The organism is Actinomadura fibrosa, from assembly GCF_900659615.1.
Classification (GTDB): domain Bacteria; phylum Actinomycetota; class Actinomycetes; order Streptosporangiales; family Streptosporangiaceae; genus Spirillospora; species Spirillospora fibrosa.
The window spans coordinates 1-56014 of record NZ_CAACUY010000039.1 but is presented as its reverse complement, the minus strand read 5'-3'; the positions used below and the strand labels follow the sequence as shown (position 1 = coordinate 56014).

At 72.6% G+C, this 56014-nt stretch carries 56 protein-coding genes, 2 tRNA genes and 1 pseudogene (1 of these 59 cut by a window edge); 31 read left to right on the top strand and 28 right to left on the bottom strand.

Annotation, left to right across the window (positions count from 1 at the left end; translation table 11 throughout):
- From E1300_RS16485 to E1300_RS16455, 7 genes are all read left to right on the top strand, one after another.
- Positions 1 to 142 carry the 3' portion of an SACE_7040 family transcriptional regulator gene (locus tag E1300_RS16485; protein ID WP_131757880.1) on the top strand. It extends 536 nt beyond the left edge of the window, so only the last 142 of its 678 coding nucleotides appear in the window; its start codon lies beyond the left edge, outside the window; it ends in the stop codon at positions 140 to 142.
- A 152-nt stretch (positions 143 to 294) separates the two neighbouring features.
- The gene (locus tag E1300_RS16480; protein ID WP_131757879.1) at positions 295 to 1842 is read left to right on the top strand and encodes an AMP-binding protein; all 1548 of its coding nucleotides are present in this window, start codon (positions 295 to 297) and stop codon (positions 1840 to 1842) included.
- A gap of 87 nt (positions 1843 to 1929) precedes the next feature.
- Complete coding sequence (locus E1300_RS16475; RefSeq protein ID WP_131757878.1) at positions 1930 to 2313, top strand: hypothetical protein; 384 nt, start codon at positions 1930 to 1932, stop codon at positions 2311 to 2313.
- Positions 2314 to 2413: 100 nt separating this feature from the next.
- On the top strand, positions 2414 to 4174 hold the full coding sequence (locus E1300_RS16470) for a hypothetical protein (RefSeq protein WP_242619185.1): 1761 nt from the start codon (positions 2414 to 2416) through the stop codon (positions 4172 to 4174).
- A 108-nt stretch (positions 4175 to 4282) separates the two neighbouring features.
- Entirely contained in the window at positions 4283 to 5074 is a 792-nt protein-coding gene (locus E1300_RS16465) for a 3-keto-5-aminohexanoate cleavage protein (RefSeq protein WP_306440660.1), read from the top strand.
- Between the two features lie 69 nt (positions 5075 to 5143).
- Positions 5144 to 5926 (top strand): neutral zinc metallopeptidase, encoded by a 783-nt coding sequence (locus E1300_RS16460; protein WP_131757876.1) that lies wholly within the window; start codon positions 5144 to 5146, stop codon positions 5924 to 5926.
- A gap of 102 nt (positions 5927 to 6028) precedes the next feature.
- Entirely contained in the window at positions 6029 to 6406 is a 378-nt protein-coding gene (locus E1300_RS16455) for an STAS domain-containing protein (protein WP_165502868.1), read from the top strand.
- A 62-nt stretch (positions 6407 to 6468) separates the two neighbouring features.
- Here the strand turns inward: E1300_RS16455 and E1300_RS16450 are convergent, their stop codons facing one another.
- Positions 6469 to 6759 (bottom strand): MTH1187 family thiamine-binding protein, encoded by a 291-nt coding sequence (locus tag E1300_RS16450; protein ID WP_131757874.1) that lies wholly within the window; start codon positions 6757 to 6759, stop codon positions 6469 to 6471.
- A gap of 54 nt (positions 6760 to 6813) precedes the next feature.
- The gene (locus E1300_RS16445; protein WP_131757873.1) at positions 6814 to 7206 is read right to left on the bottom strand and encodes a DUF7715 family protein; all 393 of its coding nucleotides are present in this window, start codon (positions 7204 to 7206) and stop codon (positions 6814 to 6816) included.
- Between the two features lie 117 nt (positions 7207 to 7323).
- Between E1300_RS16445 and E1300_RS16440 the strand changes: the two genes are divergently transcribed.
- The 8 genes from E1300_RS16440 to E1300_RS16405 all read left to right on the top strand — a co-directional run bounded on the left by E1300_RS16440 (position 7324) and on the right by E1300_RS16405 (position 15475).
- Positions 7324 to 8097, top strand: a complete 774-nt coding sequence (locus tag E1300_RS16440) for an enoyl-CoA hydratase-related protein (protein WP_131757872.1) — start codon at positions 7324 to 7326, stop codon at positions 8095 to 8097.
- A 114-nt stretch (positions 8098 to 8211) separates the two neighbouring features.
- Positions 8212 to 8285 (top strand) — tRNA-Ile (locus tag E1300_RS16435).
- Positions 8286 to 8686: 401 nt separating this feature from the next.
- On the top strand, positions 8687 to 9103 hold the full coding sequence (locus E1300_RS16430) for a cupin domain-containing protein (protein WP_165502867.1): 417 nt from the start codon (positions 8687 to 8689) through the stop codon (positions 9101 to 9103).
- 284 nt (positions 9104 to 9387) lie between these two features.
- The gene (locus tag E1300_RS16425; RefSeq protein WP_131757870.1) at positions 9388 to 10074 is read left to right on the top strand and encodes an LppX_LprAFG lipoprotein; all 687 of its coding nucleotides are present in this window, start codon (positions 9388 to 9390) and stop codon (positions 10072 to 10074) included.
- Between the two features lie 28 nt (positions 10075 to 10102).
- The gene (locus E1300_RS16420) at positions 10103 to 11632 is read left to right on the top strand and encodes an MFS transporter (RefSeq protein ID WP_131757869.1); all 1530 of its coding nucleotides are present in this window, start codon (positions 10103 to 10105) and stop codon (positions 11630 to 11632) included.
- A 112-nt stretch (positions 11633 to 11744) separates the two neighbouring features.
- Positions 11745 to 13115 carry a WS/DGAT/MGAT family O-acyltransferase gene (locus E1300_RS16415; RefSeq protein WP_207399776.1) on the top strand — a complete coding sequence of 457 codons (1371 nt, stop codon included), beginning with the start codon at positions 11745 to 11747 and terminating at the stop codon, positions 13113 to 13115.
- Between the two features lie 107 nt (positions 13116 to 13222).
- Entirely contained in the window at positions 13223 to 14692 is a 1470-nt protein-coding gene (locus E1300_RS16410; protein WP_131757867.1) for a WS/DGAT/MGAT family O-acyltransferase, read from the top strand.
- Positions 14693 to 14863: 171 nt separating this feature from the next.
- On the top strand, positions 14864 to 15475 hold the full coding sequence (locus E1300_RS16405) for an Rv1733c family protein (RefSeq protein WP_131757866.1): 612 nt from the start codon (positions 14864 to 14866) through the stop codon (positions 15473 to 15475).
- Positions 15476 to 15509: 34 nt separating this feature from the next.
- Here E1300_RS16405 and E1300_RS16400 read toward each other — a convergent pair whose 3' ends face one another.
- A complete protein-coding gene (locus tag E1300_RS16400; protein WP_131757865.1) occupies positions 15510 to 16769 on the bottom strand; it encodes a PucR family transcriptional regulator in 1260 nt (419 codons plus the stop codon).
- A 201-nt stretch (positions 16770 to 16970) separates the two neighbouring features.
- On the opposite strand from E1300_RS16400, the gene E1300_RS16395 reads away from it, so the two are divergent.
- The 5 genes from E1300_RS16395 to E1300_RS16375 are packed head-to-tail and all read left to right on the top strand — an operon-like array spanning position 16971 to position 21987.
- The gene (locus tag E1300_RS16395; RefSeq protein ID WP_131757864.1) at positions 16971 to 17855 is read left to right on the top strand and encodes an ABC transporter ATP-binding protein; all 885 of its coding nucleotides are present in this window, start codon (positions 16971 to 16973) and stop codon (positions 17853 to 17855) included.
- Complete coding sequence (locus E1300_RS16390) at positions 17852 to 18733, top strand: ABC transporter ATP-binding protein (RefSeq protein WP_131757863.1); 882 nt, start codon at positions 17852 to 17854, stop codon at positions 18731 to 18733. The genes E1300_RS16395 and E1300_RS16390 overlap by 4 nt, the downstream gene beginning before the upstream one ends.
- Positions 18730 to 19620: a branched-chain amino acid ABC transporter permease gene (locus tag E1300_RS16385; protein WP_131757862.1), complete on the top strand. Its 891-nt coding sequence runs from the start codon at positions 18730 to 18732 to the stop codon at positions 19618 to 19620. Before E1300_RS16390 ends, E1300_RS16385 begins: the two co-directional genes overlap by 4 nt.
- Positions 19613 to 20716 carry a branched-chain amino acid ABC transporter permease gene (locus E1300_RS16380; RefSeq protein WP_242619183.1) on the top strand — a complete coding sequence of 368 codons (1104 nt, stop codon included), beginning with the start codon at positions 19613 to 19615 and terminating at the stop codon, positions 20714 to 20716. The genes E1300_RS16385 and E1300_RS16380 overlap by 8 nt, the downstream gene beginning before the upstream one ends.
- Entirely contained in the window at positions 20713 to 21987 is a 1275-nt protein-coding gene (locus tag E1300_RS16375) for an ABC transporter substrate-binding protein (RefSeq protein ID WP_131757861.1), read from the top strand. The genes E1300_RS16380 and E1300_RS16375 overlap by 4 nt, the downstream gene beginning before the upstream one ends.
- Before the next feature lie 95 nt (positions 21988 to 22082).
- Here the strand turns inward: E1300_RS16375 and E1300_RS16370 are convergent, their stop codons facing one another.
- Genes E1300_RS16370 through E1300_RS16350 form a run of 5 tightly spaced genes read right to left on the bottom strand, consistent with a single transcriptional unit; the run spans position 22083 to position 27128 of the window.
- Positions 22083 to 22550, bottom strand: a complete 468-nt coding sequence (locus tag E1300_RS16370) for a MarR family winged helix-turn-helix transcriptional regulator (protein ID WP_131757860.1) — start codon at positions 22548 to 22550, stop codon at positions 22083 to 22085.
- A complete protein-coding gene (locus E1300_RS16365; RefSeq protein WP_131757859.1) occupies positions 22547 to 24013 on the bottom strand; it encodes an MFS transporter in 1467 nt (488 codons plus the stop codon). Before E1300_RS16365 ends, E1300_RS16370 begins: the two co-directional genes overlap by 4 nt.
- A 57-nt stretch (positions 24014 to 24070) precedes the next feature.
- Positions 24071 to 24922, bottom strand: coding sequence for an ABC transporter ATP-binding protein (locus E1300_RS16360; protein ID WP_370784926.1), 852 nt, complete (start codon positions 24920 to 24922; stop codon positions 24071 to 24073).
- Between the two features lie 53 nt (positions 24923 to 24975).
- Entirely contained in the window at positions 24976 to 26025 is a 1050-nt protein-coding gene (locus tag E1300_RS16355; RefSeq protein ID WP_131757857.1) for a FecCD family ABC transporter permease, read from the bottom strand.
- A complete protein-coding gene (locus E1300_RS16350) occupies positions 26022 to 27128 on the bottom strand; it encodes a FecCD family ABC transporter permease (protein ID WP_131757856.1) in 1107 nt (368 codons plus the stop codon). The genes E1300_RS16355 and E1300_RS16350 overlap by 4 nt, the downstream gene beginning before the upstream one ends.
- Before the next feature lie 133 nt (positions 27129 to 27261).
- Between E1300_RS16350 and E1300_RS16345 the strand changes: the two genes are divergently transcribed.
- Both E1300_RS16345 and E1300_RS16340 read left to right on the top strand, forming a co-directional pair.
- Positions 27262 to 28290 carry an ABC transporter substrate-binding protein gene (locus tag E1300_RS16345; protein WP_131757855.1) on the top strand — a complete coding sequence of 343 codons (1029 nt, stop codon included), beginning with the start codon at positions 27262 to 27264 and terminating at the stop codon, positions 28288 to 28290.
- A 16-nt stretch (positions 28291 to 28306) separates the two neighbouring features.
- Positions 28307 to 29158 carry a siderophore-interacting protein gene (locus E1300_RS16340; RefSeq protein ID WP_242619182.1) on the top strand — a complete coding sequence of 284 codons (852 nt, stop codon included), beginning with the start codon at positions 28307 to 28309 and terminating at the stop codon, positions 29156 to 29158.
- Between the two features lie 88 nt (positions 29159 to 29246).
- Here E1300_RS16340 and E1300_RS51595 read toward each other — a convergent pair whose 3' ends face one another.
- The gene (locus E1300_RS51595; protein ID WP_207399775.1) at positions 29247 to 30011 is read right to left on the bottom strand and encodes a phosphotransferase family protein; all 765 of its coding nucleotides are present in this window, start codon (positions 30009 to 30011) and stop codon (positions 29247 to 29249) included.
- 108 nt (positions 30012 to 30119) lie between these two features.
- Here E1300_RS51595 and E1300_RS16330 point away from each other — a divergent pair, with 108 nt between their 5' ends.
- Positions 30120 to 31067 carry a LysR family transcriptional regulator gene (locus E1300_RS16330; RefSeq protein ID WP_131757854.1) on the top strand — a complete coding sequence of 316 codons (948 nt, stop codon included), beginning with the start codon at positions 30120 to 30122 and terminating at the stop codon, positions 31065 to 31067.
- 96 nt (positions 31068 to 31163) lie between these two features.
- Here E1300_RS16330 and E1300_RS16325 read toward each other — a convergent pair whose 3' ends face one another.
- Positions 31164 to 31346: a DUF397 domain-containing protein gene (locus E1300_RS16325; RefSeq protein WP_131757853.1), complete on the bottom strand. Its 183-nt coding sequence runs from the start codon at positions 31344 to 31346 to the stop codon at positions 31164 to 31166.
- Positions 31337 to 32119 carry a helix-turn-helix domain-containing protein gene (locus tag E1300_RS16320; RefSeq protein ID WP_131757852.1) on the bottom strand — a complete coding sequence of 261 codons (783 nt, stop codon included), beginning with the start codon at positions 32117 to 32119 and terminating at the stop codon, positions 31337 to 31339. The genes E1300_RS16325 and E1300_RS16320 overlap by 10 nt, the downstream gene beginning before the upstream one ends.
- 136 nt (positions 32120 to 32255) lie before the next feature.
- Here E1300_RS16320 and E1300_RS16315 point away from each other — a divergent pair, with 136 nt between their 5' ends.
- Complete coding sequence (locus E1300_RS16315) at positions 32256 to 32657, top strand: ATP-binding protein (RefSeq protein ID WP_165502866.1); 402 nt, start codon at positions 32256 to 32258, stop codon at positions 32655 to 32657.
- Here the strand turns inward: E1300_RS16315 and E1300_RS16310 are convergent, their stop codons facing one another.
- Positions 32658 to 33074: a MarR family winged helix-turn-helix transcriptional regulator gene (locus E1300_RS16310; protein WP_207399774.1), complete on the bottom strand. Its 417-nt coding sequence runs from the start codon at positions 33072 to 33074 to the stop codon at positions 32658 to 32660.
- Between the two features lie 96 nt (positions 33075 to 33170).
- Here E1300_RS16310 and E1300_RS16305 point away from each other — a divergent pair, with 96 nt between their 5' ends.
- Both E1300_RS16305 and E1300_RS16300 read left to right on the top strand, forming a co-directional pair.
- A complete protein-coding gene (locus E1300_RS16305; RefSeq protein WP_131757850.1) occupies positions 33171 to 34262 on the top strand; it encodes an NADH:flavin oxidoreductase in 1092 nt (363 codons plus the stop codon).
- Between the two features lie 91 nt (positions 34263 to 34353).
- Positions 34354 to 34803, top strand: coding sequence for an SRPBCC family protein (locus E1300_RS16300; RefSeq protein ID WP_131757849.1), 450 nt, complete (start codon positions 34354 to 34356; stop codon positions 34801 to 34803).
- Between the two features lie 17 nt (positions 34804 to 34820).
- Here E1300_RS16300 and E1300_RS16295 read toward each other — a convergent pair whose 3' ends face one another.
- Positions 34821 to 35732 carry a hypothetical protein gene (locus E1300_RS16295; RefSeq protein ID WP_131757848.1) on the bottom strand — a complete coding sequence of 304 codons (912 nt, stop codon included), beginning with the start codon at positions 35730 to 35732 and terminating at the stop codon, positions 34821 to 34823.
- Positions 35733 to 36294: 562 nt separating this feature from the next.
- On the opposite strand from E1300_RS16295, the gene E1300_RS16290 reads away from it, so the two are divergent.
- Positions 36295 to 37242 (top strand): NHL repeat-containing protein, encoded by a 948-nt coding sequence (locus E1300_RS16290; protein WP_131757847.1) that lies wholly within the window; start codon positions 36295 to 36297, stop codon positions 37240 to 37242.
- Between the two features lie 330 nt (positions 37243 to 37572).
- Positions 37573 to 38847 (top strand): PucR family transcriptional regulator, encoded by a 1275-nt coding sequence (locus E1300_RS16285; RefSeq protein ID WP_131757846.1) that lies wholly within the window; start codon positions 37573 to 37575, stop codon positions 38845 to 38847.
- Positions 38848 to 38853: 6 nt separating this feature from the next.
- Here E1300_RS16285 and E1300_RS16280 read toward each other — a convergent pair whose 3' ends face one another.
- Positions 38854 to 39504 (bottom strand): B12-binding domain-containing protein, encoded by a 651-nt coding sequence (locus E1300_RS16280; RefSeq protein WP_165502865.1) that lies wholly within the window; start codon positions 39502 to 39504, stop codon positions 38854 to 38856.
- 164 nt (positions 39505 to 39668) lie between these two features.
- On the opposite strand from E1300_RS16280, the gene E1300_RS16275 reads away from it, so the two are divergent.
- Entirely contained in the window at positions 39669 to 43019 is a 3351-nt protein-coding gene (locus tag E1300_RS16275; protein WP_131757844.1) for a CHAT domain-containing protein, read from the top strand.
- On the opposite strand, the gene E1300_RS16270 is transcribed toward E1300_RS16275, so the two are convergent.
- Both E1300_RS16270 and E1300_RS16265 read right to left on the bottom strand, forming a co-directional pair.
- Positions 43016 to 43510, bottom strand: coding sequence for a restriction endonuclease (locus tag E1300_RS16270; protein WP_165502864.1), 495 nt, complete (start codon positions 43508 to 43510; stop codon positions 43016 to 43018). The genes E1300_RS16275 and E1300_RS16270 overlap by 4 nt on opposite strands.
- Before the next feature lie 217 nt (positions 43511 to 43727).
- Positions 43728 to 43800, bottom strand: a tRNA-Asn gene (locus tag E1300_RS16265).
- 153 nt (positions 43801 to 43953) lie between these two features.
- On the opposite strand from E1300_RS16265, the gene E1300_RS52490 reads away from it, so the two are divergent.
- Positions 43954 to 44226 (top strand): YtxH domain-containing protein, encoded by a 273-nt coding sequence (locus tag E1300_RS52490; protein ID WP_131757842.1) that lies wholly within the window; start codon positions 43954 to 43956, stop codon positions 44224 to 44226.
- Between the two features lie 58 nt (positions 44227 to 44284).
- On the opposite strand, the gene E1300_RS16255 is transcribed toward E1300_RS52490, so the two are convergent.
- The 12 genes from E1300_RS16255 to E1300_RS16205 form a co-directional block, all read right to left on the bottom strand.
- Positions 44285 to 44650: a hypothetical protein gene (locus tag E1300_RS16255; protein ID WP_131757841.1), complete on the bottom strand. Its 366-nt coding sequence runs from the start codon at positions 44648 to 44650 to the stop codon at positions 44285 to 44287.
- Positions 44651 to 44741: 91 nt separating this feature from the next.
- Complete coding sequence (locus E1300_RS16250) at positions 44742 to 45017, bottom strand: MerR family transcriptional regulator (RefSeq protein WP_131757882.1); 276 nt, start codon at positions 45015 to 45017, stop codon at positions 44742 to 44744.
- Positions 45018 to 45637: 620 nt separating this feature from the next.
- Positions 45638 to 46114, bottom strand: a complete 477-nt coding sequence (locus E1300_RS16245; protein ID WP_131757840.1) for a hypothetical protein — start codon at positions 46112 to 46114, stop codon at positions 45638 to 45640.
- A gap of 18 nt (positions 46115 to 46132) precedes the next feature.
- The gene (locus tag E1300_RS16240) at positions 46133 to 47452 is read right to left on the bottom strand and encodes an MGH1-like glycoside hydrolase domain-containing protein (protein ID WP_131757839.1); all 1320 of its coding nucleotides are present in this window, start codon (positions 47450 to 47452) and stop codon (positions 46133 to 46135) included.
- 129 nt (positions 47453 to 47581) lie between these two features.
- Positions 47582 to 48391, bottom strand: coding sequence for an HAD family hydrolase (locus tag E1300_RS16235; protein ID WP_131757838.1), 810 nt, complete (start codon positions 48389 to 48391; stop codon positions 47582 to 47584).
- A complete protein-coding gene (locus tag E1300_RS51585; RefSeq protein WP_207399773.1) occupies positions 48388 to 49515 on the bottom strand; it encodes a cysteine protease StiP family protein in 1128 nt (375 codons plus the stop codon). The genes E1300_RS16235 and E1300_RS51585 overlap by 4 nt, the downstream gene beginning before the upstream one ends.
- On the bottom strand, positions 49512 to 50792 hold the full coding sequence (locus E1300_RS51580; protein WP_242619181.1) for a phosphoribosyltransferase family protein: 1281 nt from the start codon (positions 50790 to 50792) through the stop codon (positions 49512 to 49514). The genes E1300_RS51585 and E1300_RS51580 overlap by 4 nt, the downstream gene beginning before the upstream one ends.
- Positions 50793 to 50908: 116 nt before the next feature.
- Positions 50909 to 52066 carry an HpcH/HpaI aldolase/citrate lyase family protein gene (locus E1300_RS16225; RefSeq protein ID WP_131757837.1) on the bottom strand — a complete coding sequence of 386 codons (1158 nt, stop codon included), beginning with the start codon at positions 52064 to 52066 and terminating at the stop codon, positions 50909 to 50911.
- Positions 52067 to 52328: 262 nt separating this feature from the next.
- Entirely contained in the window at positions 52329 to 52907 is a 579-nt protein-coding gene (locus tag E1300_RS16220) for a TerD family protein (RefSeq protein ID WP_131757836.1), read from the bottom strand.
- A 59-nt stretch (positions 52908 to 52966) separates the two neighbouring features.
- Positions 52967 to 54127: a DUF475 domain-containing protein gene (locus tag E1300_RS16215; RefSeq protein ID WP_131757835.1), complete on the bottom strand. Its 1161-nt coding sequence runs from the start codon at positions 54125 to 54127 to the stop codon at positions 52967 to 52969.
- A 62-nt stretch (positions 54128 to 54189) separates the two neighbouring features.
- A complete protein-coding gene (locus E1300_RS16210; protein ID WP_131757834.1) occupies positions 54190 to 54768 on the bottom strand; it encodes a TerD family protein in 579 nt (192 codons plus the stop codon).
- Between the two features lie 36 nt (positions 54769 to 54804).
- Positions 54805 to 55380 (bottom strand): TerD family protein, encoded by a 576-nt coding sequence (locus E1300_RS16205; protein WP_131757833.1) that lies wholly within the window; start codon positions 55378 to 55380, stop codon positions 54805 to 54807.
- 158 nt (positions 55381 to 55538) lie between these two features.
- On the opposite strand from E1300_RS16205, the pseudogene E1300_RS16200 reads away from it, so the two are divergent.
- Positions 55539 to 56014: pseudogene (locus tag E1300_RS16200) on the top strand (molecular chaperone DnaJ); the annotation flags it as partial.

Sequence of the window (56014 nt, the reverse complement as noted above, 5' to 3'; positions counted from 1 at the left end):
GGGCGACCTCCTCCACGCGATGGCCCGCGCCGCCTTGGAGAGCGCCGCGCTGGAGAGCTCCTCCCTGGAGAGTCCCGCTCCGGACGGCCCGCGGCGAGATGATCTTCGTTGCGGCCAGGACCTTCCCAGTCAGGAAAATTGACCGGCCGGCGTCGGCCCTGATCCTGCCATAACGCCGTCCGGGCTGCTCGCGACGGACGTTCGAGGCGGCCGAAACCTTGACTGTGCGCCCCGATCCCGATGCTATTGACGCAGAGACAACTGGCTGGTCCACCCGCAGCAGAGGAGAGCCGTATGGGCGTCGAGGGCGTCGGCTTCTACGAGATCGCACGGAACAGTCCGGACCGTCCCGCCATCCTGGCCCCCGGCGTCCCCATGACCTACGGCGAACTGCACGCGGAGGTCAACCGCCTCTCCAACGCGCTGGACGGGCTCGGCCTGCGCCCCGGCGACGCCCTCGCCACCGTCCTCGGCAACCGCCCCGAGTTCCTGACCGTGCTGCTGGCCGCGATGCAGTCGGGCCTCTACATCGTCCCCGTGAGCCGCCACCTCACCGCGCCGGAGATCGGCTACATCCTCGCCGACGGCGGCGCCAAGGCCGTCATCACCGAGAGCGCGTTCGCGCCGGCGGTCGCGTCCGCGGCGGCCGAGGCGGGCGTCCCCGCGGAGGGGCGGGTCAGCGTCGACCCCGCCGACGGCTTCCGCTCCATGGCCGCGCTGTGCGCCACGGGCAGCGCCGCGCCGCCGGACAAGCGCCAGATGGGCTCGGTCATGCTCTACACGTCCGGGACGACCGGGCGGCCCAAGGGCGTCCGGCGGCCGCTGTTCGACGTGCCCCCGGAGTTCGTCTTCGACCTCCTCCGGCAGACCCTCGCCCGCCACCTCGGGCTCGAACCCGGCGACGAGGTCCACCTCGCGATCGGGCCGCTGTACCACTCGGCGCCCTGCGTCCACGCCATGCTCGCGCTCTCGCTCGGCCACGCCGTCGTCGTCGCGCCGCGCTTCCAGCCCGAGCACACCCTCGAACTGATCCAGCGGCACCGCGTCACCAACGCGTTCATGGTCCCGACGATGTTCCACCGCATGCTCGGGCTGCCCGAGGAGGTCCGCGGCCGCTACGACCTGTCGTCGCTGCGGCAGGTCTACCACAGCGCCGCGCCCGTCCCCGTCGAGACCAAGCAGCGGATGATGGACTGGTGGGGCCCCGTCCTCTACGAGTACTACGGCTCCACCGAGAGCGGCCCCGTCGTGGTCGCGACCCCGGAGGAGTGGCTCGCCCACCCGGGCACGGTCGGCCGCCCCGTCGACGGCGTCCAGATCAAGATTCTCGACCCGGAGGGCAACGAGCTGCCGACCGGCGAGACCGGCCTCATCTACGCGAGCGGGCAGCCCGGCTTCGAGTACCACGGCGACCCGGACAAGACCGCCGCCGCCATGCGCGGCGACCTCTACACCCCCGGCGACCTCGGCCACCTCGACGAGGACGGCTGGCTCTACATGAGCGACCGCCGCACCGACCTCATCATCTCCGGCGGCGTCAACATCTACCCCGCCGAGATCGAGGCCGTCCTGCTCCAGCACCCGGCGGTCGCCGACGTCGCCGTCATCGGCGTCCCCGACGAGGACTGGGGGCAGAGCGTCGTCGCCCTCGTCGAGCCCGCCGCGGACGCCGTCCCCGGCGACGCCCTCGCCGCCGAGCTCCTCGCGCACTGCGAGCCGCGGCTCGCGAAGCTCAAGCACCCGCGGCGGCTGGAGTTCCGCGAGACGCTGCCGCGCACCCCGTCCGGCAAGCTCAGCAGGAGCCGCGTGCGGGAGTCCTACCTGCGGGAACAGCCCGGCTAAGCGGCACTGTCGCGGGGGTGGGGGCGGGCGCGGAAACTCGTCGCCCGAACGTCGAACGCCGCGGTGCGCGGATGCGTACAACGGCACATGGAAGACCAGAAGGTCGCCCCGTTCGACACCGTCACCCCGACCCCCGCCGACCCGACGATGACCGACCTTCCCACCGTCCCCGACCCTGCGGCGTACCCCCCGGCCGCCGCGGACCCCGCCGCGTACCTCCCGGCCTCCGCCGGCCCCGCGTCGTACGGCGACGACGCGGCGTACGCGGACCACGCCGCCCACGCGGCCCGCGCCGAGCCCCCGGCGGGCGGCGAGGGCCCGACGGCGCCCCAGCCCGTCGTCCCGCTCGACCACCGCTTCGACCACCGCGCCGGTATCGCCCGCCCGGGCGACCCGGTCGCGGTCTGGCCGTGCGCCGGCTGCGGACGGCCCGTGCCGCAGCCGGTGCGCGGCGCCCGCACCGTCCGGTGACGGCTGCGACCCGATCGACCCGGCCGCCTGCCTGCTGCCCTTCCCGAGCAACTGGTACACGGTCCCCGACGCCGCCACCCCCACCGGCCGCCGCGTCAGCATGCGGACGACGCTGCGCAACGCCCTCGGCACCCCCGTCTCCCCCGCCGAGTGGAACCGCGCGGACGGGTTCTCCCCTGGATCGGCGCTGCTCAGCCGCGTCCCCGGGATCGACCTCGGCCGCACCGGCGCGACGCCCGTCACCGACATCGGCGCCTCGCTCCGCGCCGACGCCCCCATCGTCATCGTCGACACCGCGACGGGCGAGCGCTGGCCGTACTGGGCGGAACTGGACGCGAACGCGCCCGACGACCGCAAGGCGCTGATCGTCCGGCCCGCCCGCAACTTCCGCGAGGGCCACCACTACGCGGTCGCCCTCCGGAACCTGCGCGACGCGTCCGGCGCGGCGATCCCGCCGAACCCGGCCTTCGCCAAGATCCTCGGGCCAGCGCTGCCGTCCACCGACCCCCTCGCCGAGCGGCAGCGCGCCGAGAGCGCGGTGCTCGCCGACCTCGCCGCGCACGGGGTCCCGCGCGACGGGCTCTACCTGGCCTGGGACTTCACCGTCGCGAGCCGCCAGAGCCTCACCGGCCCCATGCTGCGCATGCGCGACGACGCCCTGAAGGACCTCGGCGACCGCTCCCCCTCGTTCCTCGTGACGCAGGTGACCGACGGCGTCGACGACCGCATCGCCCGCGAGGTCAAGGGCGTCGTGTGGGCGCCGAGCTACCTCGACCAGCCGGGCGGCCTCCCCGGCTCCGCCCTCCACCGCGGCGCGGACGGCCTCCCGTCCCGGCTGCCGGGCAACAGCCAGGCCGTCCCGTTCCAGTGCGAGATCCCGGTCTCGGCCCTCACCACGCCCGCCCGTCCCGCGCTGTACGGGCACGGCCTCCTCGGCAACGAGGGCGAGGTCGACGCCGGGAACGTCAAAGCCATGGCCGCCGAGCACGGCTTCGTGTTCTGCGCCACCAAGTGGATCGGCATGGCGGACGAGGACATCCCCAACGCCGTCTCCGCCCTCGTCGACATCACCCGCTTCAGCACGGTCGCGGACCGGCTCCAGCAGGGCCTGCTGAACTTCACCTTCCTCGGCCGCGCCATGACCCGCGGCTTCGCCCGCGACAAGGCGTTCCAGGACGCCTCCGGACGCCCCCTCATCGACACCGGCGCGCCGCTCACCTACGACGGCAACAGCCAGGGCGGCATCATGGGCGGCGCCCTCACCGCCGTCTCCCCCGACGTCCGCCGCGCCGTCCTCGGCGTCCCGGCGATGAACTACAGCACCCTGCTCAACCGCAGCTCCGACTTCTCGACCTACGCCAAGGTCCTGGACGTGTTCTACCCCGACAAGCTCGACCAGCAGATCGGCCTGTCCCTCATCCAGATGCTCTGGGACCGCGGCGAGGCGAACGGCTACGCCTGGCACATGACCGGCGACCCGCTCCCCGGCACCCCGTCCCACCAGGTGCTGATGCACGTCGCGTTCGGCGACCACCAGGTCGCGCCCGTCGCCGCCGAGGTCGAGGCCCGCACGATCGGCGCCCGGATCCACGCGCCCACCGTCACCCCGGGCCGCAGCCCGGACAAGGTCCCGTACTGGGGCATCCCGACCTTCGGCGCGTCCACCGACGGCTCAGCGATGGTCGTCTGGGACAGCGGCTCCCCCGCACCGCCCCTGACCAACACTCCGCCCACCGAAGGCCGCGACCCCCACTCCGACCCCCGCAACAACGCGAACGCCCGCAGACAAAAGGCGACGTTCCTGAAGACAGGCGAGACCGTGGACGTCTGCAACAGCGCCCCCTGCGTCATCACCCCCTGACCCACCTCAGGGACTACACCAGCGACACAGCGCTGCGATCGCGTGCGAAGCCAGTGCCGAGCTTGCGAGGCACTGATCGCGCAGTGAGCCGCCAGGCGAGCCGGAGCGATGCAGCGATCGCCGCAACGTCCGTTGAAGGAGGCGCGCCAGCGCCGACGCCGAGGGCGTTGCTATAAATACTCCATGCAGGTATGTCCTAATGGTTCTCGGCGGCGTCATGACCATCCTGCCGTGCCCGTGACGCCCGATGAGGTGGCCGCCGCCGTGCGGGCCGCCGTCGCGGCCGGCGCCGGGGACGTCCACCTGCATCCGAAGGACGAGGACGGCGCCGACACGCTCGATCCCGTCCACGTCGCCGCCGTGGTCACCGCCGTCCGGGAGGCGGTGCCGGGGATACCGGTCGGCGTCACCACCGGCGCCTGGGCCGCGCCCGATCCGGCCGAGCGGGCCGCGCTGGTCCGGGCCTGGACCGTGCTGCCCGACCACGCGTCCGTCAACTGGCACGAGGACGGGGCCGAGCGGGTCGCCGAGGCGCTCCTCGAACGCGGCGTCGGCATCGAGGCGGGCATCTTCTCCGGTACCGAGGCCGCGGAGCGGTTCCTGCGCTGGCCGCACGCCGGACGTGTCCTGCGCGTCCTCGCCGAGGTCACCGAGACCGACCCGGCCGCGGCGCCGCAGACGGCGAAGGTCCTGCTGCACGCTCTCGGCACCGGCCACGGGCGGCCCGTCCTGCTGCACGGCGAGGAGGGCGGCACCTGGCCGGTCCTGCGCCTCGCGGCCCGGCTCGGCCTCGACACACGCATCGGGCTGGAGGACGTCCTGGTCCTGCCCGACGGCGCGCCCGCCAAGGACAACACCGTCCTCGTCGAGACGGCCCGGGACCTCATCGCCGCGACCTGATCGGCCGCTGATCGGCCGAATCCGGGCGCCGACCCGGCCGTCGGGGCGCACCGGTGCGTATGTCCCGGTATGACCGAGACGGCTCAGCACTCCCCGAGGCGGCGCCCCGCTCGGCGCACGGCCGCCGCCCTGGTTCTCGCCGCCGCGCTCGTCCCGGCCGGGGCCTGCGACCTGAAGGCCGGTCCGCTGCCGGGCTCCACCCGTCCCGCGGCGCAGAACGCGCCCGCCGACACCGGTTCCCCGGCTCCGAGAAGCGGTTCCGGGACGTCGCGTATCCCCCCGGGCTTCGACGAGACGGGGTTCCAAGAGGACCTCAGGACCGCGGAGACGGTCACGGACGGCTTCTGGCGCAAGCACTGGACGGAGCTGTTCACCGGCTCCTACAGCTCCCCGCGCGTCCTCGGCCTCTACAACGGGCGCGACCCGTCCTCCGCGCCGCGCTGCGGGAGGGAGCGCCTCGGCCCCGACAACGCCTCGTACTGCCCCGCGGGCGACTTCGTGGCCTGGGACGCGGGCCTCATGCGGTCCGGCTACGCGCGCGGCGACGCCTGGGTGTACCTCGTCATCGCGCACGAGTGGGGGCACGCCGTCCAGAACCGGCTGCGCCGGGGCCTGGTCTCCTCGGCGGCCGAACTCCAGGCCGACTGCCTGGCCGGAGCCACGCTGTACGGATCGTCCGACGACGGCACCCTGAGGTTCGAGTCGGGCGACGAGCAGGAGATGGTCGACACGTTCCAGGTCATCGGCGACAAGACACCCTGGACCAAGCCCGGCGACCACGGCTCCGCCGTCCAGCGCCTGCGCTACTTCTCCCGCGGCGGGACCGGCGGCGTCCGGGCCTGCTTCCGCTGAGCCTCCCCAGAAACGCGGCCAACTCCGGCGAACCACATGGCAACCATGCGTATCCGTGCGATGCTTGTGCGTAACGGGCCGAGGACGCGAGGGGGCACGCCCATGAACGCCACCGTCGACATGGTCGTCGTCGACGACGACCGGCACACCACCGTGCGGCTCCGGGGCGAGCTCGACCGCGTGTCGGCGCCCCGCGTGCGGGACCGGCTGCGGGGCCTCACCGGGCGCCCGCTCGTCCTGGACGTCGGCGGCGTCTCGTTCTTCGACTCCGAGGGCATGCGCACCGTCTGCGCGTGCGCGCTGGACTGCGAGCTGCACGGCCACGCTCTCGCCATGGTGGGGCTCCGCCCGTTCGCGGCCAAGATGTTCCGCATCCTCGGCCTGCACGAGCAGATCCCGCTCTGCTCCTCCCTGGAGGAGGCGCTCTGGTGCGTCGTGCCCCGCACGGACGCCGAGATCAGCGCATGGCTCGCCGGCTGACCGCCGCCCGCCGCCCAGGACGGCCCGGGGAGCCCGGCGGCCGGAACGCGCGGCCGGGCGGCTCAGGCGAGGTACCGCTCGACCGATTCGACCTTGGCGTCGAGCGCGCCCGTCACGCCGGGACGCAGGTCGGCCTTCACCACGAGGCTGACCCGGGGCGCCCGCGCCGCGACGGCGTCGGTGGCCGCCTTCACCACCGCCATCACCTCGTCCCACTCCCCCTCGATCGTGGTGAACATCGCGTCGGTGCGGTTCGGCAGGCCGCTGGCCCGCACCACCCGCACCGCCTCCGCGACGAGTTCACCGACGTCCTCACCCGTGCCGAGCGGAGTCACCGAGAACGCGACGAGCACGACCAACCTCCACGACGTTGCGCCCCGCCCCCTCCGGCACCGGCGGCGCCGCGGTCAGGGCTGGACCACCTGCCGCACCACGATCTCATCCAGCCGCCGCTCGACGATCACCCCCACCGGCCAGTCGCGCACCAGGCACCGCAGCAGCGCCGCCTCGTGCTCGGCGAACGTCGCGTCGCAGCCCTGCTGCTCCAGGCTGGAGCGGATCGCGAGAACGTAGTCGTCGTCGGTGAAACCGGGGATCTCGCGGACCATCGCCGTGGTGGTCGCGCGGTGCGAGTTGAGCCCCGCGAACGAGCGGCCGCAGCCGCACCCGCCGTCCGGGTCGTTCGAGTCGCGGGCGCACACGACACCGATGTGCACGAGCTCGCCTTCGACGCACCAGTCGAAGTCGTTGTCGCGGAATCCCTGGCTGGAGTTGGTGGCGGTGAGCAGTTTCAAGGCCATACCCCCCTCGGCGCGTCCGTGGACGTGCCCACCGTACGACGCGGGTCCGACATCGCACCCGGATTCGGGGGTGTCCAGCGCGTGCGCGCGAGAATACCGTGACGTAACGTCACGGTCATGAGCGAAGCAAGCGACGTCCTCGTCCACCGCGACGGCGCGTTCACGACGATCACGATGAACCGCCCGAAACGCCGCAACGCGCTGTCCCGGGCCTTCCTGCTCCAGCTCACCGACGCCTTCCGCGCGACCGCCGCCACCGACGCGCGCGGCGTCGTCCTCGCGGCGAACGGACCCGTCTTCTCCGCCGGCCACGACTTCGCGGACATGGCCGGCGCGCCCCACGCCGACGTCCGCGCCCTCCTGCGGATCTGCACCGAGCTGATGGGGACGATCCAGTCCGTCCCGCAGGTGGTCGTCGCCCGCGTGCACGGCCTCGCCACCGCCGCCGGCTGCCAGCTCGTCGCGAGCTGCGACCTCGCCGTCGCCGCCGAGAGCGCCGGGTTCGCCGCCCCCGGCGGCAAGGGCGGCTGGTTCTGCCACACCCCGCTCGTCGCGATCTCCCGGAACGTCGGACGCAAGCGCGCCGCCGAGATGGCGCTGACGGGCGAGGTCGTCGACGCCGCCACGGCCGCCGACTGGGGCCTGGTGAACTACGCGGTCCCGGACGGCGACCTCGACAAGGCCGTCCACGACCTCCTCCGGCGCGCCACCCAGGGCAGCCCGGCCAGCAAGGCGCTCGGCAAGCAGGCCATGTACGCCCAGTTCGACCGCCCGGAGCACGACGCCTACGCCTACGCCATCGAGGTCATGGCGGCGTCGAGCCAGCGCCCCGAGGCGCAGGAGGGCATGCGGGCCTTCCTCGACAAGCGCCCTCCGACCTGGCCCGCTTGAGCCCGTCCCGGACGGGGGAGATCAACAATGGCGGTGGCCGCCGCCGAGGGGCCGCCGCTAAGATGACACGCGGCACGCCCCCGGCCTCCACGGCAGCCCACGGGGGTCGCCTCGGGGGCGGTAGCTCAGCTGGTTAGAGCAGGAGACTCATAATCTTCGGGTCGCGGGTTCGAGTCCCGCCCGCCCCACTTCGCCCCGCCCACGCGGCTCGTGTCCCGCCCTCCCGGGCCACCGAGCACGACCGCGCGCATTGACGACCGGCCGTCGCGCCGCCTCGCGCCCCGCACCGAGCTCCTCGTCAACGAGTTCCTGGTCACCCCTCGATGACCCAGCCCGCATCGTCGCCGACTCGCCCATGACTGTGGGACTTCGCTCTCAGCGGCAGCGGCGCTGATCGCGATCTCGCAGCGGCGCCGCGGCGAACGTGACACGAGGGATGGGTGTTCTCGATGCGCCTTAGAGGAGATTCGGATCAGGAGTCTGCGTGGATTTATACACACATAAAATGAAGTTACGATTTTGGATCGCAGCAAAAGGGTCCACTGTCCGGGCAACGTCGTGCGATCACGACGAAACCCCTGGTAGGTCCGTGGACAAGGATGATCAAAAGCGACAGGCGAACTTCGCGACGCGAGAAGATCTCCCGCCCGGCCATGATCGGGGCGCGGAAGGCGTCTACGCGAAGGTGCTCATCGACTCGAAGACAACCAGCGCAAAAGGTCTGGCTTTCGGACATATCTCATTCGGAGCCGGATCATGCGTCCCCGCTCACACCCGGCAGGTGGAGGAGTTCATCTACGTCATCGAAGGAACCGCCACGATCCTCTCGTGCGAGAAGGAATTCGTCCTCCACCCCGGCGATGCGATCTACATTCCCGCCGGCACCGAGCACCAGCACGTCAACAGGGAAGCGAGTCAGACCCTCCATCAACTCTATATCTTCTCCCCTCCGGGGCCGGAGCAGGGAGTAAGGGAGTGGCCTCTGGCCGACGACGGACCGCAGTGAGATGAGATGCCGACGTACTCAATTCTCCTGAAGTCGCGCCGGGCGAACAGGTTCGCCGGTCGGCTTGCGGGCGCGCAGGCTGGCCATCAAGCTCCGCCCAGGCCTCTTCGGCGAGTACATGCATTACTGCTTCCGCAGGGAGTACGGCGCTGACGCGGCGGCCGCCGCGGACTGAAGCGCCGGCAGTGAGTGCCCGGCAGGCGGGGCGCGTCATCCTTTCGGTGGGGGGATGTCATACCTGGTACCGAGTGACGCGTGTGATGACCCGTCGGTAGGGTCCGCGTATGCCACGACGATTTCTCGCCCTCGTCCACGTCCTGCTCGCGCTGGTGGCCGTCAGCGCCTGCGACGGCGGCGGGTCCGACGACCCGAAGCCCACGGCGGCGGCCTTCGACGCGGCCGGGACGCTGCGGCAGTCGTCGGCGGCCATGGCGGGCCTGAAGAGCGTCGCGTTCACGATGGCGACCGAGGGCAAGTCGCCGATCATGGTGAAGGGCGGCGACGTCAAGCTGCTGAAGAGCGGGGACGCGCAGGGCACGCTCACGCTGGAGCAGTCCGGCCAGAACGTCGAGGCGAAGATCGTCGCGCTGGGCCCGGTCGTCTACCTGAACCTCGGGACGGGCGGCTGGCAGCGGGCGCCGAAGATGCTCGCCGCCGCGACCTACGACCCGTCCGCCGTCCTCGACCCGGACCGCGGGATCGCGAAGCTGCTCACCTCGCTCCAGAACCCGAAGCCCGAGGCCGTCGAGAAGGTGGACGGCAAGGAGGCCTACCGGATCGGGGCCACGCTGCCGAAGGACCAGGTCTCCGGCCTGCTGCCCGGGGTGGACGCCGACCTGCCCGGCCAGGTGTGGGTCGCCAAGGCCGACCACCGGCTGCTCAAGGTGCGCGGGACGTTCCCGGACGGCGGCGCGGTGGTGATCTCCTTCACCGAGTTCGACGCCCCCTACAAGATCAGCGCACCGAAGTAGGCGCGGCGTGGCGGCGGGCGGAACCGGGATGAGAGCGGACGAGGACACGGCGCGCGAAGGCACGGCGCGCGCGGGGGCGGCGCGCGACCGGCGCCGGATCGCGATCGGGGCCGGCGGTGCCGTCGTGCTGCTGGCCGCGCTGGACGCGTACGTCGTCACGACCGTCCTCGTGCCGGTGGTGAAGGACCTCGGCATCCCGATCAACCGGCTGGAGCGGGTGACGCCCGTCCTCACGGGCTTCCTGCTCGGGTACGTGGCGGCGATGCCGCTGCTCGGCCAGCTCTCGGACCGGTTCGGCCGCCGGCCGCTGCTCCAGGCGTGCCTGGTCCTGTTCGCGGCGGGCTCGGTGGTCACGGCGCTGGCGCACGGCGTCCCGCTGCTGACGACCGGGCGGGTCGTGCAGGGCGTGGCGGGCGGCGCGCTGCTGCCGGTGACGATGGCGCTGGCCGGGGACCTGTGGGACGAGCGGCAGCGGCCGGTGGTGCTCGGCGCGGTCGGGGCGGCGCAGGAGCTCGGCAGCGTGCTCGGGCCGCTGTACGGGGCGGGGATCGCGGCGGCGCTGGACTGGCGGGCGATCTTCTGGATCAACGTGCCGCTGGTGGCGGTCGCGGTCGTGGCGGTGCAGTTCGCGGTGCCCGGACGGCGCCGGGAGGGGCCGCGGCCGGGCGTGGACGTGGTCGGCGGCGTGCTGCTGGCGGCGGGCCTCGCGCTCCTCGTCGCGGCCGTCTACAACCCGGAGCCGGAGGAGTCGGCGCTGCCGCCGTGGGGCGGTCCGCTGCTCGCGGCCGGCGCGCTCGTCCTCGCCGGGTTCGTGGTGTGGGAGATCAAGGCGCGGACGAGGCTGCTCGACCTCGCGGAGGTGCGGCGGGGGCCGCTCCTCGCGACGCTGGGCGTGAGCCTGCTGTCGGGCGCGGCGCTGATGGTGACGCTCGTGGACGTCGTCCTCGTCGCGCAGACGCTGCTCGGCAAGGACCCGGTCGACGGCGCCCTGATGCTGACCCGGTTCCTCGTGGCGCTGCCGGTGGCGGCGGTCGCGGGCGGGCTGGCCGCGCGGCGCGTCGGCGAGCGGTGGCCGATGGCGGCCGGGATGGCGATCGCCGCGGGCGGCTACCTGCTGATCGCCGCCTGGCCGGCGGACCTCGCGGGCGCGTCCTACGGCCCGCTGCCCCGGATGGACGTCGACCTGGTCGTCACGGGCCTCGGGCTCGGGCTGGTCATCGCGCCGGTCTCGTCGGCGGTCCTCGGGTTCGTGCCGGCGGCGCGGCACGGCGTCGCGTCGGCGGCGGTGGTGGTCGCGCGGATGATGGGGATGCTGCTCGGCATCTCCGCCCTGTCGGCGTGGGGGTTCTACCGCTTCCACGCGCTCACCGCGGACCTGAAGCCGCCGCTGCCGTTCCTGATGACGAAGGCGGAGTTCGCGGCGCGGCTGAAGGTCTACAACGCCGCCGTGCAGGACGCGCTGCGCGCCGAGTACCAGGAGATCTTCTGGATCACCGCCGGGATGTGCGCCCTCGGCGCGGTGCTGTCGCTCGCGGTCGCCACCCGCCGCGTTTCCTGATCATCACTTCGTTCACCTTTTTGTCACTTCGTCCGATTGGGGCCGGTGCCGCCTGGGGACTGATCCTTGAAGTCCCCCGGGCGACGACAGGACGGTGCGGCCAATGGAGCGCATGAGCGGACTGGACGCGGGCTTCTACTTCGCCGACTCGGCGAGCGCCCCGCTGCACATCGCGTCGGTGACGGTCTTCGAGGGACCGGCGCCGACGTACGGGGAGGTGGTCCGGGCGGTCATCGGCAAGATGCCGCTCGTCCCCAGATACCGGCAGCGGGTGCGGACGGTGCCGCTGCACCTCGGGCGGCCCGTCTGGGTGGACGACCCGCACTTCCAGATCCTCTACCACGTCCGGCACACCGCGCTCCCGGCGCCCGGGAACGCCGACCAGCTCCGCAACCTCGCGGGGCGGGTGCTGTCGCAGCGGCTCGACCCGGCGAAGCCGCTGTGGGAGGTCTGGCTGATCGAGGGGCTGGAGGACGGCCGCTGGGCGCTCATCACCAAGGTGCACCACTGCGTCGTGGACGGCGTCGGCGGCATCGACCTGCTGACCACGCTGTTCGACCTGGAGCGCGAGCCCGCGCCCGCGGACCCCGGGGAGCTGCCGCCGCCGGAGCCCGAGCCGTCCGCCGCCGAGCTGCTCGCCGCCTCGCTGCGGACGCAGGTCACCGAGCCGCTGCGGTCCCTCGGGCGGGTCGCCGGGCGGGCGCGCGGGCTGCTCAGCGGCGAGACCCTCCGCACGGTCGGCGCCGACATCCCGCGCACGCTCGGCCAGCTCGCGCGGCCGACGACGGGCTCGCTGAACGGGCCGCTCGGGCCGCACCGGCGCTGGATGTGGACGCACGCGGAGCTCGACGAGATCAGGGAGATCCGCAAGGCGTTCGGCGGGACGGTCAACGACGTGATCCTGACGGCGGTCACCGCCGGGTTCCGCGCCGTCCTCGACAAGCGCGGCGAGCTGAAGGACGGCACGCTCGTCCGGACGCTGGTGCCCGTGTCGGTCCGGGCGCAGGACGAGCGCGGCGACGTGACCAACCGGGTGTCGGGCGTCCTCGTGAACCTGCCGGTGGGCGAGGGCGACCCGCGGCGGCGGCTGTTCGAGGTGCGCCGGCAGATGAACGACGTGAAGCGGACGCACCGGGCGGCGGGCGGCGAGGTGCTCGCCGGGCTGGCCGCCTTCGCGCCGACCCTGCTGGCGCTCGGGTCCCGGTACGCGCTGAGCCAGAGCCAGCCGCTCGTGCAGACGGTCGTGACGAACGTGCCCGGCCCGCCGTTCCCGCTGTACGTGCTCGGGCGGCGGCTGGAGCGGCTGTACCCGTTCGTGCCGCTCGCCGCGGGCGTGCGCGCCGGCGTCGCGATCTTCTCCTACGAGGGGCGGCTGACGTTCGGGCTCACCGGCGACTTCGACGGCATGCCCGACCTGGACGTCCTCGCCTCCGGGATCCGCGCCGGATTCGACGAGCTCCGGCGCCGCGCGGACGGCGCGTAGCCGCCCGTCCCTGACGCCGCCCCGACCCCCTGACGCCGACCCGACCCCCGTGACGCCGATCCCCATCCCGTGACAGAGCGGCAGAAAGACGGTGAGCCGTGCATCGCATGAGCGGACTGGACGCGAGCTTCTACCTCCTCGAAGACGAGAACACCCCGCTGCACGTCGCCTCGGTCGTCGTGTTCGAGGGGCCCGCCCCCTCCTACGGCGACCTCGTCAGGGCGATCGTCGCCAAGCTCCCCCTCGTCCCCCGGTACCGGCAGCGCGTCCGGGGCGTGCCCCTGCACCTCGGGCGGCCCGTCTGGACGGACGACCCGCACTTCCAGATCCTCTACCACGTCCGGCACACCGCGCTCCCGGCGCCGGGCAACGACGAGCAGCTCCGCAACCTCGCCGGCCGGGTCCTCGCGCAGCGGCTCGACCCGTCGAAGCCGCTGTGGGAGCTCTGGCTGGTCGAGGGCGTCGCGGACGGCCGCTGGGCGCTGATCGCCAAGGTGCACCACTGCATGGTCGACGGCGTGGCCGGCATGGACCTCGCGACCGTCATGTTCGACCTGTCCCCCGACTACGAGCCGCCCGGCGAGCCCGAGCCCTGGGAGCCGCAGCCCGAGCCGTCCACCCTGGGCCTGCTGCTCGACTCCGCGCAGCGCGGCGTGACCCAGCCGCTGCGGCAGCTCGGCGACATGGCGCGCAGCGCCGGCGGCCTGCGCGAGTACGGGCGGCTCCGCGACTTCGCGCTCGGGCTCAGCCGCACCACCGCGCGGTTCGCCCGCCCCTCGGCCGGCACGCTGAACGGCCCCATCGGCCCGCACCGGCGCTGGTGCTGGCAGCAGGTGCCGCTCGCCGACGTGCGGAGGGTCCGGCGGGCGCTGGGCGGCACCGTCAACGACGTCGTCCTCGCCGCCGTGACCGCCGGGTACCGCGACCTGCTGAACTCCCGCGGCGCGCTCACACCCGAGACGGTCGTCCGCTCGGCCGTGCCGGTCTCGGTGCGCGCCACCGACGAGCGCGGCGAGTTCAACAACCGCGTCGCGGCGGTCTTCGTGAACCTCCCGGCAGGGGTCGACGACCCGCTGGAGCGGCTGCGGATCGTCCGCGAGCAGGCCGACGACGTCAAGCGCAGCAACCAGGCCGCCGGGACGCGGACGCTGACCCGGCTCACCGACACGGCCGTGGCGCCCGCGCTGCTGTCGCTCGGCGCCCGCATTCCGGTCAGGCTGCGGCAGGACGTCGTGCAGACGGTCACGACGAACGTCCCCGGCCCGGACTTCCCCCTGTACGTGCTCGGCCGCAGGGCGCTGGAGATGCACCCGTACGTCCCGCTCACCGGCGGGATCCGGGTGGTCACCGCGATCATCTCCTACTGCGGGACGCTGTACTTCGGCATCACCGGCGACTTCGACGGCATGCCCGACCTGGACGTCCTCACCAAGGGCGTGCAGGGAGGCATGGCCGAGCTGCTCCAGGCCGCCGAGCGGGCGACCGGCCAGGCCGGCGGGCGGCCCGCCGGACAGGACGCCGGGCGGGCGCCCGAACCGGCCGCGGGACGGGGCGCCGGGCGGGCCGCCGACGACTGAGTCCGGTTCGGTGCGGTGGCCGGTTACGGTCACCGCACCGGTATACCGGGCGCCATCTGGGAAGGGATTCGGCCACCGGTCCTGTGCCGAGCGGCGAACTCGGGAATATTCTGGGAATAGATGGCCAAAGGCCTCTTGGCGGGAGATCGCTCCCCGGGGAGGTGACGCGAAATGCGCCGGTTCGGCAGCGGCCGCGCGGGAACCCTCGCACGGCTGCGCAGGAGGCTCGGCTTCGAGCGCAACGAGCTGCGCCGCCGGGTCGACCGCGTCCAGCGGCTGGCCGCGCTGCTCCTGCTGCTCCTGCTGCTCGGCACCGCTCCCCCGCTCGCGCTGTGGACCGCGCACTGGTCCTACGACTCGGGCGTCGCCGCCGAGCGCGCCGAGCGGGCGAGCCGCCGCCAGGTCGTCGCCACCGTCACCTCCACCGGCGGCATCGGGACCGCCGGCGACCGCTACATCCACGAGACCGTCCAGGCGGCGTGGACGGGCGTGGACGGCAGGCGGCACTCCGGTTCGCTGCCGAGCTGGAAGAAGGCCAGGGTCGGCGCGCACCGCACGATCTGGATCGACCGCAGGTCGGAGCCGACCGTCCGGCCGCGCCCGCACAGCCGCACCGTGACCGACGCGACGTACGCGGCGGCCGCCACCGTCCTCGCCCTCTCGATGCCGGTCCTGCTGGCCTACGCCATGGTCCGCCGCCGCTGCGACCGGCACCGCGACGAGCTGTGGGAGGCCGCCTGGGCGCGCATGGACGCGGACGCCGGCCACAACCCGAAGAGCTAGCGCCCGCGCGTGCACCGCGCAGGCGACCGCTCGGTCAGGCGGGAGCGGCCAGCCGGGTCGCGTCGAGGGCCAGGGTCAGTTCCACGACGTCCCGCGGGCGTTGCAGGGAGCGGTTGGTGAGCTGCTCAAGCCGCCGGAGGCGGTTGAAGACCGTGTTGCGGTGGCAGTACAGGCGCCCCGCCGTGCGCATCGCCGAGCCCTCGCACTCCAGCCAGGTCTCCAGCGTCTCCAGCAGGACGTCCCGGTCGGCGGCGTCCAGCTCGGCGAGCGGGCCGAGGACCTGCGTCCCGAGCAGTCCCGCGAGCTCGGGCTGCGCGGCCACGAGCGCGGTGGGCAGCCGGTCGTCCAGCCGGACGATCCGGCGGTCGCCCGCGGGGCAGGTGGCGAGCGCGATCTCCGCCAGCCAGCGGGCGCGGCCGAGCCCCGCGAGCCCGTCGGCGACGGTGCTGATCCCCGCATCGCCGGGGACGAGCGGCCCGAGCGCCTCGATCACCTCGTCCAGGCCCAGCTCGCCGAGGGACACGACGCAGATCTCGGCGTCGGTCCGGATCCGCCAGACCAGGCGCAGCGCGCCGATCCGCTCGGGGCGTTCGAGGCCGGGGTCGCGGCGCGGCGACCGCAGGACGGCGATCGCGTAGCGGCCGTGCTCGGGCAGGTCGAGGGCCGCGGCGGCGGCCTGCGCGAGGCCGCCGTCGGCGCCGCGCCCTTCGAGCAGCGCGTCCAGCAGGGCCTGCACGCGCTCCCCGCTGCGCCGCAGCAGCTCCGACTCCGTGCGCCGGTACACCTCGGAGACGACGGTGGACTGGAGCTCGATCGTGTGCCAGACGGTGCTGGCGTAGCGGAGCAGGACGGAGAGCGCGTCGGGGTCGTCTTCGGCGACCACCTCGATCAGCGCCTCCCACACGATGCGCCCGCCGATGCGGTAGCAGCGCAGCAGCGACTCAAGCGGCAGGCCCTGCTCGGCGCGCCGGCGCCCGATCCGCTCGGCGACGGACAGGTCCGGGCGCTGGCCGCGGGCGCGCCGGGCCATCTGCTCGATGCCCGCCTCCAGGCTGTCGCGGACCGACTCCCAGAAGTCCTCGCGCGACACGAACTCCAGGTACAGCGGGTCCTCGGCGAGGACGTCCGCGACCAGCCGGTCGGACAGCTCGGGGACGCGGGCCCGCAGCCGCCCGGACGCGGAGCACGCGAGCCGGGCCGCCTCCCGCTGCTCCGCGGCGGCGGGAGCGGGGCCGAGCAGTCCGGCGGGGACGGGACCGAGGTCCCGGGCGGCATCGGTGCCGGCTGGCGCCATGGACGACCTCCGTGGTGACTCTGGTCACTCAGTGTCCGTGATCTGCGCCGGAGCCCGCAATGCCCTCCCGGGCGTCCTGTGCTCGGCACACAACCCGAACCCCGTTCGATTGGACGCCCGCCCCGTCTTGCCCGCCGCCCGTAGACGCTCCTCCGCGCCGCGTGCTGTGGTGCCAGCCACACGAAATCCAGGGAGGCGCCCATGGCGAGGGGGACCCTCGCGGTCCGCGATCTTTCGGTGAGCTACGGCCGGGCCGTCCGGGCGCTGCGCGGGGTGTCGCTGGACGTCCCGGAGGGGACGGTCACGGCCGTCCTCGGCGCGAACGGGGCGGGCAAGACCACGCTGCTCCGGGCGATCTCGGGCACGCTCCCGTTCCACCGCGGCGCGGTGGACGCGGGCACGGTGCGCCTCGGCGACCGGCCGCTCACCGGCCTGTCCCCGTCCGCCGTCGTGGCGGCCGGGGTCGTGCAGGTGCCGGAGGGGCGGCGGGTGTTCGGCCGGCTCACCGTCGAGGAGAACCTGCGCGCGGGCGCGCTCGGCGCCCGCGGCCGGCGCTCCGTCGATCGTGCGGGCGCGGCGGAGAGCACGGCGGCGGCGCGCGAGCGGGTGCTGGAGCTGTTCCCGGTGCTGGCCAAGCGGGCGCGGCAGCGCGCCGGGCTGCTGTCCGGCGGGGAGCAGCAGATGCTCGCGATCGGGCGGGCGCTGATGGCGCGGCCCGCCGTCCTGCTGCTGGACGAGCCGACGCTCGGGCTCGCGCCGCTGATGGCGGAGCGGATCGCCGAGACCATCCGGGAGATCAACCTCCAGGGCACCTCGCTGCTGGTGATCGAGCAGAACGCGGCGCTCGCGCTGGAGCTGTCGTCCGCGGCGCACGTGCTGGAGGTCGGCGAGGTCGCGCTGCACGGGCCCTCGGCGGAGCTCGCCGGGAGCGACGAGGTGAGGCGCCGGTACCTCGGCGTCAGCGAGGACACCCCCGAGGGCGTCGCCGTATCGGACGCCGCGGCCCCCTCGGGGGACCACGCCGGGACGTCCGGAACGCCCGAGGCGTCCGCCGGGCGGCCCGTCCTCGCGAGGTGGACGGGATGAGCGAGCCGGCAGTGACCGGCCTGGCGGTGACCGGCCTGACGGTGCGGTTCGCGGGCCTGACCGCGCTGGACGGCGTCGGCTTCACGGTCGCGCCGGGCAGCGTGCACGCGCTGATCGGCCCGAACGGCGCGGGCAAGTCGACGTGCTTCAACGTCCTGTCCGGCGTCTACCGGGCCACGGAGGGCGGCGTCCGGTTCGGCGGGACGGAGCTGACCGGGCTCCCGCCGCACCGCATCGCGGGCCTCGGCGTCGCGCGGACGTTCCAGAACCTCGCCCTCTCCCGGCACCTGTCGGTCGAGGACAACCTGATGCTCGGGCGGCACCGGCTGACCCGCGCCGGGTTCGCGTCGGCGGGGCTGCGGCTGCCCCTGGCCCGGCGCGAGGACCGCGCCCACCGCGCCCGCGTCCGCGACATCGCCCGGTACGTGGGCGTCGACGAGCACCTGAATGCGCCGGCGGGATCGCTGCCCTACGGCGTCCAGAAGCGGATCGAGCTGGCCCGCGCCCTCGCGATGGAGCCGCGCCTGCTGCTCCTGGACGAGCCGGTGGCGGGCATGAACGGCGCCGAGCGCCGGCGGATGGCCGAGGTCATCGCCCGCGCCCGGGAGGACCTGAACCTGTCGGTCCTGCTGGTCGAGCACGACATGGGCATGGTCATGCGGCTGGCCGACGAGGTGACCGTCCTGGACTTCGGGCGGCGCATCGCGGGCGGGACGCCGAGCGAGGTCCAGCGCGACCCCGCGGTGCTGCGCGCCTACCTCGGCGCCGCCCACGCCCCCGTTGGCACCGACGGCACCGACGGCACGGGCGGGACCACCGGCCCGGACGACACGCGCGGCACGCGCGACATCAAGGACACGGCAGAGGAGACGGCTTGAGCACCTTCGTCGAGCTGGTGGTCAACGGGGTGTCGGTGGGAGCGGTGTACGCGCTGATCGCCCTCGGCTTCGTGATCATCTTCAAGGCCACCGAGGTGGTCAACTTCGCGCACGCCTCGCTGCTGCTGGTCGGCGGCTACGTCACGGCGGTGCTGCACGACGACATCGGCTTCCTGCCCGCGCTCGGCGCCGGGATCGGCACGGCGGCGCTCGCCGGGGCGCTGATCGAGGTGCTGGTGCTGCGGCGCGCGCGGGTGGAGAACCACGCCGTCCTCGCGATCGTCACGATCGGCGTCGACATCATGATGACCACCGAGCTGACCCGGCGGATCGGCACCGAGGTGCTCTCGCTCGGCGACCCCTGGCAGAGCCGGATCGTCACCATCGGGGGCGTCGGGATCGCCGAGACGCGGATCGCCGCGCTGGCCGTCGCGTCGCTGCTCATCACGGCGTTCCTGCTGGCGTTCCGGTACACCCCCTGGGGCGTGGCGATGCGGGCCGCGGCCGAGGACGGCGAGGCGGCGGCGCTCATGGGGATCCGGCTGACCCGGGTGTCGCTCGGCGCGTGGGCGGTCGCGGGCGCGCTGGCGGCGGTGGCGGCGCTGTTCCTCACCGTCTTCCCGACGCCCGGCCTGGACCGCAGCACCTCGTTCGCCGCGATGAAGGCGTTCCCCGCCGCGATCCTCGGCGGCCTCGACTCCACGACGGGCGCGCTCGCGGGCGGCCTGATCGTCGGGCTCACCGAGTCGCTCGTCACCGGCTACCAGGGGCAGCTCGACTTCATGGGACGCGGTGCCGGCGACGTCGCGCCGTTCCTCGTGATGCTGCTGGTGCTGCTCGTCCGGCCAGCGGGGCTGTTCGGGACGAGGGAGCTCTCCCGTGTCTGACCGCCGATGGCTCCTGCCCGCGGCCGCAGCGGCGGCCACCGCGCTGCTGCTGGTGCTCCCGTTCTACCTCGGCACGTTCTGGCTCCAGACGGGCCTGTTCGCGATGTCGGCGGCGATCGGCGCGATCGGCCTCAACCTGCTGACCGGCGCGACCGGGCAGCTCTCGATGGGCCACGCGTTCTTCCTCGCCGTCGGCGCGTACGGGTACGTGTACCTGGCGTCCGACTCCGGGCCGCACCTGTCCGGGCTCGGGCTGCCGACCCCGCTGGCGTTCCTCGGCGCGATCGTGCTCGCCGGGGTCGCGGGCGGCCTGTTCAGCCCGATCGCCGGGCGGCTGCGCGGCACCTACCTCGGCATCGCCTCGCTCGCGCTGATCTTCATCGGGCAGCACGTGCTGTTCAACGCCGAGAGCGTCACCGGCGGCTTCAACGGCCGGGACGTCCCGCCGCTGGAGCTGTTCGGGCTGCGCTTCGACGACTCCCCCGAGCTCGTCGTCCTGAACGTCCCGCTGGGCGCGCTGGAACGGCTCTGGTTCCTCGGCGTCGCGCTGCTCGTCCCCGCCGTGTGGATCGCGCGGGGCGTGCTGCGCGGCCGTCCCGGGCGGGCGCTCAACACGATCCGCGACCACGAGGTGGCGGCGTCGGTGATGGGCGTCCCCGTGGCCCGCTACCGGGCGGGCGTGTTCACGCTCTCGTCGATGTACGCGGGGGCGGCCGGGGCGCTGCTGGCGCTCGTGTTCCGGCGGACCGTCCCGGACTACTTCGGGATGTTCCTGTCCCTCGACTACCTCGCGATGATCGTCATCGGCGGGCTCGGCACCGCCGCGGGCGCCGTGGCGGGCGCGGTGTTCGTGTCCGTGCTGCCCCAGCTCCTCACCCGCTTCGGCGACGACCTCCCGCTCGTCGCCGCGCCGGGCTCCGGCGGGGTCTCCCCCGCCGAGGCGGCCCGGATCCTGTACGGCGCCGCCGTCGTCGCCGTCGTCCTGTTCCTTCCGGGCGGCCTGGCCGGCCTCTGGACGCGGCTGCGCGCCACCGCGTCCCGGCACCGGTCCGCCCGTCCCCTCACCCGACTCGAACAAGAGGAGCAACCGGTATGAAGCGATCGGCACGCGGCACGCGGGCGACCGCACTGGCGGCCGCGGCGGCCCTGGCACTGGGCCTCGCCGCGGGATGCAGCGAGAAGGCCACCGGCGGGTCGGGCGGGACGGACGCCCAGGGCGTCAAGACCGGGCCCGGCGTTACCGCCGACACGATCCGCGTCGGCGTCGAGACCGACCTGACCGGCGTGTACGCGCCGCTCGGCAAGAGCCTCACGCAGGCGCAGCAGATGTACTTCGAGGAGCTCAACGCCGCGGGCGGCGTCTGCGGCCGCAAGGTCGAGCTCGTCGTCCGCGACCACGGCTACGACGTGCAGCGCGCGATGTCGGGCTACAGCGAGCTGTCGTCCAGCGTCATCGGCATCGCGCAGTTCGTCGGGTCGCCGATGGTGACCGCCCTGAAGCAGCGCATCACGTCCGACAAGATGTTCGTGCTGCCGAACGCCTGGTCGACGACGCTGCTCGGCAACCAGTACATCCAGGTCACCGGCACCACCTACGACGTCGACATGATCAACGCGCTGGACTTCCTCACTAAACAGAAGGGGATCAAGAAGGGCGACAAGGTCGGGCACGTCTACTTCGAGGGCGACTACGGCGAGAGCGCGCTGAACGGCTCCAAGTACGCCACGGAGCAGCTCGGGCTGACGCTCGTCGAGCAGAAGATCAAGGCGACCGACAACGACATGAGCGCGCAGGTCGCGGCGCTGAAGAACGCGGGCGTGAAGGCGATCCTGATGAGCGCCGGGCCGCGGCAGTCCGCCTCGCTCGCGGGCGTCGCCCGCGCCAAGGGGATCCTGGTGCCGATCGTCACGAGCAACTCCGGGTTCTCCCCGCAGCTGCTCCAGACGCCCGCCGCCAAGGCGCTGCTCGCGGAGTTCTACATGGCGACCGCGGGCGCGCCGATCGGCGCCGACCTCCCGCCGGTCCGCAAGATCGCGGACTCCTACGCCAAGAAGTACCCGGGCCAGCCGCGCGACAACGCCGTCGTCAACGGCTACACCAACGCGGTCATCTTCGCGGACGCGCTGAAGAAGGCGTGCGCCGCGAAGGACCTGACCCGCGAGGGCCTCGTCAAGGCGCACCGCTCGTCCACGAACTACGACGGCGGCTACGGGACGCCGATGGACTTCTCCAAGGTGAACGAGCCCGCCACCCGCAAGTCCTACATCCTGCGGACGGACGCGAAGGCCGTCGGCGGCCTCGTGGTCGAGCGCGACGCCGCCGAGTCGGAGGCGGCGGAGACCTACAAGGTGCCGGCCGGCACCTGACCGGACCCGGCGGGGCCGCCGGGTCGGGCGGTCCCGCCGTCAGGCCCGACCTCGCCGTCAGGCCCGACCTCGCCGTCAGGCCCAGCCTCGGCGGGTCAGCCCTCCTCGACGAGGCGGGCGGCGATCCGGTCGAGCGCGGCCAGGTCGTCCGGCGGCAGGTCGTACAGGGCGGGCGGCGGGGTGTCGAGGATGCGCTCGGCCTCCGCCGCCGCGGCCCGCCCGGCGTCCGTCACGGCCACGATCTTGGAGCGGCGGTCGACGGGGTTCGGGTTCCGCTCGACGAGGCCCCGCTCGACCAGGTCGTCCACGAGGATCGTCGTGTACGGGCGGTCGGTGAGCAGGACGTCGGCCAGCTCGCGCAGCGTCATCGGGCCCGCGCCCGCCAGCCGCCGCAGCGCCTTGATCCGCGCGAAGCTCAGCCCGAGCGCCTCGGTCGCCTCCCGCCGCCGGTCGCCGCGCTCCTGGAGCAGGACGCGCAGGTTGTGCCAGGCGCGGGCGGCGGCATCGGTGCCGGCGCCCTCGGTCTCGGCGACATCGATTCCGGCGGTGTCGCGCTCGCTCATCGGCTGCTCGCTCCCGTCACCTCGCGTCCGGCGGTGTCCTCGCCGGTGCCGAACAGCGCGGCGGTGCGCGCGGCGCTGCGGGCGGCGCGGCGGCCCGTGGTGACCGTGGCCAGCACAAGGACGATGGCGGCGCATCCGGCGATCACCCAGTATGCCGGGCGGGCGGCCGCGGTGAAGCGCGACGCGGCGTCCGGGCCCGAGCCCGTCCCCGCGGCGAGGACGGCGCCGATCACGGCGACGCCGAGCGCCTGGCCGACCTGGCGGCTGGTGGAGGCGACGCCGGCGGCGACGCCCGCCTGGGCGCGCGGCATGCCCGACACGGCCGTGTTGGTGATGGGCGCGTTCAGCATCCCGAAACCGATCCCGAACAGCACGTAGGAGACGACCATCGTGACCGTGCTCGTCTCCGCCTCGAAGATCGCGAGCAGCAGGCCGCTGGCGAGCATCGCGCCCCCCGCGGCCTGGAGCGGCAGCCGCGGCCCCCGGGCGCCGACCAGGCGTCCCGACAGCGGGGCGCAGACGGCGCACATCGCGGCCATCGGCAGCAGCCACAGCCCGGCGTGCAGCGCGGACATCCCCCGGACGTTCTGCAGGTAGAGCGAGTTCACGAACAGGAACCCGGCGAACCCGGCGCAACCGCAGACGGCGACGAGGACCGCGCCGGAGAACGGGACGCTCCGGAAGAACCGCAGGTCGATCAGCGGCTCCGGGGCCCGCCTGGCGTGCACGACGAACCCGGCGAGCGCGATCGCGGCCACGGCGGCGGCGCCGAGCACCCGCGGCGCGGCCCAGCCGAGCCCGGGCCCCTCGATGATCGCGTAGGTCAGGGTGCCGAGCGCCACGATCATGAGGCCCTGGCCGAGCGGATCGGCCCGGCGCGGCCGCGCGGCCCGCGACTCGGGGACGAACGCGGCGGCCAGCGCGATCGCGGCCAGCCCGATCGGGACGTTCAGCCAGAAGATCGCGCGCCAGCCGACGGAGTCGACGAGCAGCCCGCCGACCACCGGGCCCATCGCCATGCTGAGGCCGACGACGGCGCCCCAGACGCCGATGGCGCGGGCGCGCTCGCGCGGCTCGGTGAACACGTTCGTGATGATCGACATCGCGACCGGGTTGAGCATCGACCCGCCGACCGCCTGCACCACGCGGGCGGCGACGAGCCAGCCGAGGGACGGCGCGAGGCTGCACAGCACCGAGCCCGCGACGAACAGCGCGAGCCCGGTCTGGAAGACGCGGCGGCGCCCCACCCGGTCGGCGGTGGCGCCGGAGAGGATCAGTAGCGAGGCGAGGACGATGAGGTACGCGTCGATCGTCCACTGGAGCCCGGACAGCGAGGTGTGGAAGTCGTCCTGGAGCGCCGGGAGCGCGACGTTGAGGATGGTGTTGTCGAGGCTGACGATGAGCAGGCTCATGCAGCAGATCGCCAGCACGAGGATCCTGCGGCGGGGACTGAGATCGGGCAAGCGGCCTCCAATGGTTGTATGCCTAAAACCATTGGAATTGTACAAATATTTCGGGCGCTATGGGGCGCGGCGGCGGGCCGCCGGGACGACGAGCGGCGTCCCGGTCTCCGGGCAGTCGATCACCTGGCAGGGCAGCCCGAACACGTCCTCGACCAGCTCCGCGGTCACCACCGCGCCCGGCTCGCCCTCCGCCACGATCCGCCCGTCCCGCATCGCGATCAGGTGCGTGGCGTAGCGGGACGCGTGGTTCAGGTCGTGCAGGACGGCGACGACCGTGCGGCCCTCCTCGTGCAGCCGCGCGCACAGGTCGAGGACCTCGATCTGGTGGGCGATGTCGAGGTAGGTCGTCGGCTCGTCCAGCAGCAGCAGCGGCGTCTGCTGCGCGAGCGCCATCGCGATCCACACGCGCTGCCGCTGGCCGCCGGACAGCTCGTCCACGGCGCGGTCGGCGAGCTCCGCCACGCCCGTCGCCTCCATCGACTCGGTCACGACCCGCTCGTCCTCGCGCGACCACTGCCGCAGCAGCCCCTGGTGCGGGTACCGGCCGCGCGCGACGAGGTCGGCGACCGAGATCCCCTCCGGCGCGATGGACGTCTGCGGCAGCAGCCCGAGCGTCCGCGCGAGCTTCTTGGCGGGCCATCCCGCGATCGGCCGGCCGTCCAGCACGACGGCCCCGGCGGACGGCTTGAGGATCCGCGCCAGCGCCCGCAGCAGCGTCGACTTCCCGCACGCGTTCGGCCCGACGATCACGGTGAACGACCCGTCCGGCACGGCGACGTCGAGCCCCTCGGCGACGACCCGCCGGTCATAGGCGAGCGTCAACCCCCCGCCGCTCAACCGCGCGGCGGCCGTGGCGTCCGGCGGCGCGGCGCTCGATGAGGCCGGTGCCGCGGTCGCGGGTCCGGCCACGCCTTCCGGGGCCGGGGCCGGGGCGGGGGCGGGGTGTGTGTCGTGATGCAGCGTCATATGCGTCCCGTCTTGCGTTCGGTCACGAGGAGCCAGACCAGGTACCCGCCGCCGAGCAGCCCGGTCACCACGCCGACCGGGAGCTGGTGCCCGGTGAAGGCGCGCTGCGCCGCCCAGTCCGCGGCCACCAGCAGCGCCGCGCCCATGCACGCGGCGGGCAGCAGGTTCGGGCCGGGCGTGCGAGTCAGCCGGCGGGCGAGCTGCGGCGCGGTCAGCGCCACGAACGACACCGGGCCGGCGGCGGCCGCGGCGAATGAGGTGAGCAGCACCGCCGCGCCCAGCAGGATCAGCCGCGCGCGCTCGATCGGCACGCCGAGCGCGTGCGCCGCGTCGTCGCCGAGCTCCAGCATCCGCAGCGCGCGGCCGCACCCGACGAGCACGAGCGGCCCGAGCACGGCGAGCGCGATGAGCAGCGGCGCCGAGTCGGCCCAGTCGCGCCCGTCCAGGCTGCCGGTCAGCCACAGCACCGCGCGCGCCGCGTCCACGATCTGCGCCTGCGTCAGCAGGTAGCCGTTCACGCCGGTGAGGATCGCGGCGACGCCGATGCCGACGAGCACGAGCCGCTGCCCGTGCGCGCCGTGCCGTCCCGCGACCGCCCACACGACCAGGCCGGTCGCGAGGCCGCCGCCCGCGGCGCCGGCCGCGGCCGCCGCGCTGCCGCCGCCGAACAGGACGATCACCGTCAGCACGCCCGTCCCCGCGCCCTGGGTGAAGCCGAGGATGTCGGGGCTGCCGAGCGGGTTGCGGACGAGCGACTGGAAGATCGCGCCGGCGAGCCCGAGCGCCGCGCCGACGGCCAGCGCCGTCACCACGCGCGGCAGCCGGATCTCGTTGACGATGACCGAGTCGGCGGGCGAGCCCTGCCCGGCGAGGGTCCGGACGACGTCCGCCGGGCTCATCGGGAAGTCGCCGCTGCCGATGAGCAGCACGCCCGTCCCGAGCGCGACCACGAGGCAGACGGCGGCGACGGCGAGCGCGCGCGGACGGAACCGGAGCGACAGCCCGGCGGGCGTGCGCAGGACGGCGGCGCGCGGAGACCTGCTCACGGCGCGGCCACCTCCCCCGACGCGGCGCGGGCGCCCGCCGTCCTGCGCGCCCTCGGCCGGATGCCCTGCGGCCGGCGGACGAAGTAGAGGAAGACCGGCCCGCCCGCGACGACCATGACGATCCCGACCTGGAGCTCGGACGGGCGGACGGCGACGCGTCCGAGCACGTCCGCGCCCAGCATCAGCACGGGCGCCAGCACGGCGCTGTAGGGCAGGAGCCAGCGCAGGTCCGGCCCGGTCAGCACCTTGACGAAGTGCGGCACCATCAGCCCGACGAACACGATCGGCCCGCAGGCCGCCGTCGCCGCGCCGCACAGGAGCGTGACCGTGACGATGGCGACGATCCGGGCGCGCTCGGGCCGTGCGCCGAGCGAGCGCGCCGCGTCCTCGCCCATCGCCATCGCGTTCAGCGGACGCGCCAGCGCGAACGCGAGCACCAGGCCGACGGCGACGAACGGCGCGACGCGCCAGACGGTCGAGGACTCCGCGGCGGCGAGCGAGCCGACCGTCCAGAAGCGCATGCGGTCCAGCGACGCGGTGTCGAGCAGCTGCACCGCGCTGACGTAGGAGTAGAGCGCCGCGTTCAGCGCCGACCCGGCCAGCGCGAGCCGCGCGGGCGTCGCGCCGCGCCCGCCGCCGACCGCGTACAGGAGCACCGCGACCGCCCCGGCCCCCGCGAACGCGAACCACACGAACCCGGTGAACGACACGATGCCGAGGAAGGAGATCGCCGAGACGACGGCGGCGGACGCGCCCGCGTTGATGCCGAGCAGCCCGGGGTCGGCGAGCGGGTTGCGGGTCAGCGCCTGCATCACCGCGCCGGCCAGGCCGAGCGCCGCGCCGGCGAGGAGCCCGAGCAGCGTCCGCGGCAGCCGCATCTGGTGGACGACCGTGTAGCTCGCGGCGTCGCGGTCGACGAGACCGCGCCACGCCTCGCCCGCCGACAGCGGCTTCGCGCCGACCGCCAGGCTCAGCACCACGACGGCGGCCAGCAGCAGCAGCGCCGCGAGCAGGCCGGCGGCGCGGGCGGAGAGCCCGGCCCCCGGCGGGCCGGACGGCCGCGGATCGGCCACCGCGGACGGCGGGGACTTCGTCAACGACACGGACGCGCTCCGGGGGACCGACCGGGACCGCCGCTCTTCCCGATCACTGGACAAAGGCTTAGGTTAGGTTAACCTAAGCGCCCATCAAGCCGGAATACCGGACACCGTTGCACAAGCAGGAGTATCAACCGAAATGTCGAACACCGGTGCTCGTCACCTCACCCGCCGCGGCCTCCTGGGCGCGGGCGGCGCCGTCGCCCTCGGGGCACTGATCAGCGCCTGCGGCGGCGACGACGGCGGGAGCGGCACGGCCTCCCCCAGCGGCGGCGCCTGGACGTTCACCGACGACCGCGGCACGAAGGTCGACCTCAAGTCGCGCCCGCAGCGCGTCGTCGGCTACGTCGGCGCCGTCGCGGCCCTCTACGACTTCGGCGTGGACAAGCAGATCGTCGGCGTGTACGGGCCGACGAAGCTCAAGGACGGCAAGCCCGACCCGCAGGCCGGCAACCTCCCCGTGGACCGCCTCACGATCATCGGCAACGCCTACGGCGAGTTCAACATCGAGAAGTACGCGGCGCTCCGCCCCGAGCTGCTCGTCGACAACATGTTCGTCCCGAACGACCTCTTCTACGTCCCGGCGGAGAGCAAGGACAAGATCTTCGCGCTCGCGCCGAGCGTCGCGATCTCCACCGGCTCCGTGACCCTCACCAAGCCCATCGAGCGGACCGCCGCCCTCGCCGCCGCGCTCGGCGCCGACCTCAAGTCGGCGAAGGTGACCGCCGCGAAAGCGCGCTTCGACAAGGCCGTCGAAAGCCTCCGCGCCGCCGCGAAGGCCAACCCGGGCCTCAAGGTCCTCGCCGCGTCCGCGAGCCCCGACCTGTTCTACGCCTCCAGCCCGAACAAGAACACCGACCTCATCTTCTTCAAGGAACTCGGCGTCGACCTGATCCTGCCGCAGAAGCTCGACAAGGACGGCTACTTCGAGCCCCTGAGCTGGGAGAACGCCGACCGCTACAAGGCCGACGTCATCATGCTCGACAGCCGCACCCAGGCGCTCCAGCCGAAGGACCTCGGCTCCAAGCCGTCCTGGAAGGACCTCCCCGCCGTCAAGGCGAACCAGGTCATCCCGTGGCAGCCCGAGCCCCGCTTCTCCTACGAGGGCTGCGCGCCTTACATCGAGGCCCTCGCCGCGTCCATCAAGTCCGCCAAGAAGACCGGCTGAGCGAAAGGTGCCCGCGTTGACGAACCCGTCCCACCCGTACGGCTTCTTCGAACTCCACGTGCTGCGAGCCGAGCGCATCGGCCCGTCCATGGCCCGCGTCACCTTCGGCGGAGCCGCCCTGGACGCCGGGGCGACCGGGTTGGACGCGTTCGTCACCGGCGGACGCGACCAGCGCTTCAAGCTGTTCCTCCCCCACCCGCACCAGGACGCCCCCGTCATGCCGGAGGTCTGGTCACCCGACACCTGGTTCGCCGACTGGCGCGCGATGGATCCCGCCGAGCGCGGCATCATGCGCTCCTACACCGTCTGCGACCAGCGCCCCGGCGAGCTGGACGTCGACTTCGTCCTGCACCTGGACGGCTCGGCCGGCCCGGCCTCCCGCTGGGCCTCGTCCGCCCGCCCGGGCGACCGCGTCGTCGTGCTCGGCCCCACCGGTCCCGACAACGGCGGCTACGACTTCCGCCCGCCGTCCGGCGCCCCGGTGCTCATCGCCGGCGACCTGACCGCGCTCCCCGCCATCGCCGGCAACCTCGCCTGGCTGCCCGCCGGCACCCGGGCGCAGGTGTGGATCGAGATCCCGGAGGACGGCGACCGCCGCCCCCTCCCCACCGACGCCGACGCCGAGATCACGTGGGTCCCCTTGGGCGGCCTCCTCCCCGCGATCCGCGAGACGTCGCTGCCGGACGCCGTGTACGCGTGGATCGCCGGCGAGTCCAGCACCGTGAAGGCGCTCCGCCGCCACCTGGTGAACGACCGCGGCATCGACCGCCGCTCCGTCACCTTCACCGGCTACTGGCGCCGCGGCGCCACCGAGGAGGACCTCCTCGCGGAGGTCGTGGCCGGCGGCAGCCCCGCAACCGAAGAGTGACGGTGAGGCCCGGGACCCTCACCCGGCCCCGGGCCGACCGCTCGGCGGACTCGTCCCCACCCACGGTCTGCGTCACCTGGTCGTCGTCTCAGCCGCTGCTTCGCACGCCGCGAGCGATGGCGTCGGCGTGCTCCTTCAGCCAGGCGATCTCCTGGTGCAGCCAGGATCCGGGGGCGGTGATGCGTCCGGCGCGTTCGTGCATGGCGAGTTCGGCTTCGACCCGGGCGACGATGCGCCGGCCGAAGTCGCGACGGTGGTCGTCGTCGAACCCGTAGGCGTCGAGAAAGGTGCGCACCAGGGACAGTTGGTGATGGAGAGGGGCGGCGATCTCCGCGCCGAGCAGCCACAGCCAGGCGGCGTAGGCGAGGTCGCGTGCGCGGGGGCCGGGGGCGGCCTGGTCGAAGTCGAAGGCCAGGGCGGGAAGGCCGTCGACGAAGGTGACGTTCAGCGGCGAGAAGTCGTTGTGGCACACCGTCTCCTCGCCGCCCGCGATCGGCGACCCGGCGGTCGCGTCGTGCAGCTTCCGCAGCAGGCGCGCCGCGGCGGTGATTTGAGCGGGCGTCCAGGCACGGGCCCGGAAGTCGGTCGTGGTCTCACCGTGCTGGAAGGTGAGGACCTCACGGCCCTTGCCGTCGGTTCCCAGCAGCCTGGGTGCGGCGTCGCAGCCGACCGCTTCCAGATGCCGGAGCAGCCGGTGCACGAACGCTGAGTGCGGCCCGACCGGCCGCCGCACCGTGTCGCCGAGACGGACGACTCCTTCGGTGATCCGGCCGCCGCTCAACGGGATCTCCGGCTCCCGCGCGGGCACGAACACCGGCACCTGGCCACGACCGTGGCTTCTCGATGGGCCCACTTATACTCCTCGGGCTTGTGCGGACTCCGGGCACCGCTCATCAGACCGGAACTCCTAAGACGAGGTCCAACAACCGACACGCCCGACGATGACAACCAGGAGTTGTGGATGGAGCTGGACCTCGGTGCCGTTCGAGCCTTCCTCGCCGTCGTCGACGCCGGCCAGTTCACCCATGCCGCCGACCGCCTGGACATGACCCAGCAGGCCGTGTCCAAGCGGATCGCCAGGCTGGAAGCGGACCTGGGCGTCCCGCTGCTGACCCGCTCCCGCGCCGGCGCCAGACCGACCGAGGACGGCGCGGCCTTCCTGCCGCAGGCCCGGGCACTGATCGGGCTCGCCGACCAGGCCACCGCGATGTTCCGCGCCCGCCGCCGCGCCCTGCGCATCGACGTGCTCAGCCGCGCCGGGGCGCCCGTCGACATGGTCCGGGACTTCTATGAGGCGGGCGACGTCGAGATCGACATCGTCGTCTCCCGCGGCACCGTCTCACGCTGGACCGCGCTCGCCGACGGCTCGGTGGACGCCGCGTTCGGCCGCGCCACCGGGCACCCTCCCGCAGGGATCGAGCGTGTCCCGGCCTTCCTGGAGCCGATCCCCGCCCTGGTCGGCCGCCGGCACCGGCTGGCCGGACGCGAGCACGTGCCGATGAGAGAACTCGCGGGCCTGACGGCGTGGATGCCCGGCAACGCCGATGACAGCGAATGGGCGGACTACTACCGCCACCTCAGCGCCGAGTTCGACGTCCGGATCGACACCTCCGGGCCGGTCTTCGGCCGTGACCACATCATGGAGAAGGTGGCGGCCTCACCGGACCTCATCACGTTCGGCAACACGTCGCAGTACCCCGGGTACCGGGACGTCGTCCAGATCTCCATCACCGACCCCACGCCGGTCTATCCCTGGTCCCTGATGTGGCACGAGGCGAACCGGCACCCGTCGCTGCCACTGCTCGTCGCCCACGTCAAAGACCACTACCAGCGCTGCTCCGCCGCCCGGAACCAGTGGCTGCCGGCCTCCGACCGCCTCCTCTTCCCGACCGATCCCAGACCAGCCTGACCCGGGCCTCAACCGCCGTACGAGCCCGCCGCCGACCGGCCACATGAATGCCCACCCGCGCACCCTGCCGCACACCACCGACATCCAGGCAAAGCCCTACCGCCTAAGCCGAGCCACCAACGCCGCAAACGCCCCCGGCGCCAGCACGATCACAGGCCCCCGAGGATCCTTGGAGTCCCGAACACCGATTCCGCCCGGCAGCGCACCGACCTCTACGCAATGACCGCCCTGATCGTCGCTGACCCGCGACTTCCGCCAGGTCACCTGGCTCACAGCCATCTCTCGCTCATCGTCCTCTCGATCAAGGCCCGCGAGGCGTCCACGGAGTGCGCCCGTGCCTGCAACATCGCGAAGAGGCCAGTGAGGAAGACGACGTCGCCGGCCTCACTCGATGTGTCCCCACGCGTGACGTTGGCGAGATAGGCGATCTCCTCACCGTCGGGCTGCGTGGCGATCGTAAACCCTCCCTGCACGCCACGGTAGTAAGCCGTCGGGGCGATCTGGAGGTACACGTCATCGCGCTCGGACACCTTGAGAAGATGCTCGAACTGCTCACGCATGACCTCCCGGCTACCGACCTGCCGGTAGAGCACCGGCTCGTCCAGGACGACGTACAGGATGGGCGGTGGTTCCCGCTCCAGGACGGCCTGCCGCCGCATACGGCTCTCCACCGCCGCGTCGTCGCGAAGCAACGTCCGCGCGTAAGCCTCCGTCTGCAGCAGACCGTCGATGAGCATGCTCTGGTACGAGCGCAGGATGGCGGCAGTGAACTCCGCCTTCGGGAAGTCGCGGAACCACTTCGGGTAACCGGTCGCTCGGAGCAGGTCGTCCCAGGCGTCCGCGAGCGCCGTACCAGTGCCGAGGGCGCTGTCCAGCCTCTCGGCGAACTCACGCCGACATCGGGTCGTACCCGCTTCGACCTGCCCCACGTACGAGCGTGTGACGTGCACGCGTTCCGCGAGCTCGGTGCGGCTGATACCCGCCGCCTCGCGGTGCCGGGTCACCTCGGCCCCGAACACGCGAAGCTCCGCGGACGGCTTCCTTGCGGCCATGAAGGTCTCCTCACGGGAGCAGGGGGAACCGAACGCAAGCAGCCGGAACCAGACTAACTGCACTCGGTGATTGTTCGATTACGCTACGCTTTCCCGTGCGTACATGGGCTCGAATCGAGAGATTGGAGCCCTGAACGTGAACGTCAACACCGAAGCGATCGACACGCTCATTGCTTTGCCTGTGCCGGAGGCCGCGAGGGCGGCGCGGGAGTTGGTGGGGCGCGCCTTTGGGCGGTGGGGGCTGGACAGTTACGTCGCGCGGACGGTCGTCACCGAGTTCGTCAGCAACGCCTGCAGGCACGCGGGCACCGAAGAGGCGATCATCGTTCGCGTCTTCCTTCGGGACGGTGGTGTACCCGTGGTCGAGGTTTGGGATCGGGGGAACGGGCTGCCTGAGTTGCATGTTCCGGATCTGGTGAGCGAGTGCGGGCGGGGGCTCTTCGCCGTCGATCGGCTCGCGCGGCGGTGGGGGACGCGGCCTCTGCTCGAAGGGGGCAAGGTCGTGTGGGCAGAGGTCGCAGCGGAGGCGGTCTGCTAGTCAGCGGCAGGTCTTTACCTGGGCCAGGAGGTCGCGGAGGCGGACGTCGTCGCCGTGGGGAAGCTCGAAGAGCTCGGCGGCCTTGGCGTGGCTGCGGGAGCGCAGGGTCTCGCGCTTCCGTTCGCCCTCCTCGGTGAGGACGAGGTGCTTGACGCGCCGGTCGGACGGGTCGGGCCGCCGGGTCACCAGGCCGCGCCGCTCCAGGCCGTCCACGATGCCGGTCACGTTGGACGCGTCGCATCCGAGCCGGACGGCCAGCTCTCGCATCGGCGCGGATTCGCCCAGTTCGGAGAGGGCGAGCGCCTGCGCGGGCGGCAGGTCCAGCTCCGCGGCCGCGGCGTGGAAGTCGAACTGGAGGCGTCTCGCCACCCGCATGACCAGCTCGGTCAGCTCGGCCACCACGGAATCGTCGCTCACGGCACCACCCTACCTTGATCTCCACAACATTTGAGGTTCTCAACCATCGGCCCTATGCTGACCGATACTTGACCTTCTCAATATTTAAGGATCACCATGACCGACGCCCGCGTGACCGAGGTCCTCGGCACTCCCTTCTCCCTCGGACGCCTCACGGTGCGGAACCGCATCGCCATGGCGCCGATGACCCGCGAGCACTCCCCCGGCGGCGTCCCGGGCGAGGACGTGGCGGCGTACTACGCGCGCCGCGCCGCGGGCGGGGTCGGACTGATCATCACCGAGGGCACCTACGTGGGCCACGACTCGGCCGGCACCAGCGCCCGCGTGCCGCGCTTCTACGGCGAGGACGCCCTCACCGGCTGGGCGGACGTGGCCGCCGCGGTCCACCGCGAGGGCGGCGCGATCGTCCCGCAGCTCTGGCATGTCGGCATGGCGCGCGAGGCGGGCGCGCCTCCGGTGCCGGACGCTCCCCGGGTCGGCCCGTCCGGCGTCCCCATCACGGGCTCGGACGAGGGCACGGCCATGACCCTCGCCGACATCGACGACGTGATCCGGGCCTTCGCGGACGCCGCCGCGGCGGCCAAGGCCCGCGGTTTCGACGGCATCGAGTTGCACGGCGCGCACGGCTACCTCATCGACCAGTTCCTCTGGTCCCGCACGAACCGCCGCACCGACGCCTACGGCGACCGCGTCCGCTTCGCCGCCGACATCGTCGCCGCGTGCCGCGCGGCCGTCGGCCCCGACTTCCCGATCATCTTCCGGACGTCCCAGTGGAAGGCGGGCGCCTTCGACGCGAAGATCGCGGAGACCCCCGAAGAGCTCGGCGCCCTCCTCGGCCGCCTGGTCGACGCGGGCGCCGACGCCTTCCACTGCTCCACGCGCCGCTACTGGCTCCCCGAGTTCGAGGGCTCCGACCTCAACCTCGCTGGCTGGGCGAAGAAGCTGACGGGCAAGCCGTCCATCAGCGTCGGCTCGGTCGGCCTCGACATCGAGTTCATCGCGTCCTTCCAGGGCGAGGCGGCTCACGCGACGAACATCGACCCGCTCCTCGACCTGATGGAGCGCGGCGACTTCGACCTGGTCGCCCTCGGCCGCGCCCTCCTGGGCGACCCCGCCTGGCCCACGAAGATCCTGAACGGCGAGTCGCCGACCCTCTTCACCCCTGCCCACCTCAAGTCCCTCACCTGACGCGACGAGCGAGCCGACCCCCGTCCCGGCGGCCTCCGCCGAGATTGATATTCTCAGTCAGCGAGAATGACCCTCGATACAAGGGGAGATCATGGCGGAGGACCGGGTCGAGGCCCAGCGCGAGATCGAAGCGCCACCGGAGAAGGTGTTCGACCTGCTGTGCGATCCGCACGGGCACGTGGCGATCGACAGCTCCGGAATGCTGCAATCGGCGGAAGGGGATCCCGTCAAGGGTGTCGGCGACACGTTCGTCGTCCATATGGACCGGGAGGCGCTGGGTGACATCGATCTCGGGAAGTACGACGTCACCGTGACGATCACGCGGTTCGAGCGCGACGCGCACATCGAGTGGACGGTCGCCGAGGGAATCGACCACCGCTACGGCTACCTGCTCGAACCCACGGAGACGGGGACGCGGGTCACGTCGTACTGCGACTGGAGCCGGACCGGCGAGCGGTACCGCAGCGCCCTGACCTTCCCGGTCATCCCCCAGACCGCGTTGCGCGCGACCCTCGGCATCCTCGCTCGCACCGTGCAGTGAAGGTCGGCCGGGGGCGCTCAGGCGTGGCGGATCTCGAATCTCAGGCCGTCGCGCTCGTCGAGGACGAAAGCAGGGTCTCGCGCATGGGCCCAGTGCTCGGGCAGGAGGATGTATCTGCCATTTGAATAAGTGAGGAGCCGCAGCCCGGTGTAGCGGTAGACGTACTCTCCCCGGGTCACGCGGAGTCGTTCGGCCTTGAGACCCGTTCCCGGCGCCGACAGGCTCAGATCCGTCTTGCTGTAGACGGTGACGGGTGGACGCTCGGCAAGGCGGCGTTCGATCGTCCGAGCCGATTCCGTCCCGTCGAGGTTCGCGTAGACCCCGACGGCCCAGAGGATCAATACCGCGGCGAGGACGACCAGAACGGCCGCCTGAAGGCCCTCGATTGCCGCGGGAGCGGGAATTTCCGGGGTGGCTCCTCGCCAGGAGATCGCGTACACCACCAGCACCACTCCGGCACCGATGAGAATGGGAACGATCGGCTGCCGGGTGCTGTAGACGATGACATTGTAGAAACCGAGGAGCCCGGCCACGCAGAGCGTGATTCCGACGCCGGCGCAGCCGATGACGACGGCGCGCAGGAGGAGCCGGTGGCCGCCGGAGACCTGCCGCGCGACCGCCCTCTTCAGCAGGCGGTGCGCCAGCGGCAGCCCCAGGACCGCGAGGGCGGCGATGACCAGCGGCTGGACGGTCACGGTGACGCTGCGCAGCACGTAGTCGGCGACCGAGAACCGCAGCATCGACGGCTCGATCCCGAAATAGGGGTACAGCGCGTAACTGCGCGCCCAGCCGAAGTAGTACAGCACCGCGACGATCAGCGTCGTCTGCGCGAGGACCTGGCCGAGGGCCTGGAGGCCGGCCGCCCACCCGGCCGGGCGGCGTTCCGGGGAGTCGTCCGTGTCTTCGGCGGCGGACGGGTTCGGCGGCACCCGGCTCAGGGACTCGAACCGCCGGGGTCATCGGTGCCGGAATCACCGGAATCGTCCGGTGGCCGTGTCGCGGTCGGCTGCACCGGTGTCGGGTTGACGTTGTCCGGGCCGCGGCCCGGCGCCGAGTTCGTGGCGCCACCCGATCCGCCCGGACCATCCGAATTCCCGGAGTCCTTACAGGAGACCGAGCCGAAAAGGATCACGGTGCCCACGACCACGGGCAGCGCCCATCTAGTAGGTCCCATTTCCGGCATCCTCCCCCGATCCGCTCGTCATCACCTCAGCCTCTCACGGTTTCGGCGTCCATAAGCGCTCGGTATCTGGCAGATTTCGGCCAAGACTTCACACTTCAATTCACGCGGAACGGACGCGATAACGCTTTCCCCGTCGTCATCAGTGACGTTTTCGCGCATCATGCGACCGGCGCTTCCGCGGCTCCGCTTCCGCGTGGACGGATCAATCGTGATCCGAGATCGATGAGATGACGGACATGTGTTGGACTCATTGATCGTTCCCGGGCCAGACTGCCGGCGTTGACCTCATACGACGGAAAGAGCGGCACATGAAGCTCCCGATCACGATCCTCGGTGCGATCGTTCCCGCGCTCACGATGACCATCGCCACCGCCGGCCCCGCGGCGGCATCGGACCAGCGGGCCGGGACTCCCCCGACGACGCTGGCCCTCCCCGACGGCTTCCAGCCCGAGGGCATCGCCATCGGCGCCGGCCCGTTCGCCTACATCGGCTCGATGGCCGACGGCTCCGTGTACCGCGTCGACCTGCGCACCGGACGCGGCGCGGTCTTCAGCCGCGGACCGGGCACGCCGTCCCTGGGAATGAAGATCGACCCGTACGGCCGGCTGTTCGTGGCGGGAGGCACGGGGGGCGACGCGCGCGTCCTCGACGTCCGCACCGGGCGGATCCTGGCCTCCTACCGGCTGGCGGCCGGCCCGTCCTTCGTCAACGACGTCGTCATCACGAAAGGCGCGGCGTGGATCACCGACTCCACCAACGCGGTCCTCTACAAGCTGCCGTTGCGCGGCGGGCGGCTGCCCGCCCGTCCGGTGCGGATCCCGCTGACCGGGGACCTGAGGTACGGCACCGGCTTCAACGCCAACGGCATCACGCCCACTCCGGACGGCCGGGCCCTGCTCGTGGTGCAGTCCAATACCGGCGGGCTGTTCCGCGTCGAGCCGTCCGGCCGGACGCGGCGGGTGGACCTGCACGGCGAGTCGCTGGTGGAAGGCGACGGTCTCCTGCTGCGCGGGCGGACGATGTACGCGGTGCAGAACCGGCTCAACGTCGTGACGGTCCTGCGGCTGAACGCGGCGGGAACCGAGGGCCGCGTCGTGCGGCGGGTGGGCGACCCGCGGTTCGACGTCCCGGCGACCGTGGCCGCTTTCGGGTCCCGGCTGTACCTCCCCAACGCCCGCTTCGACACCCCGGCGACCCCGGACACGCCGTACACCGCCGTCGCGATCCCCACGCCCGGCAGCGCCCGTCCACGGTGATCGGCAACGCGCCATGACCTCGGCGCCCGCCGCGGCCCCAGGTCGCGACGCCGCGTTTGAGAATCTCACATTCAGTTGAGAGATCAATCCTCTCGTAGCTGATAACGCCATTTGCGGTTTTTAAGATGTCGATTTACATTCCCTCGGCGGCGATCCATACTTGCCGGAGCCGGTCCCGACGAGCGAGGTGAGGTCGATGCGCGCGATGCACGACCCGCGGCTCGCCGTGGCCCCTCGACACCTGCGACTCCGAGCACGCTCCCACCGGTGAGCCGGGCGTCGCGTGGCCCGGCCGCGTCCACCGGTGTGCTCCCGCACGAAGGAGGATCCGTGCCCGCACACGCGCCACCCCAACGGCACGCGCCGACCGTCCTGCCGGACCGCGCCCCGGCGGCCACCGCGATCGCGGACATCGTACGGGCCGGACTGCCGGTACTCGTGGACGAGCTCATCGAGGAGATGCGGGCGCACGTGCCCAAGGCCGATGCCCTGTTCCGCCTCGACGCCGGATCCCAGGCCAGGCGGGGCATCGAGGAGATGGTGCGCAGGTTCGTCGACAGGGTCGCGGCGGGCGCTCCCGTCCTGGACGACGACGCCGAGAGGTACGGCTCGTTCATCCGGGACGCGTTCCTCAACGGATGCGACCTCAACACGTTGCTGGCGCTCTCGCAGATCGGCGCCCGCGTCGCCTGGCGGCACTTCGCCGCGGCGGGCAACCGCGCGGGCTTCACGCCGGACGAGGTGTCGGTCCTCGCCGAGCGGACCTTCGCGTGCATGGAGCTCGTCTCGGCGCAGGCCGTGGACCTGTTCGAGCGGCTCTACGAGGACGCCGCGGCGACGCTCGGAGAGAACCGGAAGCGGCTCCTTGGAGCGCTCCTGTCCGAGCTCGGCTTCAGCCCGCGGCCGGTCGCCGACCTCGCGCGCGAGGCGAGGTGGCGGCTGCCCGGCAGCGTCGCCTGCGTCGCCGTGGACGACGTCTTCACCGCGGGCGGGCGGCTCTCGCCGGCGCTCGACGCCGACGTCCTGACCGATCTCGAACGCCCCGACCCCTGCCTGCTCGTCCCCGCGCCGGACGCGGCGGGACGGTACGAGATGCTGCGCCGGGGGCTCAACGGCGTCGCCTACGCCATCGGGCCGGTCGTGCCGCTGGAGGAGGCGGCGCTGTCCCTCCGGCTCGCCCGGCGGGGCCTGGCGCTGATGCTCCGGGGCGTGCTGCCGGGCGCCGAAGGGCATGTGCGCTGCGACGAGCATCTGCCGTCGCTCACCATGCTCGGCGACGAGGAGTGCCTCCGGATCCTCGTCCGGCGGGCGCTGGCGGCGTTCTCCGACTGCCCGCCGGAACGCCGTACCCGGCTCTCGGAAACACTGCTGACCTGGCTGGACAGCGGATCGGCCCTGCGCGAGGTGGCCGCGCGGCTCAACATCCACCCGCAGACGGCCCGCTACCGGATGCGGCAGCTCGAAGATCGCTTCGGGGAACGCCTCCACGATCCCGACTGGCGGTTCGAGATGCAGATCGCCCTGCGCTTCCGCGCCCTGGGCCGTCCGGAACCGGCACTGGCCGGCGCCGAGCAGCCGCCGGAACCGGCACGGACCGCGCGCTGACGGCGTTCAGCGGTAGGCCCCGCACAGGGCGTCCAGCGCGGTGGACACGGACGTCACGAGGGACACCGCGGGCGGAAGCCGTTCTCCGTCCCACCCGGGCCCGCCGACCACGACCCGTAGTGGAGGACGCGTGGACGGCAGATCGTTGAGCCAGGACGGGTCGCCGGTCTCGGGAAGCTGCGACCAGACGAACACCGCGTGCGCCTCAACCCGGTCGATCGCGGACGCCAGGGCGGACGCCGGCACACGCGCCCCCAGCATCAGCCTCGGGACGCCCGCCTCGGCCAGCGCGGCGGCCAGCGCGAGAAGCGGCAGGCTGTGCTGCTCGTCCGGAGCGCACGCCAGCACCACGGGGCTGCGGCCGTGCCCGCCCGGGAAGGCGACCGCGGGCGGCGTCACCGCGACCAGGCAGCGCGACACCACCGCCGACAGCAGATGCTCCACCTCCACGTACCTGCCGGTCGCCTCGTGCTTGCGCCCGATCCCGACGAGCACCGGCACCAGCACCGTGTCCCAGGCCGCCGCGACGCCCTCCGCGCGGAGGGCCGACTCCACGGCGCCGGCCATGGTGAACTCGTCCAGCGCCATCGCCGCGTCCGCCAGGCCGTTGACCGGCGCGGCCAGTGCAGCGTCGCGCTCGGCGGCCGGGGCGTCCACAGGGATGTGATCACCCCCGTGCCCGGCCTCTCCACCTGCGTCCCCCATACCCGCCCACTACCCGTCCCAGCAGCTCGAACAACGCCTTCCGAACATCCCGCCCCACCTGTCCGATGCCGGATAAGGTCGGCGGGACGCGCGGGCGCTCCAGCGGGAAGGCACGGATGCGGAACGAACTCCTGGCCGCCATCCGGGCGCGGGTCGCCCGTGCTCGCGAGACCGGTGACCCGGCGCCGGTGCTCGATCCGGACGCCACGCTAGAGGTGAGCGCTCTCGTGGCGTTCCTCTCCGCGAACGGGTCCGGCCCCGACGCCGAGGCGTGCCACGAGATCGGCTGGCTGTGCTGGCTCCGGGTCCTGGCGCTGCCGGTGGAGGAGGTCGAGGAGGACCTGGAATGCGCCGTCATCGCATTCCGCTCGGTGTTCGCCGCGGACCCCTCCTCCGTCCCCGAGCCGCTGCACGAGTACTACACGCAGCAGGGGGTCTCCGCCATGCCACCGGAGGACGACCTCCTCATCCCCGAGGATCTGGTCCTGGGAGGGGAGGACGGGCCGCATCCTGACCATACCGATCGGGAAACCCTTGCAGATTCCGATCCGGCCGACCTCACCGACCACGGTGTCGTGTTCATGGAGTGGTACGAGCGGGCCGGTGACCTCGAAGCCCTCCAAGGGGCGCTTGAGCAGTTCCGGTCGGCGCTGGCTCTGGTCCCGTCCGATCACCCGAAATGGGACCTGTGCATGTCCAACCTGCTCAGCGCCCTGGCGAGCTGGTACGACGACTTCGGCGAGGTGGACGCGCTCCGGGAGATGGTCGCCGTCCTCCGCGAGGGCGCCCGCGTCGATCCGTCCCGCCGCGCCTTCCTCTCGACCGCCCTCTTCACGCTGTCCAACCACATCGGGGACATTGAGGCACTGCGGGAGGCGGTCGACGTCCGGCGGGCCCTCGTCGGCGACACGGCCGACGCCGCAACGCGAGCCGACCATCTGAACGAACTCGGCGGCATGGCGCGCAAGCTGTACGAGTCGACCGGCGAGGCGGAGACGCTGGACGAGGCGGTCACCGCCTTCCGGGCCTCGGTGCGGACCACCCCGTCCGGCGACCCGGAACTGCCCGGCCGCCTGACCGGCCTCGGCGGGATCTTGCAGGCCCTGTTCGAGCGCACGGGTGATCCGGATGTGCTGCGCGAGGCCATCGACACCGGGCACCGGGCCTTGGCCGCCTTCCCCCAGGAGCATCCGCATCGGGGCATGTGCCTGGCGAATCTGGGCGTGTCCCTGCGCACGTCGTTCGAGCGGACCGGTGATCTCGCCGTCCTCAGCGAGGCGGTGGACGCGCACCGGGCCTCCCTGGCGGCCACACCGGACGACCACCCGGCGCGGGCGGGTCGGCTGCTCAATCTCGGCAACACCCTGCGGACCCTCGCCGACCGGACGGGGGATCCGCAGGCGCTGTCCGGAGCCGTCCAAGCCGGGGCGGCGGCGCTGGAGCTGATCAACGACGACCACCCGGACCGCGCGCGGTACCTGTCGAGCCTGGCGAACTCCCTGTACGCGCTGGCCGGACGCACGGAGGATCCCCGCCACTGGGCCGAGGCGGCCGACCTGTCCCGCGCCGCCGTGGCCGCCACCCCCGAGGGTCACGCTTTCCGACCTCGCAACCTCAACAACCTCGCCGTCGGGCTCACGCTGCAATTCCGCCACACCGGAGACCCGGCCACCCTCCGTGAGGCCGTCGCCGCCGGACGCGCCGCCGTCGCCGCCAGCCACGACAACTGGTCCGAGCTCCCCGGTTACCTGTGCGTACTGGGCTCGGCGCTCGTCCTCCTCCACCGCCACACCGGGGATGAGTCAGCCCGGGACGAGGCCCAAGCCGTCCTGAAGCGGGCGACGGCCCACCCTGCCGCCACCGTCGAGGACCGGATCAGCGCCGAGCGGTCCCTCGCCAGGATCTGCCCGCCGGAGGCCGCGCTCGGCGCGATCGAGACGGTGGTAAGCCTGCTGCCGCTGGTCGCTCCCCGGGACCTGCGGCGCGCCGACCGCGAGCACCAGCTCGGCGAGGAGGCCGGGATCGCCGGGCAGGTGGCCGCCACCGCTCTCGCCGCCGGCCGGCCCCAGCGGGCCGTGGAACTGCTCGAACAGTCCCGCGGCCTGCTCCTCAGAGAGGACATGGACTCTCGCACCGAAGTAGATCGGCTGCGCGCTCATGCCCCCGACCTCGTCGACGAGTTCGTCCGGCTCCGCGACGACCTGGCCCGCCTCGATCCCACGCCGACCCCCGGCAGTGAGGGCGATCGCACGATCGCCGACCGGCGCCGCGCGGCGGCGGCCGCCTGGGACGGGCTGCTCGACCGCGTCCACGCCCGGCCGGGCCTCGCGGGATTCCTCGCCCCGCCGTCCATCGACGAGCTGCGGCGCCAGGCGGACGCCGGGCCGATCGTCCTGGTGACCACCGACCGGGACCGCTGCGACGCCCTGATCGTGACCGGCGACACCGCACGGCCGGTCAGGCACGTCCCCCTCCCCGCCCTCACCGAGCAGGCCGCCTACGAGCAGGGCGACCGGTTCCTCGCCGCCCGCCGCGCCGCCGTCACCGCACCGGACGCGTCCGGCCGCAGGCGCGCCGAGGCCGAACTGCACGACGTCCTCGGCTGGCTGTGGGACACCACGGCCGCGCCGATCCTCACCGCCCTCGGGCACACCGCCGCGCCCGAGGACGGCTGGCCGCGAATCTGGTGGTGCTCGGTCGGCGTCATGGCGTACCTGCCCCTGCACGCGGCCGGCCACCACCACGACCTCCTCACCGACACTCCACCTCGCACCGTTATGGACCGGGTCGTCTCGTCCTATACCCCCACGATCCGCGCGCTGGCCTACGCCCGGCGGAACCCGGCGCCGTCCTCCCCGGAGGCCCGGCCCGCGCTCATCGTCGCCATGCCGGAGACGCCGGACGCACCACCGCTCCCGGGCGCGGACGACGAGGCGCACCGGGTGAGCCGCCTGCTCACGGAACCGACGATCCTCCGGTCGCGGCACGCGACCCGCCAGGCCGTCCTGTCCGCGCTCCCCCGGCACTCCGTGGCCCACTTCGCCTGCCACGCCACGTCCGGCTGGGACGCCCCGGACGCGGGCCGGCTCCTTCTCCACGACCACTCGGCGAGCCCCCTGACGGTCGCGGAGATCTCCCGGCTCGACCTGGCCGGCGCCGACCTCGCCTACCTGTCCGCGTGCGGCACGTCCGACACGCACCCCCGCCTCGTCGACGAGGCCGTCCACATCACCGCCGCGTTCCAGCTCGCCGGCTTCCGCGCCACGATCGGCACCCTGTGGCCGATCAACGACCGGGTCGCCACCCAGGCGGCCGAAGAGATCTACACCGAACTGACCGGCGAGGGCACACGACCCCCGGACGCCGCCCGCGCGGCCCACGCCCTCCACCACGCCCTGCATCGCCTCCGCGCCACCTACCTCGACGCCCCGACCCTGTGGGCGGGCCAGATCCACGCAGGGATCTAGACGAGGCCGAAAAGGAAACTGCTGAGCCGATCAGGCCGCTCGCTCAGCAGAACGTTCACTGCGCCCGCCTTCGTGAGGCGGCTCAGATACGCCGAGTACTGGGGACGCACCCCGTCGACCCGGTCACCGTCACGCGTCTCGTACGTCCAGGAGTCGTCAACGAGCCGGACGCAGGCGATGCCGTGGACGCGCGCGTACTCCAGCGCCCCGCTCTGGAACCCGGACGTCGCCACCAGGACGCCTTTGTGCGCACCCGTGGAGCGGAGCTTGTCGTTCAGCACCTGCACATGCTCGCGCTTGACCGGCGACGCGTGCCGCTTGCACTCGAACAGCATGAGGAACTCCGCCCCGAGCAGCCGGAACCGCACGGTGACGTCGATGACATAGGTCCCGTCGGTCCCCGGCACCTCGTCGAGATGGGCGACCCGCCAGTCCAGGACCTCCTGCTCGCTGGCACGGACGAGCTCGGCGACGGCCCGCTCGTACTCCACGGGACTCAGTTCATGCCCCGGCCGGTCTTCGACTCGGCGCACACCGGAACCCTCGTCCATGGCCCTCCGCCCATGTCGCGCACCACACCGCGCGTCCATGATGACGACACCCAGGGCGTCCCAGCACTCTCACCGGCCAGGCACATCGGCAAAGCGAACAAGCACGCCACCGATACCGGAAGCGTGCCTGATTCGAGAGTTTCTTGGCGAAAGGAAGCTCCCGCGATTGGACTCGAACCAATAACCTGCCGGTTAACAGCCGGCTGCTCTGCCGATTGAGCTACGCGGGATCGTGCGGGCCGGCGGGGTTCTGGGCCCCTGCCAGCGCGTCTAGGTTAGCGCATGTGCGGGACTGTTCGCGCACGTGTATCGGCGGGGGTGGATGAAGGGCGCGATCGTGGGTATGGGGCGGGAACGTTGAGCCCCCGACCTGGGAGATTGGCATGAAGTACACGTTCATCGCGGGCGCCGCGATCGGCTACGTCCTCGGGACGCGGGCCGGGCGCGAGCGGTACGAGCAGTTGAAGCGGCTGTCGCGGCAGGTGTCGGAGAACCCGAAGGTCCAGGAGGTCACCGGGACGCTGCAGGCGAAGGGCGGTGAGTTCGCCGAGGTCGCCAAGGAGAAGGCGGGCAGCCTGACCGCTTCGGCGAAGGACCGGGTGCCCGAGCAGCTGCCGGGACGGCACAAGGCCGAGCCGACGGTCACCGGCACCTAGTGCCGAGCCCCGCGACGGCGCCCAGGCGTACGCCTGGGCGCCGTCGCGCTTTCCCGGCTCAGGTGCGTTGCCGTCCGAGCGGCGTATCGCCGTCGGGGAGGCTCGCGAGTGGGCTCATCGTCAGGGTTCTGGCTGCCACGTCGGGAGTCAGCCAGCCCGTCCGGTCTTCGGCGGGCAGCAGGGCAGGCCAGTCGATCTCCGCTTCGGATCGGGGCTGGCCGATGAACAGGGTGAAGGTCCAGCGGCTGTCCTGATGGCCGTGGATCCACGCGCGTCCGCGTATGCAGGGCTCCGGTGCCTCCAGGTCGATGTGCTCGGGTGACAAGCCGTCGCAGGAGAGGAAGCGGATGCGTCTGTCCTCGAAGCCTTCGAGTTCACTGCAGACGCGGTACTCCAGGCGGAGCCAGAAGTCGGGACCGTCCATGATGTCGGGCCTCCCGTCGTTCGGCGCCCAGGCGTGCGCCTGGGCGCCGTCGCATTGTTCGCGGGAGTTTCGGGCTCCTCTGGCGGGCCCGTCAGTTGTGCTCGCTGGTCTGGTCGATGCGCTGCTGGAGCTGGGCGTTGATGCGCTGCGCCTCGGCGAGCTGGTCTTCCAGGATGATGATGCGGCAGGCCGCTTCCAGTGCGGTGCCCTGGTCGACCAGGTCGCGGGCGCGCTGGGCCAGGCGCAGCTGGTAGCGGGAGTAGCGGCGGTGGCCGCCGGCCGAGCGTTGCGGGACGAACAGCTTGGCGGCGTCCAGGCCGCGCAGGAACCCCGGGGTGACGCCGAGGATCTCGGCGGCACGGCCCATGCTGTAGGCGGGGTAGTCCTCGTCGTCGAGTTTGTCGTCCAGTTTGTCGGCCCCGGTGTCGGGGTCCGCTGGTATTCCGGGGTGGGTGCCGGTTCCGGCCGGCTGGGGTGCTCTCACATGACCTTCTGTGCTGTCATCGGCGGGTCGGCGAACATCGGGGCCCCGGCGCCATCGGGCGGCGCCGGGGCCGTGAGGTACAACACCATTCCTCCGGCGTCGGGGCCGGTTTCATCGGGCGCGCCTGCCTTGTGGGCGCGGGGATCGCGGATGCGTGACCGCAGGCCACCATGGTCTGCGGTACCCGCGCGGCGTGACTGGAGCCTGCGACGGGCGATCCCGATGGTGCCGAGACCCTCCTTCCGTGTTCTTCCTACTTGCGTTACTTGCGTTCACTTCGCCGACGGCCCGTTGGCCCCCGGTTGCGGAGCCGGCTGCCGGGGTCCCTTCCACTGCGCTGACCCCGGCACGTCCGGCCCGCTTCTTCCATCCGTGCGGGCAGTTCGTCAGCTGCCGCTCATCTCGGACCTTGTGCTCTTCGATGACAGAAACTATAGCCCATGGGGGCGCGGGAATCTACTTCGGTGAGCGTAGATTTTTGGAGATCGTGAGGGCCGGTCCTGTCAGAGGCCGGTCTGGCGGCGGAGGTCTTCGAGGAGCTGCTCGGCCTGGGCGCGCAGGCCCGGGTCGTCCGGATCGAGGCCCGCGTCGAAGACGAAGGACCAGCGCACGTCGCCGCCGGACGCCGGGCGGCGTCCGGCGATGCGGACCTTGCCGCCGCCGGGCAGCCTGGCCTGGTGGTTGACGGCGATGGTGGCGGTGACGCGCTCGCGGACGGTCTCGGGGACGGACCCGGGGTCGGTGAGGCGGACGTGGTGCTCGGCTCCGCCGGACGTCTCGTGGACGTGGAGCCAGCCGTCCTTCCAGGAGGCCTGGTCGACGCGTTCCCAGGGGATGCGGGCCATGCCGCCGGGGGTCGGCAGGTGCAGGGCCGTGGTGGTGGCCACGACGTGGGAGCCGCCGCGGGTGGCGGCGGACGCGAGGGCGCGTTCGCCTCGCTCAAGGGTGACGCCGGAGGGCACCCGGCGGAGTAGGCGCATGGGTGCCACGGTAGGCGATCAGGCCGCCTGGGGGGCGCGGCGGGCGCCGAGGAGGTCGAGGACGAGGGCGGCGGACCAGGAGTGGTCGTGGCCGCCGCGGCCCGTCCCGTCGAAGGGGTCGAAGAACTCGCGGAAGCCGGACTGGCGGACGAGCCGCATCGTGGACCCGTAGAGGAGGTCCGCGACGACCGGGAGGTCGTGGGCGAGGGAGCCGTACCAGAGGAGCCAGTTGGTGCTGATCCAGGTGGGTCCGCGCCAGTAGCCGCCGCGGTCGAAGGCGGGGGCCTGGATGTCGCAGGTGGGGACGGGGTAGCCGGCGGCTCCGGCGAAGCGGGCGGACAGCAGCAGGTCCACGAGGTTGCGGACGATCGGCGCGGGGAGCCGCGGGTCGAGGAGCGGCCCGAAGGACGCGGCGGTGACGACGGGCAGGAGGCGGTCGTCGCGGAGGTCGCGGGCGCGGAAGCAGCCGGTGTCGCGGTCCCAGAGCCGGTCGAGCAGGGCGTGGTGGACGCGGTCGGCGGCCTCGCGGTGCGGGGCGGGGTCCTCGTGGAGGATCTCGGCGATCTCGGCGAGGGCGTGCGCCGAGGCGAGGTAGGTGGCGTTGACGAGGGGGTCCTCGACGGCGAAGGGGTGGGCGTCGCGGAGGTATTCGGGGGCGTATCCGGCTTCGCGCATGAGGGTGACGAGCCAGACGTAGCGGTCGTAGTCCTCGCCGGTGGGAAGGGTGCGGGGGACGTGGCCGGGCGCGTAGGCGGTGGGCGGGAGCTGGAGGGCGCCGAGGGGGCGGTCCCAGGCGGGGCTGTTGTCGAGGCCGGACTCCCAGGGATGGCAGATGGCGATGAGGCCGCTTGAGGCGAGGTCGCGGGCACGGGCGAGGTAGCGGTGCTGGGCGACGAGCATCGGGTAGAGGCGGGCGAGGAAGGCGCGGCTGCCGTCGGTGTCGGGGGCGCATTCGTGCAGGCGCAGGGCGGCGAGGGCGTGCAGCGGGGGCTGGGTGAGGCCGGAGGTGTGGACGCCGCGGGGGGCGGCGGGCTGCCGGTCGCTGCGCCAGAGCTCGGGGCCGGGGAAGAAGGCGTGCCGGGCGAGGCTCGTGTTGAAGACGATGTGCGGGAGCATCCCGTCGGCCCACTGGCCGCGGAACAGGCAGAGGAGCTCGGCTTCGGCGCGGTCGGGCCGGTGGCGGGCCAGGCCCATGCTGACGAACGCGGAGTCCCAGCTCCACTGGTGGGGGTAGAGGCCCGGCGACGCGGCGGTCGCCGTTCCGGTCCAGTTGGCGTCGAGCACCCGGGCCGCGGCCTGCCACAGCGCGGTCTCGTCGCCGGTGAGACGGGAGCTCATGTGCTCAGAGTGACCTCCCGGTCGCGGTCGTGCGTCGACGGTTCACCCGTGATTGTGACCGGAGAAGGCGTCCGCGACGACCCTTTGGCGGCCGTCGATTCTCGACGGGAAGCGTCGCCGCGCCGTGATTTATCCCAGTGCGGTGGCCCGTTCCAGCAGCCAGCCGGCGATCTCCTCGCCGGCGGCGACGCCGCGAGCGGCGGTCACGGCGGTGCCGGGGGACGTCCAGCCGGTGTCGTGCAGCTCGCCGTGGGCGGGGCGGACGGCGGCGTCGGCGGCTTCGAGGAGCTCGATGTCGAGGAGGGAGTCGCCGGCGGCGAGCATGGCGGCCGCGCCGGTGCGGCGGGCGACCTCGGCGGCGGCCGCGGCCTTGGTGAGGGACGCGGGCAGGCAGTAGACCTTGCGGCCTTGCAGGGACGTCCGCCAGCCGCGTTCGGCGCACCAGCCGGTGAGGTCCTCGACCCAGGTGCCGGGGAGGGCGGCGCGGTCGACGACCGTGTACGCGAACAGGTCGGACGCGGTACGCCTCTTCAGGACGAAGTCTCCGCTCGCCTGAGCGAGGTAGTCCTGGACCTCCAGGAGTGGGACGCAGCCTTCCTTCATCTGGGTGTCGACGGAGCGGGACCAGTCGGGATCCTCGGTCCCGTCCACGAGGATGCGGCCGCCGTTGGCGCAGATCGCGTAGGAGGGCGGCTTCTCCAGTAGGTGGACGCGCCGGTACTGCTCGGGTGTCCGGGTGGTCGTGGGGACGAAGGTGGAGGCCGCGGCGAGGGCCTCCAGGGTCCGCGCGGCCGTCTCGGTCAGGTGCGACAGGGGCGCGCCCTGGTAGAGCTCCACGCAGAGGAGGCGCGGCATGGCCTCGTCGGGGCCGTCCAGGGCGAGTGAGCTCGGTGAGTAGATGAGGGTGCGGTCCAGGTCGGAGCAGACGAGGACGGTCACTGGACGGCTCCCTGGCCGAACTTGGGGTGGATCAGGCCCATGCATGCGTACGGGATGTCGTCCACCGGCAGGACGGGCACGTCGCGTTCGTCTGCGAGGAGCTGGATGTGCATGAGGTCCGGGGCGGCGTCAGGGCGGGCGAGGATTTTCCAAGGGACGCGGCGCAGGAGCACACGGGTGGTCTCCCCCACGCCCGGCTTGACGAGGTTGAGGTCGTCCACGCCGTGCGCGAGACCCACGCGGCGGACGGTGTCCCAGCCGGACCAGTCGGGCGTCCGGTCGGCGGAGCGCAGATCCGGGAAGTCCTTCTCGACCCTGTCGGCGACGTTGGGGAAGTAGGCGCAGACGGTGTCGAGGAAGTGGTTCGAGACGTCGTCGTCGGCGAGGTCCGCGTAGAACTTCGCGCCGTGGAAGTCGCCGGGGCCGATGAGGTCCCGGTTGAGGACGGTGCGGCTGACGAGTCCGGACACGGTCGAGTTGAGGCAGGCCGACGGGATCAGGAAGTCGTCGCGGGTGCCGTAGAGGGGCGTGCACCGGCCGGGGTCCGCCAGGACGGCGAGGTCGGACGGGAAGCGGGCCTCCGGCGCGTGGTCCTCCAGGGCGGCGGCGAGCTCGCGGGCGATCGCGCCCTTGCCGGTCCAGCCGTCCACGAACATCACCGTGGACGGGTCGTGGTGCTCGGCCAGGTAGCGGAGGGCGACGGTGTCGATGCCCCTGCCCCGGACGATGCTGATCGCGTAGTGCGGCAGGTCGAGGCCGTGCGCGAAGCGCGCCCAGCGGCGCGCCAGGATGCCGACCGGGGTTCCGGCGCGGGCGAGCGAGACCAGGGTCGCGTCGGGGCCGCGCTCGGCGAGGATCATCTCGGTCATGAGCCCGGCCGCGTAGGCGACGCGTTCCGCGGACGCCTCCAGCGCCTTCTGGAACAGCCTCTGGTACTCGGGTCCCGGCTGGTACTCCTGGGGCAGCGATTCGGCGTAGTGGGCCCGTCCGGCCTGGATGGCCGCCTCGCGCTCCTCTGTGGGCGCCTCCAGTTGGACGTCCGACAGGTCCTTGAGCAGCCATGTGACGTCTTCCGCCGGGTAGCTGCCGAAGTCCGGTCCGCGCAGGGGTGTGGGCAGGGTCACGGTTCCCTCCTGTGGGACGGGATCGTCGCGAGCAGCACGGGGGCAAGCGCGCGCAGCCGTTCCAGTAGTCCGTTGGCCAGTTCTGGGGTGTCGCCTACGTCGTCCACGACGAACACGATCCGGTCGAAGGCGGAGGACACGTTGTAGGCGTAGCGCTCCCCCGGCCCGTCGGACGGGTCGTCGTGGGACGGGAACGCCAGCCGCGTCCTGATGGCGTAACCCGGGTCGTCCACGGCCAGGACCGGCGAGCGGGTGGTCGTCGAGTAGCGGACGTCGGCGCCGGGCAGGGCGTCGGCCAGCGCCTCCGCCAGCCGCAGCGGCGCGTACATCAGCTCCTCGAAGCCGAGGACCAGCACGCGGGAGGCTCCCGGGCCGAGTGCGTCCGCCAGGGCGTCGGCCATGCGCGGCAGGTCCTTCTCCAGCCTGGCGCGGTGTGCCGGGAGGAAGCCGTGCCGTCCGCCGTCGGGCAGCCCGGCGGGCCAGTCCAGGGCCGCGCGGGTGACGGTGAACCGGCCCGTGGCGGCCTGTCCGGGCGTGGGTGTGAGCGAGGGAGAAGGACGGGCGGACAGGTCCTCCACGAGCGCCTGACCGGCCTCCAGGACGCCGTCTGGCAGTTCCACGCGGCCTCGGGCGAGCGCGACGGCGTCGATGCGGACGCCCAGGCGGGCGGCGAGCGCGCGCATCCGGGCCCGGTCGTCCTCGCCGCGCAGGTCGACCAGGGCCGCGAGGACGTAGTGGCGCCTCGGACGGACGGCGTGCAGGGCCTCGATGGTGTTGAGGACCGTCCGTCCCGTGGACAGTTCGTCGTCCACGAGGACGGCGGGAACGTCCCGGTCGAGCGCCGCCGGGTCGGCTGGGAGGAGGAGGTGGCTCGTGGCGTGGCTGTGCTCTTCCTCGAATCCGCCGTAGGTCGCGAATCCGTCCAAGGGACGGCGGGTCGAGTGCAGGTAGTAGGCGCCGCCCAAGGCGTCCGCGACGGAATGCCCTAGCGCGGTGGCCGTTTCCGCATAGCCGAGCACGAAAGCGTCCACCGGCGCGGACGGCTCGCACAGCGAATCGCGGAGCGCCGCAGCGGCACCCGGAACACTTCCGAGCGCATCCGAAAGAAGGGTCCCGCGACTGGAGGGGTTCTCGTCGCGCAGGCGCGCGCGCACGAGGTCACCGAGCAGTAGCCCGGCCCCGTACACCAGGCGAGGGTCGGTGGGGACGTGCTTTCCGAGGACCGCCGAGACCAGCAGGTGCGCCCGGCGCGGGTTCCGCCGAACGGCCAAACCCACCAGATCCGTCAGGCGGACTCCGGCGATCCCGGCGTCTGGGCCGTCCGAGAGCCGCACCCCGAGACGCTCCGCCACCCACGTGCCGGGCCACGTCACGCCGCCGTCCCCAGAACGGATCACCGGCTGCCCGCCGCTTCCAGCAGCTCCACGAAGGTAACGCCCTCCGCCGCCACGCCGAACACCTGGGCGCGCAGCAGCAGCCGCTCGGCCCACGCCCGGTGCGGCTTCGCCTCGTTCATCTTGTTCGCGTACGAGCTGGCCATCGCGCCCCCTCCGGCGACGCCGAGGATGTCGGCGGCGTCGCAGTACTCCTCGTGCGTGACCACCGACAGCGCGTGGACGGCCGCCACATGGCTGGGATGGATCACGGTCTTGCCGGTGAGGCCGTTGGCCTTGTCCAGGTGCACCTCGCGGATCAGCCCGTCCAGATCGGCGGTGATCAGCCGCTGCCGCAGCGGCGCGGCCTGCTGCCGCTCGAACGGCGACTGGCGGAGCTGCGGCTTGAACATCCGCTCGCCCGCCGAGAAGTACTCCCAGACCGGCCCGGTCACGACGTACCCCGTGCCGTCGGCGCGGCCGAGGATGTTGACCACGTCGCAGATCACCCCCGCGACGGGCCGGATGTCGTAGATCGTCAGGTCCGGCGGGCGGCGCAGCCCGTAGGCCGCCGACATGTCCGTCGCGCCGAGCCGGACCGCGAGGACCCGGTCGCGGTGCTTGGCGAGCAGCCGCGCCACGTCGTCGAGCATGCCGCCGCGGGTCTCGGCGTACACCGCCTCGGCGCTCTCGATCACCGGCATCGCCAGCAGCCGCAGGCCGGTCCGCGCGGCCGTCTCCTCCAGCGCGTCCAGGAACGCCGCCCCCGCCGCGGCGGTGAACTTCGGCAGCACGAACCCGGTGACCAGCGCGGCGGCGTCGCCGAGCCGGTCGGTCAGCGCGCCGATCTGGGCGGGCTCGCGGACCCGGACGAACAGCAGCGGCACGTCGTCGCCGCTCGCGTGCAGCGCCCGCAGCTGGGCGACCGCGTTGGCCTCGCCCGCCGCCACGTCGGCGTCGGCGATCGCGTCCTCCAGGCACACGACCAGGCTCATCACGCCGCGCCGGGCCGCCTTGCGGATGTCCTCGGCGAGCCGGGGACGCGTCGCGGGGGTGTAGAGCGTCGCGCCGAGCGCCACCGCCAGCACCGCCGGGTCGTCGTGGCGGTCGAAGCGCCGGGGGTGGCGGTAGAAGAGGTGCTTGCGGTACGTGGCGTCAATGTGATCGAAATGCCGCATTCACAAGTTCCCCTCAGGAATGGACCGCTGCGCGCGGATCGTCGGTCCCCTCCGAGATCCCTCCCCCGGAACTGTCCGATGGTAGTCGGCGAAAGCACCTTTTCGCCCAAAACGCGATCACTTACATCCGATCATGGCGAAACCGGCCGAGTACGCGAAGATCGCGTTCGGAGGCGGGACCCGGTCCCCTGGGGGGACGCCGGGGAGGCGGGCGCGCGGCGCCGCCGGGGTCTCCGCGGGACCCGGGCGGCGCGCGCGGCCGTCACAGGTGCGCGGACACCGCCGGCAGCAGGTGCTGGAACGTCCGGCCGGTGGCGGTGGCGCCGATCGCCGTCATCGTCCAGCCCTGCCCGTCCCGCGACACCTTCGCCATGATCTGGGCGTTGTGCCGCCCCGCGCCGCTCAGGTCGTAGCGGGCGATCTCCTGCCCGGTGGACTCGTCGACCAGCCGGCAGAAGGCGTTCTCGATCTGCGAGAAGTCCTGCCCGGTGAACGAGTTCACCGTGAAGACGAGCTGGGTGACGTTGGCGGGGACGCGCTGGAGGTCCACGTTGATGACCTCGTCGTCGCCCTCGCCCGCGCCGGTGAGGTTGTCGCCGGTGTGCTGGACGGAGCCGTCCTTGCTGCGCAGCTGGCGGAACCACACCGAGTCGGCGAGGTTGCCGGCGGCGTCGAACAGCAGGCACGACGCGTCCAGGTCGATGGACTGGGCCTTGCCCTTGCCGAACAGGCCCTTCTTGACGACGGCGTCCCAGCCGAGGCCCATCCGGACGCGGGTGAGCGTGCCGCCGCCGGGCTTGGCGAGCGAGACCTTCTGCCCCTTCTGCAGAGAGATCGACATCGTCGTCGGCTCCTTCGGTGATGACGTCGCGGGGTGCTGGCTTCGAGAGATCCGGCTCGTCAGAGCTTGCTGGAGTGGAGCTGCTTGTCCTCGCCGGGACGCGCCGCCGGGGGCCGCTCGCCGCCGCCGCGGTTGCGGACGACGGAGCTGGCGAACGCGGCGATGATCAGGCCGGCGCCGAGCCCGCCGGTGATCCACTCGGGGACGTGGTGGCCGATGCTGACCAGCATGCAGACCGCGAGCGCGCCGATGGCCCAGTGGGCGCCGTGCTCCAGGTAGACGTACTCGTGCAGGGTGCCCTTCCGGACGAGGAACACCGTCAGCGACCGGATGTACATGGCGCCGATGCCGAGGCCCAGCGCGATGATGATCGGGTCGGTGCTGATCGCGAACGCGCCGATGACGCCGTCGAAGCTGAACGAGGCGTCCAGCACCTCCAGGTACAGGAACAGGAAGAACCCGGCCTTGCCGGTGGCCAGGGCCAGCGAGCTCGGCCCCGACCGCGCCGGGGCCCCGGCGGCCCCCTTCGCGGACGCGCCGTCGCCGGCCTCGTCGCCGGCCCCGTCCGCGCCGTCCTCGGCCTCGTCGTCGTCCACGCCGGCCTCGGAGAACAGCTCGCCGAGCCCGTTGACCAGGATGTAGGTCACCATGCCGAGCACGCCGGCGATCATGACGTCGCCGGGCTTCTCGGCGTACAGGCCGGCGACGAACGCCAGCGAGCCGCCGGCGACGACCACCGAGAGCTGGTCCAGCTTGCCGATGCGCGCGAGCGGCTTCTCCAGCCACGGCAGCCACTTGTCGGCCCGCTCCTCGAACACGAAGTCCAGGAACAGCATCATCAGGAACATGCCGCCGAACGCCGCGATCATCGGGTAGGCGTCCGTCATCAGGTGGTGGTAGCGGTCGGAGTCGTTGATCGCCAGGTCGAACGCCTCGACCGGGTTCAGCTGCGCGGTGATCCCGACGATCAGCAGCGGGAACACGAGCCGCATGCCGAACACGGCGATGGCGATGCCGACGGTCAGGAAGATCTTCTGCCAGAAGGGGCTCATGCGGTCGAGCACCTTGGCGTTGACCACGGCGTTGTCGAACGACAGCGAGATCTCCAGGACCGCCAGCACGGCGACCAGCGCCAGCCCGGTCGGCCCGTCGTAGAGCAGGGCGATGAGCAGGCCGACGACCGTGACGGCGAAGGACCACCCGAAGGTGCGAAGAATCATGCGCGTATCTCTGCTAGGTGGGATGGCCCGAAGGGCCGGGTTGCGGGGACCACCGGTTTCCGTCAGCCGACGTTCACGCCGAAGTCCAGGGCGATGCCCGCCAGACCCGAGGCGTACCCCTGGCCGACGGCCCTGAACTTCCACTCGCCGTTGTGCCGGTACAGCTCGCCGAACACCATGGCCGTCTCGGTGGAGGCGTCCTCGGTGAGGTCGAACCGGGCGAGCTCGTTGCCGTCGGAGCGGTTGACGATGCGGATGAAGGCGTTGCGCACCTGGCCGAAGTTCTGGTGCCGGTTGTCGGCGTCGTAGATCGACACCGGGAAGACGATGCGCTCGCACTCGGCCGGCACGCCGGTGAGGTCGACGTTGATCGACTCGTCGTCGCCCTCGCCCTCGCCGGTCAGGTTGTCGCCGGTGTGCTCGACGGACCCGTCCGGGCTCTTCAGGTTGTTGAAGAACACGAAGTGCTGGTCGGACATGACCTTGCCGGAGGCGCCGAGCATCAGCGCGGACGCGTCCAGGTCGAAGTCGGCGCCGGTGGTGGCGCGCACGTCCCAGCCGAGCCCGACGGAGACGGCGGTGAGGTTGGGCGCGGCCTTCGTCAGCGAGACGTTGCCGCCCTTGGCGAGTGAGACTCCCATTGTTCGGGCCACTCCCTTCCCGGTGGGGGGTACGGATCAGAGGTTGACGCCGAAGTCGGTGGCGATTCCGGCCAGACCGGAGGCGTACCCCTGCCCGACCGCCCGGAACTTCCAGTCGGATCCGGCGCGGTAGAGCTCGCCGAAGACCATCGCGGTCTCCATCGAGGCGTCCTCGGAGAGGTCGTAGCGGGCCAGCTCGGTGCCGTCCCCCTGGTTCAGGACGCGGATGTAGGCGTTGCGCACCTGGCCGAAGTTCTGGCCGCGGGCGTCCGCCTCGTAGATCGACACCGCGAACGCGACCCGCTCCGCCGTCGCGGGCAGCGCGCCGAAGTTCACCTTGATCTGCTCGTCGTCGCCCTCGCCGGCGCCGGTGGTGTTGTCGCCGGTGTGCTCGACGCCGCCGTCCGGCGTGCGCAGGTTGTTGAAGAACACGAAGTGCTGGTCCGTGATGATCTTGCCGGAGCCGTCCAGCACCAGCGCCGAGGCGTCGAGGTCGAAGTCGGTGCCCGTGGTGGTCCGCAGGTCCCAGCCGAGCCCGACGGTCACCGCGCTGAGCCCCGGGGCCTGCTTGGTGAGCGAGACGTTGCCGCCCTTGCTGAGACTGACACCCACGAGAGGCCTCCAAGATCGCATGCCGTAACGGGCGCCGCCCCGGCGCCTCGCTATATCGACGTAGCAGTGATGCTATCCGTTCCAACTTTCGCGAGAGCGTTACCTTGGGCACTGTCGGAACTGGGGCACCGTCGGTGCGGAGCGAGGGAGGCGCGGCGTTGCGGGGACCGGGCGACCAGCGCCGGCGCGGCCGGGGCGCGCAGGCGTCCGCCGCGGCGGTCGAGGCGAGGGAGGCGGCCGCCGCCGCCTTCTACGACATGGACCAGGCGCAGAAGTACCTCGACGGCCGGATCACCGTCTTCGCGGACCTCGACGCCGCCGCGGCCGCGCCCGCCCGCCGCGAGTTCGCCGAGCTGTCGGACGCCGCCGACGCCGCGTCCGCCGCCTACATCTCCGTGCTGGACGCCCACGACCTCGACGGCCAGGAGCGGACCCCGGCCGAGTTCGACGCCGCGCGCCGCGCGTTCGTCGCGTCCACCGAGCGGCTGGCGCAGATCACGCGGAGCCTGAACGGGTTCGCCGAGCGGCTCGCGCCGAGGATGGCGCGGCTGGAGGCCGCGCTCGACGCGCTCCCGCCCCGGCTGGCCGCCGCGCGCGACGCCGTGGCCGCCGCCGACGCCGCCGTGGCCGCCGC

Bases quoted from the DNA above. Each gene is read 5' to 3' on its own strand.
- E1300_RS16480 (WP_131757879.1), top strand. From the start codon at position 295: ATGGGCGTCGAGGGCGTCGGCTTCTACGAGATCGCACGGAACAGTCCG.
- E1300_RS16475 (WP_131757878.1), top strand. From the start codon at position 1,930: ATGGAAGACCAGAAGGTCGCCCCGTTCGACACCGTCACCCCGACCCCC.
- E1300_RS16470 (WP_242619185.1), top strand. From the start codon at position 2,414: ATGCGGACGACGCTGCGCAACGCCCTCGGCACCCCCGTCTCCCCCGCC.
- E1300_RS16465 (WP_306440660.1), top strand. From the start codon at position 4,283: ATGCAGCGATCGCCGCAACGTCCGTTGAAGGAGGCGCGCCAGCGCCGA.
- E1300_RS16460 (WP_131757876.1), top strand. From the start codon at position 5,144: ATGACCGAGACGGCTCAGCACTCCCCGAGGCGGCGCCCCGCTCGGCGC.
- E1300_RS16455 (WP_165502868.1), top strand. From the start codon at position 6,029: ATGAACGCCACCGTCGACATGGTCGTCGTCGACGACGACCGGCACACC.
- E1300_RS16445 (WP_131757873.1), bottom strand. From the start codon at position 7,206: ATGGCCTTGAAACTGCTCACCGCCACCAACTCCAGCCAGGGATTCCGC.
- E1300_RS16440 (WP_131757872.1), top strand. From the start codon at position 7,324: ATGAGCGAAGCAAGCGACGTCCTCGTCCACCGCGACGGCGCGTTCACG.
- E1300_RS16425 (WP_131757870.1), top strand. From the start codon at position 9,388: ATGCCACGACGATTTCTCGCCCTCGTCCACGTCCTGCTCGCGCTGGTG.
- E1300_RS16420 (WP_131757869.1), top strand. From the start codon at position 10,103: ATGAGAGCGGACGAGGACACGGCGCGCGAAGGCACGGCGCGCGCGGGG.
- E1300_RS16415 (WP_207399776.1), top strand. From the start codon at position 11,745: ATGAGCGGACTGGACGCGGGCTTCTACTTCGCCGACTCGGCGAGCGCC.
- E1300_RS16410 (WP_131757867.1), top strand. From the start codon at position 13,223: ATGAGCGGACTGGACGCGAGCTTCTACCTCCTCGAAGACGAGAACACC.
- E1300_RS16405 (WP_131757866.1), top strand. From the start codon at position 14,864: ATGCGCCGGTTCGGCAGCGGCCGCGCGGGAACCCTCGCACGGCTGCGC.
- E1300_RS16400 (WP_131757865.1), bottom strand. From the start codon at position 16,769: ATGGCGCCAGCCGGCACCGATGCCGCCCGGGACCTCGGTCCCGTCCCC.
- E1300_RS16395 (WP_131757864.1), top strand. From the start codon at position 16,971: ATGGCGAGGGGGACCCTCGCGGTCCGCGATCTTTCGGTGAGCTACGGC.
- E1300_RS16390 (WP_131757863.1), top strand. From the start codon at position 17,852: ATGAGCGAGCCGGCAGTGACCGGCCTGGCGGTGACCGGCCTGACGGTG.
- E1300_RS16375 (WP_131757861.1), top strand. From the start codon at position 20,713: ATGAAGCGATCGGCACGCGGCACGCGGGCGACCGCACTGGCGGCCGCG.
- E1300_RS16370 (WP_131757860.1), bottom strand. From the start codon at position 22,550: ATGAGCGAGCGCGACACCGCCGGAATCGATGTCGCCGAGACCGAGGGC.
- E1300_RS16345 (WP_131757855.1), top strand. From the start codon at position 27,262: ATGTCGAACACCGGTGCTCGTCACCTCACCCGCCGCGGCCTCCTGGGC.
- E1300_RS16330 (WP_131757854.1), top strand. From the start codon at position 30,120: ATGGAGCTGGACCTCGGTGCCGTTCGAGCCTTCCTCGCCGTCGTCGAC.
- E1300_RS16325 (WP_131757853.1), bottom strand. From the start codon at position 31,346: ATGGCTGTGAGCCAGGTGACCTGGCGGAAGTCGCGGGTCAGCGACGAT.
- E1300_RS16320 (WP_131757852.1), bottom strand. From the start codon at position 32,119: ATGGCCGCAAGGAAGCCGTCCGCGGAGCTTCGCGTGTTCGGGGCCGAG.
- E1300_RS16305 (WP_131757850.1), top strand. From the start codon at position 33,171: ATGACCGACGCCCGCGTGACCGAGGTCCTCGGCACTCCCTTCTCCCTC.
- E1300_RS16300 (WP_131757849.1), top strand. From the start codon at position 34,354: ATGGCGGAGGACCGGGTCGAGGCCCAGCGCGAGATCGAAGCGCCACCG.
- E1300_RS16290 (WP_131757847.1), top strand. From the start codon at position 36,295: ATGAAGCTCCCGATCACGATCCTCGGTGCGATCGTTCCCGCGCTCACG.
- E1300_RS16275 (WP_131757844.1), top strand. From the start codon at position 39,669: ATGCGGAACGAACTCCTGGCCGCCATCCGGGCGCGGGTCGCCCGTGCT.
- E1300_RS52490 (WP_131757842.1), top strand. From the start codon at position 43,954: ATGAAGTACACGTTCATCGCGGGCGCCGCGATCGGCTACGTCCTCGGG.
- E1300_RS16255 (WP_131757841.1), bottom strand. From the start codon at position 44,650: ATGGACGGTCCCGACTTCTGGCTCCGCCTGGAGTACCGCGTCTGCAGT.
- E1300_RS16250 (WP_131757882.1), bottom strand. From the start codon at position 45,017: ATGGGCCGTGCCGCCGAGATCCTCGGCGTCACCCCGGGGTTCCTGCGC.
- E1300_RS16245 (WP_131757840.1), bottom strand. From the start codon at position 46,114: ATGCGCCTACTCCGCCGGGTGCCCTCCGGCGTCACCCTTGAGCGAGGC.
- E1300_RS16240 (WP_131757839.1), bottom strand. From the start codon at position 47,452: ATGAGCTCCCGTCTCACCGGCGACGAGACCGCGCTGTGGCAGGCCGCG.
- E1300_RS16225 (WP_131757837.1), bottom strand. From the start codon at position 52,066: ATGCGGCATTTCGATCACATTGACGCCACGTACCGCAAGCACCTCTTC.
- E1300_RS16220 (WP_131757836.1), bottom strand. From the start codon at position 52,907: ATGTCGATCTCTCTGCAGAAGGGGCAGAAGGTCTCGCTCGCCAAGCCC.
- E1300_RS16215 (WP_131757835.1), bottom strand. From the start codon at position 54,127: ATGATTCTTCGCACCTTCGGGTGGTCCTTCGCCGTCACGGTCGTCGGC.
- E1300_RS16210 (WP_131757834.1), bottom strand. From the start codon at position 54,768: ATGGGAGTCTCACTCGCCAAGGGCGGCAACGTCTCGCTGACGAAGGCC.